We start from the raw sequence: 54,660 nt of genomic DNA, 5'->3' as shown, positions 1-54,660 counted from the left end.
AAATTGGCGCTGGACGCGACTGGCTGATAGTGGATCCCGTTCACACATCAGAGGGACATGGGGACCCCTAGGTGGACGCAAGCACTCCCCTTAGGGGTATCTGTGTGACCTGCGTCACGTGGTACGTAACGGCTCGGAAACCGGGCTTGGCCAACAGCCTCAACGAGTGGTAAGCGTCGGGCAATTCGGGCGTATCGCGGAAACCCAATGATCACAGCGCTGTACGGCACTGTCCGGATTGCCCGTTACGGCGTCAATAAGGGCCGCCACGCCCGGGATTCACGTCTCGGTTTCACAACTGTGGCGCACCACACGTTTCTTGAAGGGAACGGTGAAGCCCTGATAGCGGTTGTACTCATGTCCCACACCGCTCACATACCCAGCCACCGGAAGCCCCGCCGCAGCGCCTCGAAGCTGGCCCTGCGCGCCGGAGTTACCGGTGGCGTCCTCAGCACCCTGGCAGTCGCTGGTGCGTCCGGTGCGGCGAACGCTGCAGAGCCCGTGACGCAGACCATCGAGATGCCCACGCTGACCTCCGACCTCGCCTCGCAGGTCGCCGAGTCGGCGGACGCCACACAGCAGGCCGCGGCGAACTACCAGCTCCAGGCCGAGCGCGACGAGGCGTTCGCCAAGGCCGCCGACCAGGCGAAGAAGGACCAGCTCTCCGCCGAGAAGAAGGCCGAGGCCAAGAAGAAGGCCGAGGCCGCCGCCAAGGCGAAGGCCGAGCGCGAGGCCGCCGAGGCCGCCGCTTCCCGCTCCAGCGAGCGCAGCACGCTCTCCACGGCGTCCGCCACGGCCGAGGCCCCCGCGCCCGCCAGCGGCTCCGTGGGCGCCGTCATCGGCTTCCTGAAGGCCCAGCTCGGCGACGCCTACGTCATGGGCGGCACCGGCCCCAACTCCTGGGACTGCTCCGGTCTGACCCAGGCCGCGTTCCGCCAGGCCGGCGTGGACCTGCCCCGCACCTCGCAGGAGCAGTCCACCTTCGGCACCCCGGTCTCCCTCTCCAACATCCAGGTGGGCGACCTCCTGTACTGGGGCGGCGCCGGCTCGGCGTACCACGTCGGTGTCTACATCGGCAACGGCCAGTACCTGGACGCCGCGAACCCCTCGAAGGGCGTCGTCATCCAGGACCTGTCCGGCTACCCGGCGAGCGGCGCGGTCCGCGTCCTCTGAGGTACCCGCACACATACGACGAAGGCCGCCGTACCCCGCGAAAGGGGCACGGCGGCCTTTGCCGTGAAAAGCCGCAACCGGCGCAACCGGGGGCGTAAGGGTCAGTTCTCGACGGCCAGTTCGCCCATCGGCCCGAAGCCCTCGTTCGGGATGTCGCAGTGGATGATCTCCGGGGTGCGGGCGAGCAGCGGGGCCATCGACTCCAGACCGGCCTTGAAGTGGTCGGTGGCGACATGGGCGGCGCCCGCCGCCGCGTCCCGGAAGCCCTCGACGAGGACGAACTGGTGCGGGTCCTCGACACTGCGGGACCAGTCGAAGAAGAGGTTGCCCTCCTCCGCGCGGGTGGCCGCGGTGAACGCGGCAGTCTTCTCCAGCCAGGAGCCGGCGTGCTCGGGCTTGGCGGTGAACTTCACGACGATGAGAATCATGCGTCCACCCTGCGCCCGAGCACCCGACGAGGACAAATCAGGCCAGGCCGTCAGGCCTTCGGGGCGACCTTGCTCAGGCCGTTGATGATGCGGTCCATCGCGTCGCCGCCCGTCGGATCCGTCAGGTTCGCCAGCATCTTCAGCGTGAACTTCATCAGGACCGGGTGGGTCAGGCCGCGCTGCGTCGCGATCTTCATGACCTTCGGGTTGCCGATCATCTTCACGAAGGCGCGGCCCAGCGTGTAGTAGCCGCCGTAGGTGTCCTTGAGGACCTTCGGGTAGCGCTGGAGGGCCAGTTCACGCTGGGCGTCCGAGGCGCGGGCGTGGGCCTGCACGATGACGTCCGCGGCGATCTGCCCGGACTCCATGGCGTACGCGATGCCCTCGCCGTTGAACGGGTTGACCAGGCCGCCCGCGTCGCCGACCAGGAGCAGGCCCTTGGTGTAGTGCGGCTGGCGGTTGAAGGCCATGGGGAGGGCGGCGCCGCGGATCGGCGTCGTCATGTTCTCCGGCGTGTAGCCCCAGTCCTCCGGCATGGACGCGCACCAGGCCTTGAGGACCTCGCGCCAGTCCAGCTCGCGGAACGCCTTGGAGGAGTTGAGGATGCCGAGGCCCACGTTCGACGTGCCGTCGCCCATGCCGAAGATCCAGCCGTAGCCGGGCAGCAGCCGGTCCTCGCCCGGGCCGCGCCGGTCCCACAGCTCCAGCCAGGACTCCAGGTAGTCGTCGTCGTGGCGGGGCGACTCGAAGTACGTGCGGACCGCGACGCCCATCGGGCGGTCCTCGCGGCGGTGCAGGCCCATGCCGAGCGACAGGCGCGTCGAGTTGCCGTCGGCGGCGACGACGAGCGGGGCGTGGAAGGTGGTCGGCGTCTTCTCGTCGCCGAGCTTGGCGTGCACGCCGGTGATCCGGCCGGTGCGCTCGTCCGTGATGGGGGCGCCCACGTTGCACCGCTCGTACAGGCGGGCGCCCGCCTTCTGGGCCTGCCGGGCGAGCTGCTCGTCGAAGTCGTCGCGCTTGCGCACGAGTCCGTAGTCCGGGTACGAGGCGAGCTCCGGCCAGTCGAGCTGGAGACGGACGCCGCCGCCGATGATGCGCAGCCCCTTGTTGCGCAGCCAGCCGGCCTCTTCGGAGATGTCGATGCCCATGGAGACGAGCTGCTTGGTGGCGCGCGGGGTGAGGCCGTCGCCGCAGACCTTCTCGCGCGGGAACGCCGTCTTCTCCAGGAGCAGGACGTCCAGGCCCGCCTTCGCCAGGTGGTAGGCGGTCGCCGAGCCCGCCGGTCCTGCGCCGACGACGATGACGTCCGCGCTGTGCTCGGAGAGGGGTTTGGGCTGCTCGGTCACGGCGGGTTCTCCCCAAGGGTCGAAAACGGTGTGCCGTCCGGCACGGACATGGGCAGTCTATTTGGCGGCACCGCTCACCGACCGAAGGGTCAGCCCATGACTCGAGTTCTGCCCGCCGTGGATCTGCGGGTCCCCACCCACGAGGACGCTTTCGCCTGGCACCGGGTGTTCGACGACCCCGACGTCATGGAGTTCCACGGCGGCGCCTCCGCCGAGCTGTCCGTGTACGAGGAGCTGACGGCGCGCCAGCGCAGGCACGACGCCGAGCACGGCTTCTGCCTGTGGACGATGACGGACGGCGCGGGCGAGGTCGTCGGGTTCACCGGCGCCCAGCCGTGGCCGCACGCGTGGGGCCCGGCCGGGCAGATAGAGATCGGCTGGCGGCTCGGGCGCGCCCACTGGGGCCGCGGCTACGCGACGTCCGCGGCGCTCGCCACGCTGGAGCGGGTGCGGGCGGCCGGGGTGCCGAGCGTCGTCGCGATGGTCGACGCGCGCAACGCCCGGTCCATCGCGGTCACGAAGCGGCTCGGCATGGATCTCGCCGAGACGTTCGTGACGCCGACCGGGCGCCGCGGGCACTGCTTCCGTCTGGAGCTGTAGCCGGACTCCTGCCGCTTCAGTCCATGTCCGTGAGCCGCCAGGAGTCGAGCGCGATCCGGTACATCTCCTGCGCCGAGGTCCAGTCCGACTCCGGGGCGGTGAGCAGGATCGCGTACTCGGTGCCGTCGGCGGCCACGTACGCCTGGTCGACGCAGTGGACCGTGGCGCCGGAGGCGTCCTCGTACGTGTACTCCCAACGGGCCCCCGCACGCCCCTGGAAGGTGTTCCGCTCCAGCCCGACGCGCTGGTACGCCTTCTTGTTCTTGTCCGCCTTGAGGCGCTTCTCCATCAGCAGCATGTTGTCGTACGAGGTGTAACCGGCGTCCGGGATGACGCCGACCAGGTAGTTCGACATCCCGGTGCTGCCCGCGTACGTGACCTGGCTGCCGTTCTTGACGCCCTGCCGGTCCCAGACCTCGGGGACGACGAAGGAGAAGCCCAGTTCGTCGAAGACCTGGTGGTAGCCGGCGGGGACGGTCGGCATGTCCGTCGGTTCGCCGGTGGCGGTCTCGGACGCGGACGCGGGGGCCGAGGGCGTCACGGCGGAGGCGTTGGCGGACTGCTGGGCGTCCGGTGACTCCTGTGACTCCTGCGACCGCTGGGCAGAGGGCGAGCCCTGTGCGCTCGCGCCCTTGCCGTCGCCCTTCTTCCCGCTGCCCCCGGCGTCGTGGAGCAGCACGACACCGGCCGCGGAGCCGCCGCCGATCGCCAGCGCGCCGACGAGCGTGCCGGCCCAGATCCAGGCGCGGCGGCGGTGGGGGCGGGGCGGCTGGGGCTGGGTTCCGTCGTAGGGCGGGGTGGCGACGAGGCCGACGGTGTGCAGGTCGTACGGGGCCTGCGGCGCGGGTTCGGGTGCGGGTGCCGGGAACGGGGTGTGCGGGGTCTGCTGGGGCGCCTGGACCTGCTCGGCCTGCTCGGGCTGCTCGGGCTGGTCCGGCTGCTGCGGGGCCGGCGCGGCCTCCGGGGACTTCTGGAGCGGCACGGGCGCTTGCCCCGGCGGATCCTGCGGAGACTGCGGGGCCTGCGGGGCCTGTTCGGGGATCGTGGGCGGGGCGGGCATCGGGGACGCGGCCGGGGCCGGCGGCATGGGGCCAGGACCCTGCGCCGGCGGCATCGGAGGCCAGTACGGGCCCGGCGCCGGGGGCGCCGTGGGCGGGGTGAGGCCCAGTCCGCGCGCCACGTGCGGGCCCACGAACGCGGCGCCGCCGACCCACAACAGCCCGAACAGCAGCACCTCGGGCACGTTCAGCCCCAGGTCGAACTGTCCGGCCCCGGTGCCGAGAAGCTCGATGTCGCCGCGGAACTCGGCGCCCAGGCCGCCGATCCCGGCGAGCAGCAGGAGCAGGCCGAAGAAGACTCCGGCGGACAGGAGCTGTTCGCGCCGGTCGGCGGAGCGCCGGGCCGCGACGACGCCGACGATCAGGGCGCAGACGAGACCGACGCCGAGCGCGTACACGACGGATCCCGAGCCGAGTTCGTCGCCGAGCCGGGACAGGCCGAACGCCTCCTTCTCGTAGCCGCCGCCGAAACCGGAGGTGCCGCGCGCCTCGACCTCCAGGGACCCGCCCCAGCACAGGCCGAGGACGGCGAGCGCGAAGTTGGGCAGCAGCATCAGAAAGGCGCCGACCCCGGCGGCCTCGGAGCCGCCGAACTCCTCGTCGCCGAGGTCCGACGGGGAACCGCCGCCCTCGCCGAAGATCGCGAGCCCGATCCAGCCGAGGACGAGCGCGACGACGAGGACGAGACCCATGGCGCGCACGGCGGTGCCGACGGCGCCCACGGTCATCCGTACGCCCGGCCGCGCGGCGGCGACCCGGTATTTGAGGTCGTCGGCGTGCAGGACGCCGCCGGCGACGACGAGGGCGAGCAGCAGCGTCCACAAGGCCGTCAGGAACGGCGCCGAGGACACCGACACCTCGGCGATGTCCGGCTGCGCGAACAGGGCGAGGACGAGCGTCCCGAGCGTCGTCGCGATCGCGACCCGTACGGCGGCCTCCAGACCGCTGGTGGCGCCGTACGGGACCCCGGGCATGACCCGCGCGTACAGGCGGGAGCGGAGCATGCGCGTGCCGAGGACGAGCGCGACGATCCACAGCACGGTCACCAGGAGCGGGACGACGGAGATCGCGGCGGAACCGGAGCCGCCCGACCCGTAGTCGCCGCTTCCGTAGTCGCCGCCGCCGTACGCGGGAACGCCACTGCCGGAGCCGCCGCCCGCGGAGAGTTCGAGGCCGCCGCCGACTCCCTGGAGCAGCACGGCGAGGGCGAGCCGCATGCGGTCGCCGAAGCCGACCACGACGTCGCCGGGCTCCTGCCCGTACGAGGGGATGGCGAGGGCGACGGCGGCGAACAGGACGAGGCCGACCGGCCACAGCGCGGCCTGCACCGCGCCGGCCCAGTCGCCGCGCAGGGCCCGTCCCATGAAGGCGCCGAAGGCGGAGGGCTGGGCGGGCGCCGGGGCGTAGCCGGGCGGGACCGGTGGGGCGCCCGGGGCCGGTGGGGCGCCCGGGGCCGGTGGGGCGCCCGGGGCCGGTGGGGCGCCCGGGGCCGGTGGGGCGGCGGGTGCCGAGGGTGGGGGCGGGGGCGGAGGGCTCTGCGCGCCTCCGCCCGCGGACCGCTCCCGCCCGCAACTCATGCAGAAACGGGCTTCTTCAGGAGCCTCGGCTCCACAGTGCGGGCAGTGCGACGCCATCGGGGTGCTCCGTGATGATCCGGGGACGATCGGGTGACGAACCGTCACCGGTCGTCACCGCGTAATCAACGGACACATCTTTCCCGTCGGCCGGTTCCCGTCAACTGCAATACGGGAGACGTGACTTACTTGATGCCGCGGTGCAGCGCCACGATGCCGCCGGTGAGGTTGCGCCAGGCCACCTTCTGCCAGCCGGCGTCGCGCAGCCGGGTCGCGAGCTCGGGCTGGGTGGGCCAGGCGCGGATCGACTCGGCGAGGTAGACGTACGCGTCCGGGTTCGAGGACACGGCGCGGGCGACCGGCGGCAGGGCGCGCATCAGGTACTCGGTGTACACCGTGCGGAACGGGGCCCAGGTGGGGTGGCTGAACTCGCAGATGACGACGCGGCCGCCGGGCTTGGTGACCCGGTACAGCTCGCGCAGCGCCTGGTCGGTGTCCTGGATGTTGCGCAGGCCGAAGGAGATCGTCACGGCGTCGAACGTGTCGTCCTTGAACGGCAGCTTCGTGCCGTCGCCGGCCGTGAACGGCATCCAGGGGTGCCGCTTCTTGCCGACCCGCAGCATGCCGAGGGAGAAGTCGCAGGGCACGACGTACGCGCCGGCCCGCACGAACGGCTGCGAGGACGTGGCCGTGCCGGCGGCGAGGTCGAGGACCTTCTGCGCGGGGCGGGCGTCGACGGCCTTCGCGACCTCCTTGCGCCACAGCCGCGCCTGTCCCAGGGACAGCACGTCGTTGGTGAGGTCGTACTTCTCCGCCACGTCGTCGAACATGGAGGCGACTTCGTGGGGCTGCTTGTCCAAAGATGCGCGAGTCACTCCGTTATTGTGGCAGCACCCTGGGCGCCCGGGGCGGACCGGGTCGCGTCGTCATCCGCGGGCCGGTGGGGGCTGGTCGCGCCGCGAGGAGAGTGCCCCGTGAGGCTGTCGCGCGACCCGCGGGTCCGGTGGGGGCTGGTCGCGCAGTTCCCCGCGCCCCTGGAAGGCAGCGGCTTCGCCGCGCCTTCCCCCGACCACAGGCGCCCCGCACCTTGATCGGGGAAATGCGCCCGAAGGGTCTGCATTTCAGGGGCGCGGGGAACTGCGCGAGAAGCCCCACCGGGCCGCAGACGAACCCGTCACCGGCCCCGGTACACCAACCGGCCGGCGATCACCGTCGCCACACACGTTCCTGCCCCCTGGGCCACCAGCTCCTCGCGGGACGGGACGTCGAAGATCGCGAAGCGGGCCGGGCCGCCCACCGTGAGGGCGGGGAGCAGGACCATCGGGCGCGGGGAGAGGGAGACCGGGCCGGGGAGACGGTCGGGGCGGGCCGCGAAGGCCAGACCGGAGCGCTGGGCCACCTCCAGGACGGGCCGGGACCTGAGCTCCCCGGCGATCGCCACCGTGCCGTGGGCGAACAGCCGCTGCACCCCGCGCCGCGCACTCGCCCCGACCCGCGACGGGTCGGCCCGGAAGATGGCGCGGGCCCGCTCGCCGCCGATCGGAGAGGTCCCGTAGGTGTCGGCCTCCCGCGGATCGGGGTGGTACGTGTGCTCCAGGATCTCGGGCCCGTAGGGGCTGAGCAGGCCCGGCGTCAGGATGCCGGGCCACTCCCGCACCCGTACTCCGGGATGCGCCGCGACCAGTTCCCCGGCGGAGCCGAGCGCGGCGATCCGCTCGCCGTCGACGAGGACCGCGGACCCGTCGGCGGCGCAGGCGTGCAGGGTGCGCACGTCAGCCCTGGTCGGAGGAGACGAGCTTCAGCTCGGGGTGTGCCGTGCCGCCCTCGATCGCGATGGAGGAGATGTGCGAGGAGACGCGGTCGTCGACCGGGTCGTTCGCCGGGTCGTCGTGCACGACGAGGTGCTCGTACGTGGTGGCGCGCTGCGCCGGGACTCGGCCCGCCTTGCGGATCAGCTCGATGATCTCCATGCGGTTCGAGCGGTGCTTGGCACCGGCCGAGGAGACGACGTTCTCCTCCAGCATGATCGAGCCGAGGTCGTCCGCGCCGTAGTGCAGGGAGAGCTGGCCGACCTCCTTGCCGGTGGTGAGCCAGGAGCCCTGGATGTGCTGGACGTTGTCCAGGAAGATCCGGGCGATCGCGATCATCCGCAGGTACTCGAAGAGGGTGGCCTGCGTGCGGCCCTTGAGGTGGTTGTTCTCGGGCTGGTACGTGTACGGGATGAAGGCCCGGAAGCCGCCGGTCCGGTCCTGCACGTCGCGGATCATGCGCAGGTGCTCGATGCGCTCGGCGTTGGTCTCACCCGTGCCCATAAGCATCGTGGAGGTGGACTCGACGCCCAGCTTGTGGGCCGCCTCCATGATCTCCAGCCAGCGCTCGCCGGACTCCTTGAGCGGGGCGATGGCCTTGCGCGGGCGCTCGGGGAGCAGCTCGGCGCCGGCACCGGCGAAGGAGTCGAGGCCCGCGGTGTGGATGCGCTGGATGGCCTCCTCGACCGACACCTTGGAGATGCGGGCCATGTGCTCGATCTCGGACGCGCCGAGCGAGTGGATCACGAGCTGCGGGAAGGCCTTCTTGATCGCCGAGAAGTGGTGCTCGTAGTACTCGACGCCGTAGTCGGGGTGGTGGCCGCCCTGGAACATGATCTGGGTGCCGCCGAGCTCGACGGTCTCCGCGCAGCGGCGCAGGATGTCGTCGAGGTCGCGGGTCCAGCCCTTCTTGGTGTCCTTGGGGGCCGCGTAGAAGGCGCAGAACTTGCACGCCGTCACGCACACGTTCGTGTAGTTGATGTTCCGCTCGATGATGTACGTGGCGATGTGCTCGATGCCCGCGTACTTGCGGCGGCGGATCGCGTCGGCGGCGGAGCCGAGCGCGTGCAGCGGCGCGTCGCGGTACAGGGCGACGGCCTCCTCGGGGGTGATGCGCCCACCGTCGGCGGCGCGGTCGAGGACGGACTGAAGCGCGGCCTTCTCGGTCACCGGGCGGGCCCCTTTCGGAGTGTTCGCGGCGCGTGCGCACCGCGGCTGAGCTGAAAACTCAGCGTACGTCAGGCGGCCAGGGCGCCCAGCAGAACCCCCGCGTAGGCGCCCAGGATCATGAACGGGCCGAAGGGGATCTCGGTCTTGCGGCCCGCGCGCCGGGCGACGACGAGGACGAGGGCGTACAGCGAGTTGAACAGGACGCCGGCGAACGCGCCGAGGAACAGCACGCCCCAGCCGTACCAGCCGAGCGCCGCGCCGAGCCCGAGCGCCAGCTTCACGTCGCCGAAGCCCATGCCCTGGGGGTAGGCGAGCAGGAGCAGCAGGTAGCCGCCGCCGAGGGCGAGGGCGCCCAGCAGCGCGCCGGTCCACGACCCGCCGGGCTCGGGGAGCGCGGCGGCCCCGCCGAGTGTGAGCAGGGCGAGGGCGGCGAGCGGGTAGGTGAGCACGTCGGGCAGCCGGTGCACGGCGAAGTCGACGGTGGCGAGCAGGACGGCGGGCGGGGCGAGCAGCAGCCAGGCGGCGAGTTCGGGCCGGGTGCCGGTGGCGGCGGCGAGCAGGGCGCAGACGGCGGCGGTGAGCGCGGCGAGGACGAGCGGGCGGGGTCCGGGCCGGGGGCCGAGCCAGCCGCGCAGGGGCCGCCCGTCGGGGCGCGTGGACCGCCAGGGGTCCTCGGGCTCGACGGACAGCCGGTACGCGGGGCGCGGCAGCAGTGCCCCGGTGGCGGCGCCCCACGCGGCGGCGATCAGGACGAGGAGCTGGTCCGGCATGTCAGGCGACCGTCTCCCCCGTGCGAAACCGCCGGCCGTCGCGCTTCACGGCTGCTCCACTCGGCTCAGACCGGCCCGCGGGTTCCCGGCCTGCGGGTACTGGGAGCTGTACTTGACGGTCTTGCCCGCGCGTTTGAGGTGCACGGTGTGGGGGCCCTTGGCGCAGGTGCCGCCGTTGTCCGGGGACGCGGCGCCGGAGGCGATCAGCTCTCCGGCGGAGGCGGACTTGAGGGTGAGGACGTCGACGCAGGTGACGCCGAGCGGGTCGGTGGAGGTCACCGTGCCGAGCCGCTTGCCGACGGCGGCCTGCTTGATCCGCACCCGGTACGTGTCGAACTGGACGTCGCCCAGCGCGGTGGTCGCGGTGGCCTTGCCTTCCCAGGTCCCGATGTAGAAGGGGGGCACCACGCCCTTGGGGACCGGTGCCCGCGAGGTCGGTTCCTCCTGCGTCGGCTCCTTCGTAGGGGCGGCGGTCATCGCGGGCGGCTCGGCCCCGGCGTCGTTGCCGCCTCCCGTGTCCGGTCGCGTGTTGAGGAAGACGATGCCGCCGACGGTGACCGCGGCCATCGCTCCGGCCACCGCCAGCGCCACCGAGCAACTCACCTTGCGGCCACGGCCGTCGGCGCTCGTCGGGGCGGAGGTCGCGGACACGGAGACGGACAGCCGGCCCGGCTTGGCGTCCTGCTTCTCCTCCGCACCCTTCGGCGCCCCGGCGCCCTCCCTGGGCTGCGGCACCGCCGCGTACGAGGGGTCCGGCGGGCCGAAGACCCCGGGCTGCGGGGCCGCCTGCGAGCCGCCGGTGACCGACGGGCTGCTGAAGCCCACCGGCCCCGACACCGGTTCGGCCGGGCCCGCCGGGACGGCCGTGTCCAGGTCCAGAAGCTGTACGGCGCTGCGCGACACCTGCTCGACGAGCGCCCCGGGCAGCCAGCCCGCGGCGACGAGCCGGGCCGCGCCCTCCGGGGCGAGGCTGCGCGCGACCTCCTCGGGGGTGGGCCGGTCGGCCGCCCCCTTCGCCAGGCAGGCCGCCGCGACCTCCTTCAAGTCGCCGCTCAGGGCGTCCAGTTCGGGCTCCTCGTGGACCACCTTGTAGAGCAGCGCCGCCGAGGAGTCGCCCAGGAACGGGGACCGGCCCGTCGCCGCGTAGACGAGGACCGCGCCGAGGGAGAACACGTCGGCGGCGCCCGTGACGCCCTTGCCGAGGATCTGCTCGGGCGCCATGTAGCCGGGCGAGCCGATGGACACGCCGGTGGAGGTGAGGGAGGCGGTGCCGTCGGTGGCGCGCGCGATCCCGAAGTCGATCAGGCGCGGGCCGTCGACGGTCAGCAGCACGTTCGACGGCTTCACGTCGCGGTGCACGAGCCCCAGTGCGTGCACGGCGGTCAGTGCCTCGGCGAGTCCCGCGCCCAGCACCCGTACGGAATGCGCGGGCAGCGCGCGCCCCTCCCCCGCGGCCTGCGCGAGCGAGGGCCCGGCTACGTAGCCCGTCGCCACCCACGGCACCCGGGCCTCCGGGTCCGCGTCGAGGACCGGCGCCGTCCACGCCCCGCCGACCCGGCGCGCGGCGTCCACCTCGCGGCGGAACCGCGCCCGGAACTCGTCGTCGAGCGCGAAGTGCGGGTGCACGACCTTCACGGCGACCGTGCGGCCACCGGCGCTGCGGCCCAGGTACACGCGGCCCATGCCGCCGTGCCCGAGCCGGCCGAGCAGCCGGTAGGGCCCCACGGTCGTCGGTTCGTCCTCCTCCAGCGGCTGCATGGTGACCTCCCCCGTCGGTCAGCGCGCTCCAGGCGAGCCTAGGGCCTGGGGCCGGTCAGATGACGCCCTGGGCCAGCATCGCGTCGGCCACCCGCTCGAACCCGGCGATGTTGGCGCCGGTCACGTAGTCGCCGGGGGCGCCGTAGCGCTCGGCGGTCTCGTGGCAGGTGGCGTGGATGTCGTTCATGATGCCCGCGAGCTCGTCCTCGACCCGCTCGGCCGTCCACGACGTACGGGCGTGGTTCTGCGCCATCTCCAGGGCGCTGACCGCGACACCGCCCGCGTTGGCCGCCTTGCCGGGGCCGAACGCGACGCCCGCCCGCTGGAGCAGATGGACGGCCCCCGGCGTGGTGGGCATGTTGGCGCCCTCGGAGACGGCCTTCACGCCGTTGCGGATCAGGGCCGCCGCGTCGTCCTCGGCCAGCTCGTTCTGGGTGGCGGACGGCAGCGCGATGTCAGCCGGCACCTCCCAGACCCGCCCCTTGGGCACGAAGCGGGCCGAGGCGCCCCGGCGCTCCGCGTACGCGTCGACGCGGCCCCGCTCGACCTCCTTGATCTGCTTGAGCAGTTCCAGGTCGATGCCCTTCTCGTCGACGACGTAGCCGGACGAGTCGGAGCAGGTGATCGCGTTGGCGCCGAGCGCGGCCAGCTTCTCGATCGTGTAGATCGCGACGTTGCCGGAGCCGGACACGACCGCGGTCTGCCCCTCCAGGTCCTCGCCGCGCTCGCGCAGCATGGCCGCCGCGAACAGCACGTTGCCGTAGCCGGTCGCCTCCGGGCGGATCAGCGAGCCGCCCCAGCCCCGGCCCTTGCCGGTGAGGACACCGGCTTCCCAGCGGTTGGTGATGCGCCGGTACTGGCCGAACAGGTAGCCGATCTCCCGGCCGCCGACGCCGATGTCACCGGCCGGCACGTCCGTGTGCTCGCCGATGTGCCGGTACAGCTCCGTCATGAAGGACTGGCAGAAGCGCATGACCTCGGCGTCGCTGCGCCCGTGCGGGTCGAAGTCGCTGCCGCCCTTGCCGCCGCCGATGCCGAGCCCGGTCAGCGCGTTCTTGAAGATCTGCTCGAAGCCCAGGAACTTGATGACGCCCAGGTTCACCGAGGGGTGGAAGCGCAGGCCGCCCTTGTACGGGCCGAGCGCGCTGTTGAACTCGACGCGGAAACCACGGTTCACGTGCACGCGGCCCCTGTCGTCCTGCCACGGCACCCGGAACATGACCTGGCGCTCGGGCTCGACGAGCCGCTCCACGAGTCCGGCCCGCCCGTACTCCGGCCGGGCCGCGAGCACGGGTGCGAGCGTCTCCAGGACCTCGTGGGCGGCCTGGTGGAACTCCGGCTGCGCCGGGTTGCGGTGCTCGATCTCCTTGAGGAGGTCGGCGAGGAGGGACTGGGTCTCGGATCGAGTCGTCACAGAAGGCCTTTCTGGTGCGGCTGTCACCGGATCCGCCACGGGTGCGGCGCGCTCGGGTCCGGTCCACTGCTGACTGCTGCGGCGCCGTTGCCGCACGCGGGACAGAGGTAAGTGTTACGCGCATGTAAACGCGTGGCCAGAGCCCCGGGCCCGAAGCGCTCACGATGTGAGACCACGTTCCGGGCCCGGAGGCGTTCATCGGGATTTCATCCGAAGGCCGCGGGAAATCGGAGGGAACATTCACCGAATTCGCGCGGGTACGTACCGAGTGGACCCGATCGGGCCTCCGCCGCGACCCGGATTCACCCGATGATCCGCTGTCCGGATCCCCCGTACGGATCCCCCGTCCGGAAAGCGCGGATTCACCGCGGGAGCAGTTCCACCTTCACGTCCGCGGGAAATCCCGTGGTCGGTCCGACCCGCCGTGCGAACTCCGTGACACCTTCCAGCTGAGCGGCCCCGAACCGGAAGTCGAGCGTCGTGAAGTACTCCTCCAGAACGGCCTCCCCGAAGACCTCCCAGCGCGCCGCCTGCTCGGCGACCTTGGCGACCTCCACGAGCGACAGGTCCCGCGAGGACAGGAAGGCCTCGTGCACCTGCCGGGTGATCTCCGGCTCCCGTGCGACGTACTCCTTGCGCGCGGCCCACACGGCGAAGACGAACGGCAGCCCCGTCCACTCCTTCCACATGGCGCCGAGGTCGTGGACCTGGAGGCCGAGCCGCGGCGCGTCGTGCAGGTTGGCGCGCAGCGCGGCGTCGCCGATGAGCACGGCCGCCTCCGCGTCCTGCATCATCAGGCCGAGGTCGGGCGGGCAGGTGTAGTACTCGGGCCGCACCCCGATCTTCTCCTCGAGCAGCAGCTGCGCGAGCCGCACGGAGGTGCGGGAGGTGGAGCCGAGCGCGACACGCCGGCCGTCCAGCTCGTCGAGCGGCACCTGCGACACGATGACGCAGGACATGACGGGGCCGTCGCAGCCGACGGCCAGGTCGGGGAAGGCGACGAGGTCGTCGGCGGCCTTGAGGAACTCGACCAGGGTGATGGGCCCGATGTCGAGCCGCCCGTCGACCAGCCGCTCGCTGAGCTTCTCGGGGGTGTCCTTCGTGAGCTCGAAGTCGAGCAGGGAGCCCGTGCGGGCGAGGCCCCAGTACAGGGGCATGCAGTTCAAGAACTGGATGTGGCCGACGCGCGGACGGATACGCCGCGCGGCCGCGAGGTTCTCGTGCTGGGTCTCGGGAGAATTGTCCACATCGCGAGGCTAGACCCTGCCGTCCCCCGCCTCGTCGCCCGCCCGGGACACAGGGGGCCGTACGGGGCGAAAGGCCGGTTCTGGCCCGGTGCGGTACGGTGCAGAATCCGGTCCTTGAAGGGTGCCGATCAATCCCCCGGCGGGAGTCCGCACAAACCTGCGGGTGACGTGATCTTGCCCTCTATCGCTTTCGGCTGCCCGCGTGCTAGGCTCGCCGCAAGTTGCAGTTTGGTTTCCCTTGCAGTACAGAGCCTGCGGAGCATGTAACCGCAGGCTCTCGTCGTTTTCAGACTTTTGCAGTTGTTCGCAAGCGCATTTGCAGGTTCTGGAGCAGGGCGACCCTTTGGCCCATAGGAGGGCTTATGGCTACCGGAACCGTGAAGTGGTTCAACGCTGAAAAGGGCTTTGGCTTCATCGCCCAGGAAGGCGGCGGCCCGGACGTCTTCGTCCACTACTCGGCGATCAACGCGAACGGCTTCCGCTCCCTCGAGGAGAACCAGGCCGTGACCTTCGACGTCACCCAGGGTCCGAAGGGCCCGCAGGCGGAGAACGTCACCCCCGCCTAATCTCTCCTGATCGCGCGGCCATGGCCGCATTGTGATCCGGAACCGAGAGCAGTACCCAAGGAGCCCCGCGCCGCAAGGCAGCGGGGCTCCTGCCTGTTTCCGGTCCCGTTCCCGAGGCGTCCTAGGTGAACTGCATCAGCAGCACGCACGTGGTGCCCGGCTCCAGGGCCCGGCAGGTGTGCGGCAGGTCGCCGGGGTACGTGATGCAGTCGCCGGGGCCCAGCTCGACGGGGTCGTCCTGGGGTCCGGCCAGCACGCGCCCGGTGGCGACGACCAGGTGCTCGACCGTGCCCGGGTTGTGCGGGTCGGAGTCGCGGGGCGCTCCGGGCTCGACGTGCAGCCAGTACAGGTCGCGGCGGGCGCCGGGCGGGCAGGCGGAGAGCAGGGTCGCCGTGTAGTCCGCGTGCTCGGAGGGGATCGCGACGCCCTGGCCGGCCCGGACGACCTGGACGGTCGGGCGGGGCGGGTCCAGGAGCAGGCTCGGCGGCACGTCGAGGGCGACGGCGAGGGCCCACAGCGTCTCCAGCGTGGGTTTGCCGGACGCCGACTCCAGCTGGGACAGGGTCGACTTGGCGATCCCGGCCCGCTTGGCCAGCTCGCTCAGCGAGATCCCGGCGCGGGTGCGCTCGCGGCGCAGGGCCGCGGCGATGCGGTCGAGGGGCAGCGGGCTCTTGGGCGGGTGCGCGTCGGTGTCGCTCATAGCGGCCTCACTCTACGGGAACTCACTCGGCCGTGTTCGTCCTGGCGGACCGTTCGTTCGACTTGACGAACGCGACCGACCGGAGTCACGCTACCCGTATGCGTACGGCACAGCGAACACTCGACCCGACACACCGAACGCCGGGCGACTCCGACCCCCGTCTCCTCCGCGATGTCGCCCTGGTCTGTCTGGCCGACGGTGTCGTGGGGCTGTCGTTCGGGGCCGTCGCGGTCGCGAGCGGGCTTCCGGTGTGGCTGCCGGTGCTGATGTCGCTGCTGGTGTTCGCGGGCTCGGCACAGTTCAGCGCCGTCGGGGTGTTCGCCGCCGGGGGCGGGCCGGTGGCCGCGGCGGCGACGGGGCTGCTCCTCAACACCCGTACCGCCGCCTTCAGTCTCGCCGTCGCCGACGCGCTCGGCCGGTCCTGGCCCGCGCGGCTGGTCGGCGCGCACCTGGTGACCGACGAGACCGCCGCGTTCGTGCTGGCCCGCACCGATCCGGCGGCGCGCCGGCGGGCCTTCTGGATATCGGGGCTCGGGCTGTTCGCGGCCTGGAACGTGTCCGTCCTCGTGGGTGCGCTCGCCGGGTCGGCCCTCGGCGACACGGACCGCTTCGGACTCGACGCGGCGTTCCCCGCCGTGCTGCTCGCCCTGGTGCTGCCCGCGCTGCGGGACAGCCGGGGCGTGCGGCGGGCCGCCGCGGCCGGAGGCGCCGTCGTGGTCCTCGCCACACCGTTCCTGCCCGCCGGGGTGCCGGTGCTCCTCGCCCTCACCGGCCTGCTGCTCGCCCGGAGGTCCGCATGAACCCGCAGCTCGTCGCCGTACTGGCCCTCGCGGCCGGCACGTACGCCTTCCGTCTGGCCGGTCCCGCGCTGCACGGCCGGGTGGAACTGCCCGCCCGCGTCCAGGAGTTGCTCACGACCGCCGCGACCGTCCTGCTCGTCGCGCTGCTGGCGACGGGCGCGCTCATGGCGGGCCACGAGTTCGCCGGATGGGCGCGTCCCGCTGGGGTGCTGGCCGGGGGCGTGCTCGCGTGGCGCCGGGCGCCGTTCGCGGTGGTGGTCGTCGGGGCGGCGGCGGTCACCGCGCTGCTCCGGCTGGCCGGGCTTCCGTGAGGGCGGACGTGCGCTGAGCCCAGCGGGCCGCCGGGCCGAACGCCGCGCCCGCCGCCAGGAACACGGCGCCGAGCAGCAGCCAGCCCGGCACGCCCCACGTCACCAGGAGCGCGGTCAGTACGAGCGGTCCCGCCGTGCGGGCCAGCGGGACGCCGGTGCCGAAGAAGCCCTGGTACTGGCCGACCTGGTGCGCGGGCGCCAGGCTGAACGCCAGCTGCCACGAGCCGGCCGACTGCCCCATCTCCCCGACCAGCAGGAACACCGAGGCCAGCACGAGCACAGCGCTCGCGCCCCACACTCCGAGCCGGTCCGCCGCCGACACCGCGAACACCGCGCAGGACAGGGCGAGCATCGCACCGGCCCGGCGCAGCCCGCGCGTCGCCGCCGCGGCCCCGTCGATCCCGCGCGCGGCCCGCACCTGGAACGCCGTCACGCCCAGGGTGTTGAGCACGAACAGCGCCGAGACCAGCCACCCGGGCGCGTCCGTGCGGGACACGATCCACAGCGGAACGGCGAGCGAGAGGAGCGGCATCCGCAGCAGCAGCACGGCGTTGAGCAGCGTCACGACGGCGTACGGCCGGTCCCGCAGCACCGCGAACCGGGCCTCCCGCACCGCGGGCACCGCGACCGGCGCGGTCTTCGGCAGCGCCGCGAGGAGCGCCGCGCAGATCACGAACCCGGCGCCGTCGAACGCGAACACCGCCAGATAGGCGCCGGTGGTGTCGTGCTGCAGAGCGAGCCCGCCGATCGCCGCCCCGACCGCGAGCCCCGCGTTGAGGACCGACTGCAGCCGGGCGAGCACGGCCGTCCGCTCCCCGGGCTCGACCAGCCCGGCGAGCAGCGCCTGCCGCGCCGCGGCGAGCCCGCACTGCGCGACCGCGTAGGCGACGGCGGCCAGCAGGAAGGCCGGATACGAGCGGATCACCAGGAAGGACAGCACGGCCGCCGCCGTGGCGAGCGCGAGCCCCACGGACACGCCGCGCGGCCCGCGCCGGTCGGCGAGCGCCCCCAGCGGCACTCCGGCGACGGCACCGATCGCCCACGCCACGGTCAGGGCGAGCCCGATCCGGGTGGGCGAGAGCCCGACGACACGGCTGAAGTAGAGGGCGGAGGTGACGTAATAGGCCCCGTCCCCCAGCGAGTTGGCGAGCTGAGCGGCGGCAAGACCCCGTACCGGGGAGCGCTTCGACATGCCCCCACGCTACGGAAAAATGGCCCACCCTCCATAGGCAACTTCTGCCGCGATTGGCTGGGCCAATCGGGCTCGGAGCGCGGGGCCGTGTCCGATCAGCGACTCCGTCGCGGGGCGCGACCAACAGGCCCCTGGGGCGCACGAAGTGCGCCCTTCAGGGGCGCGGGGCTGTGTCGATCAGCGACTCCGTCGCGGGGCGCGACAAGCGGGCCCCTGGAGGCGCACGAAGTGCGCCCTTCAGGGGCGCGGGGCCGTGTCCGATCAGCGACTCCGTCGCGGGGCGCGACAAGCGGGCCCCTGGGGCGCACGAAGTGTGCCCTTCAGGGGCGCGGGGAACTGCGCGATCAGCCACGACGAAAGCCGCACACGGCGACGGCTCAGGAACCCGCGACGGCGCGCTGCCGCCCCCGGGGCAGCAGGACCCCGGCCACCGCGGCGGTCGCGCAGAGGATCACCCCCGCGACGATCAGCCCGACCCGCATCCCGGTCACCGAGAACCCCGTCGAGCCCTCGGCGATGACCGAACCGAACAGGGCCACCGACAGCGCTCCGCCCGTCTGCCGCAGCGCGTTCAGCATCCCGGAGGCCGTCCCGACCCGCTCCCCGGGGACGGAGTCCATCAGCATCGCCGTCACCGCCGGGACGGCGAACGCCCCGCCCATGCCCGTGGGCACGAGCAGCAGGAGCACCAGCCACAGCGGGGTCCCCTCCGCCAGCGGCAGCAGCGCGAACATGGCCAGGGCCAGGACCAGCGTGCCGGTCACGACGACCCGCCGGCGCCCCAGCCGCTCGGCGGCCCGCGGCGACACCAGGTTCGTCGCCGTGATGATCACCGCCATCGGTACGAACATCAGGCCCGCCGCCGTCGCGGACATCCCGCGCAACTGCTGGAGGTACAGGCCCAGCAGGAACACGACCCCGTAGAACCCGAGGTTGACCGCGAACCCGACGACCAGCGACACCGAGACCGTGCGCTGCCGCAGCATCCCGAGCGGCACCATCGGCGCCCGCTGCCGCCGCTCGGCGACGTAGAACCCGACGCCGCTCACCACGGCGAGCGCGAGCGCCCCGAGCACCGGCGCGGACGACCAGCCCCCGTGCCCGCCCTCGATCACGGCGAACGTCAGGCCCGCGAGGGCGAGCACGGCCGTGATCTGTCCGGGCAGGTCCAGCGGAGCGGCCCGCCGCGGCGAGCGCGCGACCTTCGTCAGCAGCGCCAGGATCACCGCGCCGACCGGCAGGTTGAGGAAGAACACCGCGCGCCAGCCGACGTGTTCGGTCAGCACACCGCCGAGGACGGGCCCGGCGGCCATGGACACCGAACCGCCGACCGTCCACAGCGCCACCGCCCGCGCCCGCCGCACCGGCTCCTCGTACGCCTGCCGGATCAGCGCCAGCGACGCCGGCATCAGGACGGCCGCCGCCCCGCCCTGCACGACCCGCGCCGCGACGAGCGCCCCGAGCCCGGGGGCGAGGGCGCAGGCCAGCGAGGCGACGGTGAACAGCGCGGTGCCCCACGCGTAGGCGCGGCGCGCCCCGGTCCGGTCGCCGAGCGCGCCGGCCGACAGCATCAGCCCGGCGAACATCAGCGTGTACGCGTCCGCGACCCACTGCAGTCCCGTCATCCCGGTGTGCAGGGACTCCTGGATGCCGGGCAGCGCGATGTTCACCGCCGACACGTCGATGGTGATGACGGCGAAGCCGAGCAGTGCGGCGAGCAGCGCCGCGCCGCCGCCGCGGCGGGCGTCCGCGGGATCCGTGGCCGCGGGGGCCTCGGTACGGATGAGAGTGGTCACGCGGTCCTCCTGGAACGGGCGTCGAGGTGCGGGTGGGCGGCGGGCCCGGGACGCGGACCTGTGCCGTGCACTCCCTGGGCCCGGCCCGCCGGCCACCCGCAACGCACTCCACTGTGGGGCCGCCGCCGCGAAGGTGGCAGGCCGTGTTCCACCGGGGTGCCGCGTTCCTGGCCCTGACACAGCCCCCCACCGAAGATCGCCACCAGGGACAATGGGCGTATGGCTGAACACTCCGGCACCGAACTCGGCACGTACCTGCGCGCCCGCCGCGCCCTGGTCACCCCGGCCGACGTGGGCCTGCCCGCCGGTACGGGTCTGCGCCGCACCCCGGGCCTGCGCCGCGAGGAACTGGCGACGCTCGCCGGCGTGAGCGTCGACTACTACACGCGCCTGGAGCGCGGTCGCGAGACGAACCCGTCCAGCGCGGTCATCGACGCGATCGCCCGTGCGCTGCGGCTGTGCGGGGACGCCCACGTCCGCCTGCACGAGCTGGCCGAACTGGCCTCGGGGCGGTACAGCGAGCCCCGGCCCACGACCGACGACACGGTCCGCGACTCGGTGCACCAGATGCTGGAGGCGCTGCGGCCGATGCCCGCGTACGTCGTCAGCCGCTTCAACTACGTCCTCGCCGCGAACCCGGGCGGCCGGCGCCTGCTGCCCGGCCTGTGGGACTGGCCCGCCGAGCAGCGCAACGTGACCCGCTACGTCTTCCTGCACCCCGCCGGGCGGACCCTGTACGTGCCGTGGGAGGAGACGGTCGCCCTGTCGGTCGCGCACCTGCGGGCGGTGGGCGGCGCGGACCCCGACGACCCGCGGCTGACCAGTCTCGTCGGCGAACTCCTGCTCAAGTCGCCGGAGTTCGCCGAGATGTGGAACCGGTACGAGGTCCTGGAGCGCGGCGGCGGCACGAAGCACTTCGCCCACCCTCAGGTCGGCGACCTGACGCTGACCTACGAGATCATGCAGCTCTCCCGCACGGGCGGCCAGCGCCTGGTCGTCTACCAGGCGCCTGCGGGGACCCCGGCGGAAGCGGCGGTGCTGAGCCTGGACGCCCCGTAAGGGGCGCGGGGAACTGCGCGAGAAGCCCCACCGGCCCGCAGCCGGCGACGGCTCCGTCCCCGGCGGGCAAGGTCAGGCCCGCTCCAGGATCGCCGTGACCCCCTGGCCGCCGGCCGCGCAGATCGAGATCAGGCCGCGCCCCGGACCGCCCCGGTCCGCCAGCAGCTTGGCCAGCGTCGCCACGATCCGCGCCCCGGTCGCCGCGAAGGGGTGTCCCGTCGCCAGGGAGGACCCGGCCACGTTCAGGCGGTCCCGGTCGACGGGCCCGAGCCCCGCCTTCTCCCAGGCGGCGAGCGTCGCCAGGACCTGGGACGCGAAGGCCTCGTGCACCTCGAAGAGGTCGAAGTCCTCGATCCCGAGCCCGGCCCGCTCCAGCATCCGCGGCACGGCGTACGCCGGGGCCATGAGCAGCCCGTCCCCGCCCCCGCCGGTGACGTCCCCGCCGACGAAGTCGACCGCCGCCGTCTCGTAGGCCGTCAGATACGCCAGCGGTTCGAGACCGCGGGCCGCCGCCCACTCCTCGCTCGCGAGCAGCACGACCGCGGCCCCGTCCGTGAGCGGCGTCGAGTTCCCCGCGGTCATGGTCGGCGACGGGTCCTTCACCCCGAACACGGGCTTCAGCGTGGCGAGTTTCTCGACGGTGGACCCGGGCCGCAGGTTCTGGTCGCGCTCGAGCCCGCGGAACGGGACGACGAGGTCGTCGAGCAGCCCGCGCTCGTAGGCGGCGGCGAGCTTCTGGTGCGAGGCGGCGGCCAGTTCGTCCTGCGCGGCCCGGGTGACGCCCCATTCGCGTGCGGTGACGGCGGCGTGCTCGCCCATCGAAAGGCCCGTACGGGGCTCGGCGTTGCGCGGGATGTCGGGCACGAGGTGGCCGGGCCGGATCCGGGAGAGGGCCTTGAGGCGGGCGCCCGCGGACTTGGCGCGGCGTGCGGCCAGCAGGATCTGGCGCAGGTCGTCGTTGACGCCGAGCGGCGCGTCGCTGGCCGTGTCGGAGCCGCCCGCGACGGCGCTGTCGAGCTGCCCGAGCGCGATCTTGTTGGCGGCGGCGATCACGGCCTGGAGTCCGGTCCCGCAGGCCTGCTGGATGTCGTAGGCGGGGGTGCGCGCGTCGAGCCGCGACCCGAGCACGGTCTCGCGCGCGAGGTTGAAGTCCCGGGCGTGCTTGAGGACGGCGCCGGCCACGAACTCGCCCACGGCGCCCGGCTCTTGCAGGTCGAAGCGGTCGACGAGTCCGTCGAGGGCGGCGGTGAGCATCTGCTGGTTGGACGCGGTCGCGTAGGGGCCGTCCGAGCGGGCGAACGGGATCCGGCTGCCGCCGACGACGGCGACGCGGCGCGGGGCCGCGCCGAGGGCGGGGACGTTCTTCGTGCGCACCATCTCGGCAGCTCCTGGCCTCTCGACAAGTTCTGACTGTTGAGTAACCTTACTCCGAAGTAAATTTACGACGCAGCAGGGAGCTTGGACAATGGCCGACCGCTATCTGAACTTCACCGGCACGGCCCCCGGCCGCTTCCTGACCCGGCGCCTCGGCCTGCCCCAGCCCACCCCGCTGCGCCGCTGGAGCCCCGAACACCCGGCACTCGAAGGCCAGTTGCTGCACTTCACCGCGGGGCCCTCCGCCCACCGCGAGGAACTGTCCGCCGTCCTCGCCCGCACCGGCCTCGACGTCCGCGGCTCCCTGTCCGGCGGCGCGGCCGACCGGCCCGCCGCGATCGTCGTCGACGCCACCGCCGTCACCGGCCTGGACACCCTCGCCGAGGTGCACGCCGCCCTGCACCCGGCCGTGCGCCCCCTCGCCGCCGGGGGCCGCGTCGTCGTCCTCGGCGCCCGCCCCTCGGTCGACGACCACCACCAGGCCGCCGTCCAGCAGGGCCTGGAGGGATTCGTCCGCTCCCTCGGCAAGGAGATCGGCCGCGGCCGGACCGTCAACCTCGTCCGGCTCGACGGCGCCTCGCCCGAGGCCGCCGAATCCACCCTGCGTTTCCTGCTCTCGCCGCGCTCCGCCTACGTGAGCGGCCAGGTCATCGAGATCGACGCGGCGGAGACGGCATCCCCCGAGAACTGGGACCGCCCGCTGGCCGGCCGGACCGCCCTGGTCACCGGCGCCGCCCGCGGCATCGGCGAGGCCGTCGCCGAGACCGTCGTCCGCGACGGCGCGCAGGTCGTCCTCCTCGACGTGCCGTCCGCCGAGGCCGACCTCGCCAAGGTCGCCGAACGGCTCGGCGGGCGCGCCCTGCCGCTCGACATCACCGCCGACGACGCGGGCGAGCGCATCGCCGCGTTCACCGCCGAGTCCGGGCTCGACGTCCTCGTCCACAACGCCGGCATCACCCGCGACCGCCGCCTCGCCAACATGCCCGCCGAACGCTGGAGTTCGGTCCTCGACGTCAACCTCGCCAGTGTCCTGACCACCACCGACGCCCTCCTCAAGGCGGGCGCGATCCGGCGTGGCGGCAGCATCGTCACCACCGCCTCCATCGCCGGCATCGCGGGCAACACCGGACAGACCAACTACGCGGCCGGCAAGGCCGGGATCATCGGCCTCGTCCGCTCCCTCGCCCCGCGCGCCCTCGCCGAGCACGGCGTCACCCTCAACGCGGTCGCCCCCGGCTTCATCGAGACCAAGATGACCGCGGCCGTCCCCCTCTTCATCCGCGAGGCGGGCCGCCGCATGAACTCCCTCGGCCAGGGCGGACTCCCCGTCGACGTCGCGGAGACGACCGCCTGGTTCGCCTCCCCCGCCTCCGGCGCGGTCAACGGCCAGATCGTGCGCGTCTGCGGCCAGAGCCTCCTCGGCGCCTGACATCCCACCTGCCCCCGGAGCCCCGATGACCGCCGAAGCCCCCCGCACCGTCACCCTCGACCGCGTCCCGCCCCTGCTCCCCCTGATGCTGCGCGGCGCCGCGCTCTCCCCGCTCAAGCGCCCCCGCCCCGGCGCCACCGCCCCCACGACCCGCCTCACCGTCCCGGCCCTCCCCGTCGACCAGGCCCGCCTCACCGCGTACGAGCGGCTCTGCGGCTTCCCGACGGGGCCCGCCGGACTCCCCGTCACCTACCCGCACGTCCTCGGCTTCCCGCTCTCCATGCGCCTGATGGCCGACCGCGCGTTCCCGCTCCCGATCCTCGGCCTCGTCCACACCACCCTCGACATCACCCAGCACGGCGACCTCTCCCCCACCGACCGGTACGACCTCACGATGACGATCCCCGAGCTGCGCCCGCACCGCCGCGGCACCGAAGCCGTCGTCGTCACCGAACTGACCGCGCACGGCGAGACCGTCTGGACCTCGACCAGCACCTACCTCGCCCGCCACACCACGACGGCGCCCCAGGACCCCGTACCCGCACCGCCCGCCCCGGACGAACGGCCGCTCCCCGCCCTCGCCCAGTGGCCCCTCGGCGCCGACCTCGGCCGCCGCTACGCCGCCGTCTCCGGCGACCGCAACCCCATCCACCTGCACCCGCTCACCGCGCGCGCCCTCGGCTTCCCGCGCGCCATCGCCCACGGCATGTGGACGGTGGCCCGCTGCCTCGCGGAACACGGCGCCCGCGGCCCGGTCCACGTACGGGCCGCCTTCAAGGCCCCCGTCCTGCTCCCCGGAACGGTCGCCTACGCGGCGGACGACGACAGCTTCGAGCTCCGCTCGGCGAAGAACGGCCGCCTCCACCTCACCGGCGAGGTCACTCCCCTCGCGCCCTAGGAGGCGTCCGGCACGGACCAACGGGCGCCGTCCATCAGGTTCCCGAGCCCGGCCCAGGCGAAGTTCATCATGGTCGCGGCGGCCTCCCGCGCCGAGACGGAGGCGTCCCCGTTCGCCCATCCGGCCAGCGCCTCCGCCGCCCCGACCAGCGCCTGCGCGAGGCCCGCGACCTCCCGCTCGGCCAGCTCGGGATCGCCGTGCGCCTCCCGCGCCGCGACCGCGATCAGAGACGTCACGAACGCGACGATCTCCTCGCGCATCGCCACGACCTCGGCGACGAACGGGTCCCCGCCCGACCGCGCCTGGCGGTGCAGCACCGCCCACCCGTCGGGGTGCTCGGCGGTGTGCGCGAAGAAGGCGGTCAGCCCGTCCCACAGCTGCCGGTCGGCCGGCACGTCGACCCGCACCCCGGCCCGCACGGCCGCGATCAGCGCCGCCGACTCCCGCCGGATGCAGGCGGTGAACAGGTCTTCCTTGGAGTTCAGATACAGGTACACCAGCGGCTTGGACACCCCCGCCAGCTCGGCGATCTCGTCCATCGACGCCGCCCGGTACCCGCGCTCCCCGAACACCCGCACCCCGGCGTCCATCATCTGCCGCTCCCGCTCGGCCCGCGGCATCCGCTTCTGCCCCGTCCCCGCACCCCGTCGGCCGCCCACCCCGGTCACCTCTCCACCCCGAACATCCGCGTACATCCCCGTGCGTCCCCGTTCTCCACCCGCCAGCCTACGTCCGCACATGACGGCGCCCCGCCCCGGAACAGGGTTCCGGAAGCGGGGCGCGGTATGTGCTGCGGTGCGCCGACGGAGGGTCAGGCGGCGGCCGTGACCGGCTCGGCCTGGTCCGACTTCGCGTGCTCGTAGACCTCGATGTCGTCGTCGAAGCCGGACGCCGTGGCGTTGTCGTACTTCGTGCGGTCGAGGATCTTCTCGCGGGCCGAGACGATCACCGGGACGAGCGCCTGACCGGCCACGTTCGTGGCGGTGCGCATCATGTCCAGGATCGGGTCGATCGCGAGGAGCAGGCCGACGCCCTCCATGGGCAGGCCCAGGGTGGAGAGGGTCAGGGTCAGCATCACGGTCGCGCCGGTGAGGCCGGCGGTGGCGGCGGAGCCGATCACCGAGACGAACGCGATGAGCAGGTACTCCTTGATGCCCATCTGCACGTCGAAGATCTGGGCGACGAAGATCGCGGAGATCGCCGGGTAGATCGCGGCGCAGCCGTCCATCTTGGTGGTGGCGCCGAACGGCACGGCGAAGGAGGCGTAGTCCTTCGGGACACCGAGGCGGATCGCCGACTGCTGGGTGACCGGCATGGTGCCGACCGAGGAGCGGGAGACGAAGGCCAGCTGGATGGCGGGCCAGGCGCCCTTGAAGAACTGCAGCGGGTTCAGCTTGGCGACGGTCGCGAGGAGCAGCGGGTAGACGCCGAAGAGGACGAGGGCGCAGCCGACGTAGATGTCGATGGTGAACGTCGCGTAGTTGCCGAGGAGGTCCCAGCCGTACTGGACGATGGCGCGGCCGATGAGGCCGGCGGAGCCGATCGGGGCGAGCAGGATGACCCACCACAGGGCCTTCTGCAGGAGCTCCAGGACGGACTCGGAGAGGCTGAGGATCGGCTGGGCCTTCGGGCCGATCTTCAGGATGGCGATGCCGGCGACGACGGCCATGAAGACGATCTGCAGCACGTTCAGCTGGGTGAACGGCGTGATGATGTCCGTCGGGATGATGCCCGTCAGGAAGTCGAGCCAGGAGCCGGCGTGGTCGGGCTTGGCGCCGTCGGCCGGGGTGAGGTCCGAACCGTTGCCCGGGTTGGTCAGCAGGCCGATCGCGAGGCCGATGACGACCGCGATGAGCGAGGTGATCATGAACCAGAGCAGGGTGCGGGTCGCGAGGCGGGCCGCGTTGTTGACCTTGCGCAGGTTGGTGATGGACACCAGGATCGCGAAGAAGACGAGCGGGGCGACGGCCAGCTTGAGGAGCTGGACGAAGATGCCGCCGACCTTGTCGAGCGTCGTGGCGAGCCACGAGACGTCGTAGGTGCGGGCGACCCAGCCGAGGACGAGGCCGACCACGAGGCCGAGCAGTACCTGGGCCCAGAAGGGGATCGGTATGCGGAAGCCGCGCTTCTGTTCGACTTCAGGGGTGTTCGCGGACACGGAGGCACTCCAGTGATGACGCGGGGGACAAGACGGGGACGTACTGGAGCGGCGACCGCGAGACGGATCGGCGGCGCCGCTGCATGGGGAAGTTCGCGTCAGGCGCGACACGCCGCGGACATGCAGCGGCAGAGATCGACATGCAGGCGCGCCACGAGCGGGACGCTCATGGCCGTTCGGTGCGCTGCGGATGTCTTCATGTCAGGAACGTTAACACCGCGTCTTTGGGAACATCAAAGGGTTTCTTTGGGGTAACTTCACCACTCGGTGGGCCCAAAAGCCGCAAATGCCTTGAAAACGCAGGCAGCCCCGGCATCTGAGCGATGCCGGGGCCGTACGAGTGTGACGCAACTTACGTGGCGCTTACATCTGGATCATGACCTGCGTCCACATCGTGGAACGACGGGCGCGGGCCGGGGGCCGACTAGGCGCCGTGCGCGCGGGCGGCGTCGTCCGCGCTGTCCTCCATGGTGCGGTTGGCCTCCATGTTCGCCTTGGCGCGGTCGACGCGGGCGACGATCTTCTCGGAGGCGCGGTCCCGCTCCTTGCGCAGCAGCACGAAGCTGAGGGGCGCGGAGATCACCAGCGCGAGCAGGATGATCCACAGGTAGTTGGAGCCGCCGAGGCCGCGCGGGACGATGCCGGAAGCGACGAGACCCCAGACGACGAGGAAGCAGCCCGCGAAGATCCCGAGGCGCATCAGCGTGTAGCGGAGCATGTCAATCCACTCTTCCGTTGCGAACGTTGCGAAATGGTCCCCCCAGTGAAGCACGCCCCCCGGAGAGCCTGTTGAGCGGTCCCCGGCGTAATAGGTACCTTCGAGGTATGACTCTTACCTTCACCCTGGACCCGTCGATCGACCCGGCCCTGCGCGACGACGTCCTCGCACTGTGGGCGGATGTCTCCAACGCGGGCGGGGCCGTCGGCTTCGTCCCGCCCGTCACGCCGGAGGACGTCCGCCCCGAGCTGGCCCGGCGGCTGACCGAGATCGAGGAGGGGCGGACCCGGCTGCTGGTCGGCCGGGACGCGGACGGGACGGTCACGGCGACGGCGTTCCTCGTGCCCACCCCGCACCGGCTGATGCGGCACCACCTGTGGGTCTACGTGGTGATGGTGCACCCCAAGCACCAGGGCCGGGGGTACGGCCGGGCACTGATGGCCGCCGTGGAGGAGGCCGCGCGGGGCTTCGACGGGATCGAGGCCCTGCGGCTGACCTGCCGCGGCGGCACCGGGGCCGACCTCTTCTACACGGCGTGCGGCTACCAGGAGGTCGGCCGGGTGCCGGGGGCGATCCGGGTGGCCCCCGGCGACGACCGGGACGACGTCCACATGATGCTGCCGCTGACCTGAGTCCGGCCGGGGCCGGCATCTCGGGTCTCCGGTCAGAGACGCATGGCCTGCGGCTCGTCGCGGCGGGCCGGGTCCGGGCCCTCGTACTCGCGGATGATCTCGTAGCGCGTGTTGCGCTCGACGGGGCGGAAGCCGGCGTCGCGGATGAGGTCCAGGAGGTCCTCGCGGGTCAGCTTGTTCGGCGTGCCGTAGTTGTCGGCGTCGTGCGTGATCTTGTACTCGACGACCGAGCCGTCCATGTCGTCGGCGCCGTGCTGGAGCGCGAGCTGCGTGGTCTGCAGGCCGTGCATGACCCAGAAGCACTTCACGTGCGGCACGTTGTCGAACAGGAGGCGGGAGACGGCGAAGGTCTTCAGGGACTCGGCGCCGGTGGCCATGGTCGTGCGCGCCTGGAGGCGGTTCCTGACCTTGCCGTCCTTCATGTCCACGAAGTCGTGCTGGTAGCGCAGCGGGATGAAGACCTGGAAGCCGTTCGTCTCGTCCTGCAGTTCGCGCAGGCGCAGCACGTGGTCGACGCGGTGACGGGGCTCCTCGATGTGCCCGTACAGCATCGTGGCCGGGGTCTTGAGCCCCTTCTCGTGCGCGAGGCGGTGGATGCGCGACCAGTCTTCCCAGTGGGTGTCGTGGTCGACGATGTGCTGCCGGATCTCCCAGTCGAAGATCTCGGCGCCGCCGCCGGTCAGCGACTCCAGGCCGGCCTCGATCAGCTCGTCGAGGATCTCGGAGGCGGAGAGCCCCGAGATCTTCTCGAAGTGGTGGATCTCGGTGGCCGTGAACGCCTTGAGGCCGACGTCCGGCAGGGCCTCCTTGAGGGCCTTGAGGGAGCGCGGGTAGTAGCGCCACGGCAGGCTCGGGTGCAGGCCGTTGACGATGTGCAGCTCGGTGAGGTGCTCCGACTCCATCGCCTTGGCGAGCTTGACGGCCTCCTCGATGCGCATCGTGTACGCGTCCTTCTCGCCCGGCTTGCGCTGGAACGAGCAGTAGGCGCACGAGGCGGTGCAGACGTTCGTCATGTTGAGGTGACGGTTCACGTTGAAGTGGACGACGTCGCCGTTCTTGCGCGTCCGCACCTCGTGGGCGAGTCCGCCGAGCCAGGCCAGGTCGTCCGACGCGTAGAGCGCGATGCCGTCCTCGCGGGACAGCCGCTCGCCGTCCCTGACCTTCTGCTCCAGCTCGCGCTTGAGCCCTGCGTCCATGCCCGTACCTTTCCTCACCGGAGAAATCGCCTCACCCGGAAAACTCGCTCCACCGTACGCCCCGCCGGCGGGACCCCACTTCGGGCCTCGCCTCAGGCCTCCTCGGGCAGTTCACCCACCCTGTTCTCCCACTTGGTGGAGAGCACGATCGTGGTGCGGGTGCGGGAGACGCCCTTGGTGCCGCTGAGCCGGCGGATCGTCTTCTCCAGCCCGTCCACGTCCCCGGCGCGCACCTTGAGCATGTACGAGTCGTCGCCCGCGATGAACCAGCAGTCCTCGATCTCGTGCAGGTCCTTGAGGCGGCGCGCGACGTCCTCGTGGTCGGCGGCGTCCGACAGGGAGATGCCGATGAGGGCGGTGACGCCCAGGCCGAGCGACGCGGAGTCGACGGTGGCCCGGTAGCCGGTGATCACTCCGGCGGCCTCGAGGCGGTTGATGCGGTCGGTGACGCTGGGGCCGGAGAGGCCCACGAGGCGGCCCAACTCGGCGTACGAGGCGCGGCCGTTCTCGCGCAGGGCCTGGATGAGCTGCCTGTCCACGGCGTCCATAGGACCAAAGCCTTTCATTGTTCAGCGTTGACGCGAGTTTACGTGTAGAATCTAAGGCATGCGGGGCTAACGCACCGCGAAACCTAAAGTCACATCACTGGATCACTTCAGATCCATCGAAACCAACGATTCTCAGGAGTGTTGTCACCGTGTTCACGACGATCGAGATGGCCTACGCCCGCATGCGCGAGATGCAGGACCAGGCCAATCGTGCGCGTGTCCACCAGTCCGCCATCGACGCCCGCCGCGCCGCCAAGAAGGCCGCGCGCGCGAAGAAGCGCTAGCTCTCCCGAGAGCCTCCCCCCAGCTCTCCCTCCCAACGGCGGTACAGCGTGTGCGGCACTCCTGCCGCGTCCAGCGCCCGCCCCGCGACGAAGTCCACCAGATCCTGGATGTGCGTCGCCCCCGCGTAGAACGCCGGCGAGGCGGGCACCACCACGGCGCCCGCCTCGTCCAGCGTCACCAGAGCCTTCAGCGTCTGCCCGTTCAGCGGCGTCTCCCGCACCGTGACCACCAGCGGACGCCGCTCCTTGAGCGTCACGCTCGCCGCACGCTGCAACAGGTCCTTCGACAGCCCGAGCGCCACGCCCGCCACGCACGCCGTGGACGCGGGCACGATGATCATCCCCTTGGCCCGGTACGAACCCGAGGACGGGCCCGCCGCGAGATCCCCGGCCGGCCAGTACCGCACCCCGTCCAGGTCGATCCCCTCGAACGTGCCCGGCTTGCCGTCCGCCCCGCGCGCCAGCCACTCCCCCAGGTCCTCGCGCCAGTGCGCGTCCCGGAAGGAGATGCCCGTCTCGTCGAGCAGCGTCAGGCGCGAGGCCCGCGAGACGACCAGATCGACGGCCTCACCGGCCGCGATCAGCGCGCGCAGCACGGACGCCGCGTACGGGGTCCCGGACGCGCCGGACACCCCGACCACCCAGGGCCTGCGGTCTTCTGCTTTCACGTGCTCCACACCACGAGCCTATCCGGCGGTCCACAATGGGGACTTGAGCAGGGGCCGAGCGAACCCAGGGGTGGGGCGACATGACGTACGAGAGTTCACAGGACACCGTGCCGCGATGGTCGGCCCGCGACCGCATACTTCCGGCCGCCAAGGTGATGCTGGGCTGGCTCGCCCTGCTGTGGGCCCTGGAGGCCGTCGACACCGTCACCGGGCACTCCCTCGACCGCTTCGGCGTCCAGCCCCGCGACCCCGCCGAGCTCGTCGACGTGATCCCTTCCTCCTTCATCCACTTCGGCTTCGCCCACCTCGCGGCGAACTCCCTGCCGCTGCTCGTCCTCGGCTTCGTCGCCGCGCTCAGCGGCCTGCGCCGCTTCGTGTACGCCGTCACGATGATCGCCGTCGTCGGCGGGCTCGGCGTCTGGCTCGTCGCCCCGGCGCACACGAACACGGCGGGCGCCTCCGGCATCATCTTCGGCCTCTTCGGCTTCGTCCTGTGCAGCGGCTTCTTCGAGCGCCGCCCGCTCGGCATCATCGCCGGCGTCCTGGCCGCCGCCTACTACGGCGCCGCCATCCTCACCGGCCTCTCCCCCCTCCAGCAGGGCGTCAGCTGGCAGGGCCACCTGCTGGGCCTCGCGGCGGGGGTGGGGGCGGCGTTCGTGTTGCGGCGGCCGCGGGGCGGTCAGTAGCGGGCAGCAGCGGGGCCGGCTCCGCGCAGAGCGTTCTCGTACGCGGTGAGCGGGCGGCGCGCGTCGACGGGCGAGCGGAACAGATGGGCGCCTTCCCGCAGCGCGGCACAGTCGCCCGCCGGGACCAGGCCATGCCGCAGCTCAGCGGGCCTCGCCTCGTCGACCAGCCGTTGTGCATGCGTCACGGAACCCGCCATGAGCTCCTACGTCTCCCGTGAAGCCCCGGAAATCCTCCGCACAGCGCGAGCGGAGTCGGACTCGGAACAGGCCGGCTGACCGGACCGGGCAGGCAGTGAGGGAGCCCTCCCCTCTGCCGGTCTCCTCCCTTTCCGCACCCCAGGCGCCGCCCTACGGTTCACCTGTGCCATTCGACCCGGACGAACCAGTCTTCAAGAAGAGCCCGCTGGGAACGAACCGATACGAGTACAACCCCCAGAACCCTGTCGGCCTCGCCCTGATCGTCATCACCCTCGTGCTGGTCGGCGGCATGCTTCTGCTCATGCACAACCACGCGGGCCCCTTCGCGTACCCGACGGATCCCTCATCCACCCCTGTCAGCACGGAGACGGACGACATCTCGCGCTTCATTCCGCAGGAGGACGAGCCGAGCAACACCGAAGGCGCCGGCCCGTCCCTGCCGCCCGACGGCGCGGAGTCGACTCCCTGACCTCCAGGAGCCTTGCGCGGATGGCTAGGCCGTGCAGATGACTCTGCGCAGGGGCGCAAGAAGCTCCAGCGTTTTGTCGAAGAGTTCGTCCCCGGCCGGACCAAGAAGGTCAGCTCTGGTCACTTCCAACGACCGCATCCCCAGGAAAAGGCACTTCCCTCTTGGCTGCATTCCCGCGCACTGAAGCGATGGCGTCCCAATCGACAGGGTCGGGCTTCCCCTGCTCGTTCAGAATCGTCACGAACATGACCGCTTGCCGTCCACCTGCACGTCACAAGTTGCCCCGCCCCGGCTCCGGAGGCTCTCGTAATCCTGCTTGAGCTCTTTACCCTCAGTCAGGAGAGGAGACATCACGGACTTGGACACGGGAACTTTGCAGATCTCAGCGGGAACGGCCAGACCCTCGCTGCTGCATCCCGAGATCGCCACGAAGTATGTGCGTCAGCCCACCTTACTAGGAGGGGGCAGGTCAACCTTGTTCGTGCACCCGGCCTTCTTGACCAGGCCACGGGCGAGCGAAAGCATCATTTTGGCGTAGGCGTCTCGGTCCTTGAAATGGCCCCAGACTTTGACCTCAAGGTATTTGTATCGCGCATAGTCCTCTACCGCTCCAGGGGGCGGCGTCGAGGGGTCGCACCGGATAGCAACCCGCGCACCCGACTGCCAGGACTCTCCACCTTCTGCCCAGTCCTTCCCCACCACTTTCAGCCCATCACCGAGCTGGGGCGGCTCCTCCCAGGCGTAGACGGAATCCGGGTTCTTGTACGGGTTCTTCGGCCACCAGCGAGCGTGCGCGTTGAACGACCCGGGGCCTCGCTCCTGAAGACCGCTGCACCTGGCAGCCAGTCGATCCTTGACCCATCTGTCCAGTCCCTCATTACGGACCCTGACTTTCTTGCCGGATTCGAGGACGGGATCGATCAGACCAACGGGAACAAGACCCCAGCAGGGAACTGCAGAATACGCAGGACGACTGTACTCGGCGGAGCCCCCATTGCTGCTGCAGCCGACACCTGCTGCCGCAAACATCAGGACGGATGTACTGATCAAGGTGGCCCGCCGCCACAGACTGGGCCGCACAGCACTCATGTCACTTTGTTTCATAATTCGTCCCCGCGTTGCCTCCGCGACTGAGGCCATACGTGTAGCCGTCCTTACTGGAAGCAACCTCAGCAAGGTAGTCCGTGGGTCACACTCCGTACGGATCCCTGACGGGGGCTTCGCAGCCCGGTGGCTGAAAGTCGACTGCTGCACGGGCGGCGAGGCGGCGGCACCCACCACCGCAGGCAGCGGCACCCACTCACCCCGCACCCGCATTCCGCCCCGAACCCCCGACGGCCAGGATGGCTCGAATCCGGTTCCTGACCGCCGGTCGTCGGTCGCCGGAGAGGGACGGCCTGTCAGACCGTCAACCCCCGCACCAGCAGATCCAGCAACGCGCACACGAAAAGGGCGATCCCGATGAAGCCGTTGACCTGGAAGAAGGCGCGGTTCAGGCGGGAGAGGTCGTGGGGCTTCACGATCGTGTGCTCGTAGAGGAAGGCGCCCGCCACGATGACGAGGCCGGCCCAGAAGAAGGTGCCGGCGTCCGTCGCCAGGGCGTACCAGACGAAGAGGGCCGTGGTGACGGCGTGGCAGGCGCGGGCGCCCCAGATGGAGGCGGGGATGCCGAAGCGGGCCGGGACCGACTTCACGCCGACCTCGCGGTCCGTCTCCACGTCCTGGCAGGCGTAGATCAGGTCGAAGCCGCCGATCCAGACGCCGACCGCGAGGCCGAGGACGACCGCGTCCCAGGACCAGGTCCCGGTGACCGCGATCCAGGCGCCGACCGGGCCCATCGCCTGGGCCAGGCCGAGGATGGCCTGCGGGAAGTTCGTGAAGCGCTTGCCGTAGGGGTAGACGACCATCGGGATCACGGCGATGGGGGCGAGGGCCAGGCAGAGCGGGTTCAGCAGGGCCGCCGCGCCGAGGAAGATCACCAGGGCGATCAGGGCGCCGGTCCACGCCGACTTCACGGTCACCGCGCCGGTGACCAGCTCGCGGTGCGCGGTGCGCGGGTTACGGGCGTCGATCTCGCGGTCGATGATCCGGTTCGCCGCCATCGCGAACGTGCGCAGGCCCACCATGCAGATGGTGACCAGGAGCAGCCGCCCCCAGTGGATGTTCTTGTCCAGCTGGAACATCGCGGTCAGGGAGGCGATGTAGGCGAAGGGCAGCGCGAAGACCGAGTGCTCGATCATGACCAGGCGCAGGAAGGCCTTGGTGCGTCCCGGCTGCGGGAGTAGTCCTTCTGCTGCGCTCACAGCCCGTACTCCTTCCAGCGGCGGTCCACGAGGGCCGCCGTACGGGGGTCGGAGGCGACCATCTCGGGCCAGCCCCCGTCCCGGGTGTAGCCCTCCTCGGGCCACTTCTTCGTCGCGTCGATGCCCGCCTTGCCGCCCCAGAACTGCTGGTAGGAGGCGTGGTCGAGGTGGTCGACCGGGCCTTCGACGACGGTCAGGTCACGGGCGTAGTCCGTGTTCCCGAGCGCGCGCCACGAGACTTCATGAAGGTCGTGCACATCGCAATCGGAGTCGACGACGACGATCAGCTTGGTCAGCGACATCATGTGCGCGCCCCAGATCGCGTGCATCACCTTCTGGGCGTGCTTGGGGTACTTCTTGTCGATCGAGACGATCGCGCAGTTGTGGAAGCCGCCCGACTCGGGCAGGTGGTAGTCGACGATGTCGGGGACGATCACCTTGAGGAGCGGCAGGAAGAAGCGCTCGGTGGCGCGACCGAGGGGACCGTCCTCCGTCGGCGGGCGGCCGACGACGATCGACTGGAGCAGCGGACGCTTGCGCATCGTCACGCAGTCGATCTTCAGGGCCGGGAAGGGCTCCTGCGGGGTGTAGAAGCCGGTGTGGTCGCCGAAGGGGCCCTCGGGCAGCATCTCGCCGGGCTCCAGCCAGCCCTCGATGACGACCTCGGCGTTGGCCGGGACCTGGAGCGGGACGGTCTTGCAGTCGACCATCTCGACGCGCTTGCCCTGGACGAACCCGGCGAGCAGGTACTCGTCCATGTCGCCCGGCAGCGGGGCGGTCGCCGCGTACGTGACGGCGGGCGGGCAGCCGAACGCGATGGCGACGGGCAGCCGCTCACCGCGCTTGGCGGCCACCTGGTAGTGGTTGCGGCTGTCCTTGTGGATCTGCCAGTGCATGCCGATGGTGCGCTTGTCGTGGCGCTGCAGCCGGTACAGGCCCAGGTTCCGCACACCGGTCTCGGGGTGCTTGGTGTGGGTCAGGCCCAGGTTGAAGAAGGAGCCGCCGTCCTCGGGCCAGGTGAACAGGGCCGGGAGCTGCTCCAGGTCGACGTCGTCGCCGGTGAGCACGACCTCCTGCACGGGGGCGCTGTCGGACTTCACCTTCTTCGGCGGCACGTGCGCCATCGCGCCGAGCTTGCCGAACGCCTCGCGCACCCCGACGAAGCCCTGCGGCAGCTCCGGCTTGAGCAGCCCGCCGATCTTGTCGCTGATCTCGCCGTACGACTTGAGGCCGAGGGCCTTCAGGAGGCGCCGGTCGGTGCCGTACACGTTCATCGCGAGGGGCATCGAGGCGCCCTTCACGTTCTCGAAGAGCAGGGCGGGGCCGCCGGCCTTGTTCACCCGGTCGACGATCTCACCGACCTCCAGATACGGGTCGACCTCGGCCTTGATGCGCTTGAGGTCGCCCTCGCGCTCCAGCGCCCGGAGCAGCGAGCGAAGATCGTCGTAAGCCATGCCGTCCAGTATCCGGCACCGGCTAACCTGGGCCGGTCACCGGGGGCCACGTGGCCCTCCGCACCGCTCCTTGGGGGATCGCGACACCATGCTCCGCCTGCTGCCGTTCCTGCTCGTCCTGGCCTTGTTGATCTACGCGTTCATCGACTGCATCAACACGCCGGAGGAGGAGGTGCGCGGACTGCCGAAGGTCGTGTGGCTGATCATCATCCTGCTCTTCGGCGAGATCCTGGTCGGACCGATCCTGTGGTTCCTGGTCGGCAAGCAGCGCCGCGTGCCCGCCGGCGGTTCGACGCCGTCCGAGTGGCACCGCGGGCACCGCGCCACCTTTGTCGCGCCGGACGACAACCCGGAGTTCCTCCAGTCCCTCAAGAAGGAGAACCAGAAGGACGAGGCGCTCCTCAAGGACTGGGAGGCGGACCTGCGCCGCCGCGAGGAGGAGCTGCGCCGCAAGGAGCAGGGCGAGGACAAGGACTGACGATGACTCTGGACCCGGATCTCGCCCGTACATGGCTGGCGACTGCCGTCGAGGAGGCGCGGGCCTCCCTCGCGGAGGGCGGCATTCCGATCGGGGCGGCGCTGTACGGCGCCGACGGGACGCTGCTCGGCCGGGGGCACAACCGGCGGGTGCAGGACGACGATCCCTCGGTGCACGGCGAGACCGACGCGTTCCGCGCCGCGGGCCGGCAGCGCTCGTACCGCGGCACGACGATGGTGACCACGCTCAGCCCCTGCTGGTACTGCTCGGGCCTGGTGCGTCAGTTCGGCATCTCGCGGGTCGTGATCGGCGAGGCGCGGACCTTCCACGGCGGGCACGACTGGCTGGCCGAGCACGGCGTCGAGATCGTGCTGCTCGACGACCCGGAGTGCGCGGCGCTGATGACGGAGTTCATCGCGGCGCGGCCGGAACTGTGGAACGAGGACATCGGCGCGTAGGCCGGTCCGGGACGATCGGGTGGGCCCGGGCGCGGATGTCCCCTCCGGCATCCGCGCCGCGCAGGCCTCCCGTGTCCCGGCCGGTGCCGCCGAGCGGTCCCCCGTACTGCTCGACGGCACCGGTCGGGGAAAGATCAGTGTGACCCAAACGGGCGCCGAACTGGAGTCCTTTTCTAGAAATTCACTTTAGGAAGCACGGCGGAATCCGGTGTTCTAGGCTGATCGGTAACCATGAGTCCCAAGCAGCGACGCGGCGCGGAGACCGCCGAACGTCTCCTCGACGCCGCGTTGACGGTGTACTCCGAGGCCGGTGAACAGGGCGTCACCGTCAGCGCCCTGACCCGCACGAGCGGGGTGAGCCTCGGCAGCCTCTACCACCACTTCGGCAGCGTCGACGGGCTGATGAACGCGCTGGTGGTCCGCTGGCTCGGCCGGCTCCTGGAGCACCTCGGCGGCGCCCTCGCCGAGCCCCGCGGCGCCCGCGCCGGGATCGACGCCCTCGTCCACGCCTACCTGTCCTTCGTCCGCGACCACCCGGACGAGGCCCGCCTGCTGCACTCCGCGTACGCGGACCGGCTCGGGATGGAACAGGCCCGGCAGCTGCGGGACGCCCAGGAGGCCCGGCTCTCCCCGCTGACGCAGTGGCTGGAGGGGTACGTGGCGGCGGGGCAGATCGCCGATCTGCCGGGGCCGGTCCTGGAGGCGCTCGTCCTCGGACCCGTGATCGGCTTCGCGCGCGGCTGGCTCGCCGGGGTCTCCGGCGTCGAACCCGACGAGGCGGCGCGGCTGCTCCCGGACCGGATCTGGCGCTCGCTGGAGCCGTGAGCCCCTTTCCTCCTTGAGGTCAGGGCCGGGCGGCGGCGTAGGTGTCGCGCAGGGTCTGCCAGCGTTCGCGGGTCCAGGCGGCCCAGCCGTCGGCCGTCATGGGGCGGCCGTCGAGCGCGTCGGCCAGCATCAGGAAGTGGTCGTGCCAGCCCGCGAGGCAGTCCAGGCGCAGCGCGTCGTCGCCCTCGAACTCGTTCGTGAAGCGCAGGATCGTCCCCGGCTCCAGGTGGAAGCGGATCCGGCCGTGCAGGCCTTCGAGCGTGTACTCGGCGACCCGCTCCACGTCCCAGGCGGTGACCCGGCCCCGGTACGCGTCGCCGCCGTTGAGCCAGCGCAGTGTCACCGCGCCGCCGAGCCGGGGTTCCAGGACGTCCGCCGCGGCGAGCCAGCCGGTCAGACCCTCGGGGGTCGCGACGGCGGCCCAGACCTTCTCGACGGGGTGGGGCAGGGTCAGCGTGAAGTGCAGGGTGCGGGTGGTGCCTTCGGTGCGGCTGGTGCCCTGCTCGATGCGGCTCTCGGTCATGGAACCAGCGTGGCGCATGCCCCGCGCGTTCGCGGGGCATGCGCCACGGTTGTCGTACGTGTCCTGCGTGTCCTGCGCGCGGCTCAGACGCCGGCGTAGGAGTGCTTGCCGGTGACGAAGATGTTGACGCCGTAGTAGTTGAAGATCCAGCAGGCGAAGGCGATCAGGGCCAGGTAGGCGGCCTTGCGGCCCTTCCAGCCGGCGGTGGCGCGGGCGTGCAGGTAGCAGGCGTAGGCGACCCAGGTGATGAACGACCAGGTCTCCTTCGGGTCCCAGCCCCAGTAGCGGCCCCACGCGTCGCCGGCCCAGATGGCGCCCGCGATGATCGTGAACGTCCACAGCGGGAAGACCGCCGCGTTGACGCGGTAGGAGAACTTGTCGAGGGACGCCGAGGCGGGCAGCCGCTCCATGACGGAGGTGGCGAACTTGCCGGGCGTGCCGCCGTTCGCGAGCTTGCTCTCGTAGTTGTCCTTGAACAGGTACAGGAGCGTGCCGACGGCGCCGACGTAGAAGACCGCGCCGCAGAAGATCGCCGTCGAGACGTGGATGTACAGCCAGTACGAGTGAAGAGCGGGAACCAACTGGTCGCTCGCGGTGTACAAGACAGTGACAGCGAGGCCGAGGTCGAGGAGGACCGTGGTGACCAGGGGGAGGCCGAGCCAGCGGACGTTCTTCTTCAGCGCGAGCAGCGCGAGGTACACGCCGACGGCGACGGTGGAGAAGGTGATGCTGAACTCGTACATGTTGCCCCACGGGGCACGCTGTACGGACATGGCCCGGGTGACGACACCGGCGAGCTCGATGACGAAGGCGAGAGCCGTGAGAGAGACGGCGATACGCCCGTAGAGGTCGCCCTGCGCGTCGTCGCCCGCGGCACCGGGGCCGTCCGGCACGTCACGCGATCCGGCACCCGCCCGGGTGACGACCGCGGGACGGTCCAGTACGGCGGTGCCGCCGTCCTTCTTCTTCACGGTGACGGCGGGCGCGCCCGCGCGGGCGGTCCCGTCCGCTTCCTCGGCGCCGGTCAGGGCGGCGGCGGTGCGGCCGACCTTGCTCCGGCTGCCGAAGATCCACTCGGCCATGTTGGCGAAGAACGACAGCAGATACACGGCCATCGACGAGTAGATCAGGACGTTGCTGATGTGCGCCAGGTTCTCGTTGGTCGCGGCGGCGAGAGTCATTTCCCAGCCCCTTCGGCTGACGGTGCGGAGTCGGGTTCGGGGGCGCTGGGCGCCTGGTCGTGCAGCTGACCGACGAGTTCGCCGAGCTCCTCGGGGAGCTTCGCGGACTCGCTGCGGCCCAGGCCCGCCATCTCGACGACGGTGACACCGTCGGGGCCCTCGACGGCGCGCACCCAGACGCGGCGGCGCTGGATGAACAGGGAACCGGCCAGACCGGCGATCGCGGCGAGCGCACCGCCGAGCGCCCAGCCGTCACCGGGCTGGTGCGTGATCTGGAAGCTGGCCCACTGCTTGATGTCCTTCTCGAAGGTGATCGAGCCGGCGCCGTTCGGCAGCTTCAGGGTCTCGCCGGGCAGCAGCCGCTTCTTCAGCAGTTCGCCCTGGGAGTCCTTGAACTCCTTCATCTTGGAGGTGTCCAGTTGGTACACGTTCTGCGGGATGCCCGAGTCCACGCCGAGGCTGCCGTGGTACGCGGACAGCGCGAGCACGGGGAAGTCCGCGGCGGGGAACTGGGAGAACATGTCGCCCTTGCCGGAGCCCGCGAAGGTGGGCACGAAGAAGGCGTTGAAGCCGAGCTGCTCCTTCTTCCCGTTCTTGTCGCGGTAGCCGTCCATGACCTTGATGGCGCCGGTGGACGTGACGTTGGCGTCGATGGGCAGGAGCGCCACGGACTGCCGGGAGACGACCTTGCCCTTGCCGTCGCGGACGGTGACGGTCGGCGCGTAGCCGTGGCCGTTGAGGTAGACCTTGGTGCCGTCGACGTCGAGGGGCTTGTTCACCTCGATCGCGGTCTTCTTCCGCTTCCCGTCGGCGCCCTCGGTGTACGTGACCTCGGCGCGGTAGGTGCGCGGGGTGCCCTTGTTGGGGCCGGTGCGCTCGTAGGTGCCGTCGAACTTGTCGAGCTGGAAGCTGAAGGGGGTGAGGTCGGTGTCCGTGTCGAAGAGGTTGCCGGACTTGAAGTCGTCGTACATCGGCAGGGCGTTGGAGAAGCCTCCGTCGCCCTCGACCATCAGCTTGCCGCCCTCGGACTTGAACAGCTGGCCCCAGGCGAAGGCGATGAGCATCACGATGAGCGCGATGTGGAAGGCGAGGTTGCCGGCCTCGCGCAGGTAGCCCTTCTCGGCGGCGACGGCGTCACCGGCGACGTGGGCGCGGTAGCGGCGCTTGCGCAGGACGGTGAGCGCGGCGGCGCGGACGTCGTCCGGGGTGGCCTCGGTGCGCCAGGTCGCGTAGGCGGGCAGCCGGGTCAGACGCCGGGGGGCGCCCGGGGGCCGGCTGCGGAGCTGGCCGACGAACTGCCAGGTGCGCGGGACGATGCAGCCGATGAGCGAGATGAACAGCAGGATGTAGATCGCGGAGAACCACACCGAGCTGTAGACGTGGAAGAGGCCGAGCTTCTCGTAGACCGGCGCGAGCGTGGTGTGCGCCTTCTGGAAGTCCTCGACCTTGAGCGGGTCGGTGCCGGTCTGCGGGATCAGCGATCCGGGGATCGCGCCGAGGGACAGCAGGAAGAGCAGGATCAGCGCGACCCGCATGGAGGTCAGCTGCCGCCAGAACCAGCGGACCCAGCCGATGACGCCGAGCTGCGGCAGGGTCGGGGCGCGGTCCTCCTCGGGCGCGGTGGAGAGCCGGTTCGCGGCCGTCTCCGATTCGGACGCCTCGGGCGTCTCGGTCGCCTCGGTCGCCTCGGTCGCGAGGGCCTCGGCCGGCTCCTGCGCCGGGCCGGGCGTCGCGTCCGTGGCGCTCTTGTTGCCGCTGTTCGTGGTGCTCATGGATCAGATTCCCACCGAGAAGCCGTTGGACCAGGTCTGCATCTGCTGCACCAGGGTGTCCCAGACACCTGTGAGCAGGAGGACGCCGGTCAGGATCATCATGATGCCGCCGATCCGCATCACCCAGGCGTAGTGCTTCTTGACCCAGCCGAAGGCGCCGAGCGCCTTGCGGAAGGCGACCGCGGCGAGCACGAAGGGCAGGCCGAGCCCGAGGCAGTAGGCGACCATCAGTATGGCGCCGCGGCCCGCGCTGCCCTGGCCCATCGCCAGGACGTTCACGGATGCGAGCGTGGGGCCGATGCACGGGGTCCAGCCGATACCGAAAAGGGCGCCCAGTATCGGGGCCCCCACGAGTCCGGTCACCGGCCGCTTGTGGATGCGGAACTCGCGCTGGGTCATCCAGGGCAGCAGGCCCATGAAGAAGATCCCCATGAGGACCATGAGGACGCCGAGGATCCGGGTCAGGACGTCCTGGTACTCCTGGAGCGTCTGCCCGAAGAAGCCGAAGAGGGCGCCGCCGGACACGAACACGGCGGTGAAGCCGAGGACGAAGAGGGCGGCGCCGGCGGCCATCCGTCCGCGCCGGGCCTCGGCCAGGTCGGTGCCGGAGACACCGGTGACGTAGGAGAGGTAGCCGGGCACGAGCGGCAGCACGCACGGGGAGAAGAAGGAGACGAGGCCGCCGAGCACCGCGATGGGCAGGGCCACGACCAGGGCACCGCTCTCCACGGTGCCGCCGAGTCCGTCAGCGGCGAGGGTGACGAGAGTGGAGGACACCGTCGATCACTTTTCCGCGATGACGGGGTCGATCAGCTGGTGCAGGGTCTTCTCGTTGAGCGCCTTCAGCGAGCGCGCGGCGATCTTGCCGTCGCGGTCGATGACCAGGGTGTTCGGGATGCCCTGCGGGTTGAGCGTGCCCTTCTCGAACTTCAGGAGGAGCTTGCCCGAGGGGTCGTAGAAGCTCGGGTAGGGGATCCCGTAGTCCTTCTCGAAGGCGATCGCCTGGTCGGTCTGCGGGTCCCGGGTGTCGATGCCGAGGAACTGGACGTCCTTCGGGTCAGACTCCTTGGCGACCTTGGCGAAGTACTTGGCCTCGGCGCGGCACGGCGGGCACCAGGAGCCCCACACGTTGATGACGAGGACCTTGCCCTTGTGGTCGGCCGTGCTGAGCGGCTTGCCCTCAAGGTCCTTGCCGGCGAGCACCGGCGCGTCGCCGCGGTCGCTCTTGGCGACGGTGGAGATGCCTCCGGTGCTGGACACGAAGTTGGTGCTGTTGCCGCCCCCACGGGTGCCGCCGTTACCGCACGCGGTCAGCAGCAGTGCCGCGACGGCGGCGCCGGTGGCGAGGACGGCGGTGCGGCGCTTGGTCGCGGGGGTGGTGCGGGGGGCGCGTCGGGCGGCACTCATGTGAAAAGTTTCGCATGTCTGTTTAGGGGATCTTCCGCACCCCCCTCGCGCGGAGAAAATCCCAGTTCAGGAAGGGTTTGTCAGGAACTTGGCCCACCCCTGCGCGGGCTTCTGACCCACGTCCAGAGTGCGCATTTTGTCCAGCACGGCGGGGTCCTGCGCGTCCATCCAGTCGACGAACTGGCGGAAGGACACGAGCCGTACGTCCTTGTTCTTGTCGGCCTTCGCGGCGATGTGCTTGAGCGCGCCCTCGACGGCGTCCATGTAGATGCCGCCGTTCCATTCCTCGAAGTGGTTGCCTATGAAGAACGGCGCGCGGTTCGACTCGTAGGCGCGGTCGAAGCCGGCTATGTAGGCGTCGGTGGCCTGGCGGCGCCAGCGCGGGTAGTTGTGCGCGGGGGCCCGCGTCGAGTTCAGCGACTGGTTGGCCAGCATGTTGTAGTCCATCGACAGGACCTCGAAGCCGCGGCCCGGGAAGGGGACGGCCTGCAGCGGCAGGTCCCACACCCCGTTGCTCTTCACCGGCCAGCGCTGGACGCCGCCGGGCGAGGAGGCGTCGTAGCGCCAGCCGAGCTCGCGGGCGGTCGGCAGCAGGTTCCGCTGGCCGAGCAGACAGGGGGCGCGGCCGCCGATGAGCTCCTTGTCGTAGTCGAAGGGCAGCGACGGCAGGTCGGTCCAGCCGGTGTTCGTCCGCCACTCCTTGACGAAGGACTTCGCCTGGTCGATCTCGCTGCGCCACTGCGCCGACGTCCAGTTGGCGACGGAGCCGGAGCCGCCGCAGAAGTGCCCGTTGAAGTGCGTGCCGATCTCGTGGCCCTCCAGCCAGGCCCGGCGCACGTTCTTGAGGGTCTCCTTGACGTGGGCGTCGGTGAGGTAGCCGATGTCGGAGGCGCCCACCGGATTGTTCGGCGGCTGGTAGAGCCGCTTCTTGGACTCCGGCAGGAGGTAGATCCCGGACAGGAAGAAGGTCATGCTCGCGTTGTGCTCACGGGCCAGGTCGAGGAAGCGGGGGAACAGCCCGTTGCCCACCTCGCCCGCGCCGTCCCAGGAGAAGATCACGAACTGCGGCGGGGTCTGCCCCGGCTCCAGGCGCTCCGGCGGGGCCGGCTGGTGCGGCTGCTTGCCGGTGTACGCGGTCGAGCCGTCACCGATCGGCTTGGCGGCGGGCGCGGTGGGTGTGCCCGGGCCGCCGGTCCCGCCCTGGCCGGGCTTCCCTGTGGAGACGGACGGCGCCTTCCCCGATCCGCAGCCGGCCAGAGCCAGAGCGGTGGCCGCCCCTGCTCCCAGTCCGAGCATTCCCCTGCGGCTGACATCGCGCATCGCGTCCCCATTCATCACGCCGCGCACCCGGTCTCGGTGCGCACTGGATTAGAGGGAGCGCCGGGCGCCCGGGTTCCTGGAATCGCGATGCTTTGGGCAGGTTTTGCCGAGAGCGCGGGCGGGCTGGCGGGCGAGTGCGCGGGCGGGCACGCCGAAGGGCCGCCACGAAGTGACGGCCCTTCAGCTGACAGCGGCTCAGGCGCCGAACGCCTTGTCCTTCCCCTTCACCGGCTTGGCGCCGGCGAGGAGGTGGGCGGGGACGAGATCGCGGGCGGGCTCGGTGTAGCCCACGGACACGATCTTGTCGCCGAGGTAGGTGAACGTGGTGAGCGAGGCGAGCGTGCACTGCCGCTTGCGCGGGTCGTGCCACAGCCGGCGCCGCTCCACGTACGAGCGCACGATCCAGATCGGCAGCTGGTGGCTGACCAGGACCGCCTCGTGACCGCGGGCCGCGTCCTTCGCCGCGTCGAGCGCGCCCATCATCCGCACGACCTGGTCGACGTAGGGCTCGCCCCAGGACGGCTTGAACGGATTGACGAGGTGCTTCCAGTTGTCCGGCTTCTTCAGGGCGCCGTCGCCGACACCGAAGGTCTTGCCCTGGAAGACGTTGCCCGCCTCGATGAGCCGCGCGTCCGTGTTCAGGTCCAGGCCGTGGGCCTTCGCGATCGGCGTCGCGGTCTCCTGCGCCCGCTCCAGCGGAGAGGCCACGACATGCGTGATGTCCCGCGGGGCGAGGTGCTCGGCGACCCGGTCGGCCATCTGCCGGCCCAGCTCGGACAGGTGGTAGTCGGGCAGCCGCCCGTACAGGATCCCCTCCGGGTTGTGGACCTCGCCGTGACGCATCACGTGGACGACGGTGATGTCCTTGTCGCCCTGCCCGGAGTCGCTGTTCAGGACGCTCATGCGGTGGCCTCCGCGGCGGCGCGGGCGGCGGCGGGCAGCGCGGCGGCGATCCGCTCGACCGCCCGCTCGTCGTGCGCGGTCGACACGAACCAGGACTCGAACGCGGACGGCGGGAGGTAGACGCCCTGAGCCAGCATCGAGTGGAAGAACGCGGTGAAGCGGAACGACTCCTGCGCCTTCGCGTCGTCGTAGCTGCGCACCTCGTTCTCCGTGAAGAACACGGAGAACATGTTGGACGCGTTCTGCAGGCGGTGGGCGACGCCCTCCTTGGTGAGCGCCTCGGTGACCAGGGTGCGCAGCTGCTCGCTGACCGCGTCGACCTTCGCGTACGCGGCGTCGTCGAGGAGGCGCAGCTGGGCGAGGCCGGCGGCGGTCGCGACCGGGTTACCGGACAGGGTGCCCGCCTGGTAGACGGGGCCGGCGGGGGCGAGGTGGGCCATCACGTCGGCGCGGCCACCGAAGGCCGCGGCCGGGAAGCCGCCGCCCATGACCTTGCCGAAGGTCATCAGGTCGGGCGCGACGCCGTCGACGCCGAACCAGCCGGCCTTCGACGTACGGAAACCGGTCATGACCTCGTCGGAGATGTACAGCGCGCCGTTCTCCGCGCAGACCGCCTTGAGGCCGGCGTTGAAGCCGTCGGCCGGCGGGACGACGCCCATGTTGCCCGGCGAGGCCTCGGTGATGACGCAGGCGATCTCACCGGGGTGGGCGGCGAACGCGGCGCGGACGGCCTCGAGGTCGTTGTACGGCAGGACGATCGTGTCGCCGGCCTGGGCGCCGGTGACGCCCGGGGTGTCGGGCAGGCCGAAGGTGGCGAGGCCGGAGCCGGCGGCGGCGAGCAGCGCGTCCACGTGCCCGTGGTAGCAGCCGGCGAACTTGATCACCTTGGCGCGGCCGGTGAAGCCGCGGGCCAGCCGGATCGCGGACATGGTGGCCTCGGTGCCGGAGGACACGAGCCGCACCTGCTCGACCGGGGCGATCCGGTCGACGATCTCCTCGGCGAGCGCGACCTCGCCCTCACCGGGCGTGCCGAAGGAGGTGCCGCGCGCGACGGCCTCCTGCACGGCCGCGACGACCTCGGGGTGGGAATGGCCGAGGATCATCGGCCCCCACGAGCAGACGAGGTCCACGTACTCGCGGCCGTCCGCGTCCGTCAGATAGGGACCGGTACCGGACACCATGAAACGGGGCGTACCGCCCACGGCTCGGAACGCGCGCACCGGGGAGTTCACGCCACCGGGCGTGACCACGGACGCGCGGTCGAAGAGCCCCTGAGATACGGGTGCCTCATAGGGATAGGGGGTGTTGTTCGCCTCTGCCATGCCTCTCAGGTTACGGCCCGTCCCTGCGGGCCTGCCGCGCAGACCCGGAGCGGCCTAGACTCGGTGTCCTGGGCCCGACAGGCCCGGGGGGCCGACCGCTCGCGCAGTTGTTTCACTCGCACGTTTCGGCGGGTGAGGGTGGGGGAGGTCACTGACACGATGATCGGGTTGCGCGTCGGCGGTCGCGCGGCCTAGAAAAGGGCCTTGGTGCCCTTGGAACAGCAGTCGGGTGGAGATATGCATCGCGGTGGCGGCGGACTGGGCGAGGGGACCGACGACCTGGGCCCGCGGCGTGCCCGGCGGGGGAAGCACCGGCGCGACGACAGAGCGGCCCGGACCCAGCGTGCCTCGGACGGTACGGACGACGAGGGCGGGGCAGGCGTCGACAGCGCGGCGGGCGGGGAGAGCGGCGGGAATGGTGGCCGGGTGGGGGTGACCTACAAGTACTTCGGCGCGCCCGACGGCGCGACGGCGGCCCGCGTCCCGATCTCCATGCGTCCCGAGGAGCTCGGCGGGGACGAGCTGGGCATGGGCGGCATGTTCACCAAGATCAAGCCGGAGACGATGGCCGCGATGGTCCTCACCGGCATCGAGGGCATACCCCTGCACAAGGTGCCGCCGCTGGAGCTGGTCGTGCTCCACCCCGACTACGCGGTGGTCAAGCTCCCCATGACCGTCGTCGACCCGCTGCGCGGGGTCGGCGAGGAGGCGGTCGGCGCGGCGGCGTTCATCTGGTCGACGGTCCCGGACCGCGGCGGGCCGCGGGACGCGTTCAACGTGTACCAGTTGCTGCACGAGTGGCAGGACTTCAGCCACCGCCTCCACGAGGCGGGGCATCAGCCGTACTGCCTGGTCTGGCCGTAGGGCCTCAGATCTTCGGCGGGCCCGCCTCGATGCGGCGCAGGACCGCCTCGTAGGAGTCGACGGAGCCGCCGCTCTGCAGCTGGCGCTCGTCCCACCAGGTGGCGCCCACGTCGGCGAGCGGGCCGACGATGTCGCGGGCCGCGGCCGGGTCGGTCGGGGTGAGGCCGCCGGTGACGATCTCGAAGGGGGCGCTCGGGTCCTCCCGGTGCGCCCGTACGTACGCGACGGCCTCCGCGAGCAGCTCCGGCTCGGGCGGCACCCCGTGCAGCGCGTCCGCGAACAGCGGGGCCGCGCCGTCCCAGCGGGCCGCGCGGCGCATCGGGCGCCGGTGCGGCCAGAATCCGCCGATCCACACGGGCGGGCGGGGGCGCTGCGTCGTGGCGGGCAGCAGCTGGGTCTCCTGGACGCGGTAGTGGGCGCCGGTGTGCTCGACGGTCTCGCCGGACCAGTAGCGGGTCAGCAGGTCGAGGCCCTCGTCGAGGCGTTCCGCGTGCACGGTGCGGTCGGTCGTGTCGCCGAAGCTGCCGTACTCGTCCTCGACGGGGCCGCCGAGTCCGGCCCCGAGGATCAGCCGGCCACCGCTGAGGGCGTCCAGGCCGGCGGTCTGGCGGGCGAGTTGTTCGGGGCGGTAGCGGGGGACGGCCGCGACGAGGGTGCCGAGGCGGATGCGGGTTGTGGCGAGGGCCGCCGCGGTCAGCAGCATCCAGGGGTCGCCGAAGGGTTTGCCCTGCTGCACCTTCTTGTCGTGCACGACGTGGTCCCAGACGAACAGGCCGTCCCAGCCGGCCGCTTCCGCTGCCGCGGCGGTGCGGGCGACGGTCCTGGCGTCAGCGAAGTCGCCGAAGTTCGGGATGTTGATGGAGTAGCGCATGTGACGCATCGTCCTCTCCAACTCCCCGCCGGGGCCAGCCAATTGTGGACCAGTGTCAATCGACTTCGTCCGCGGGCCCGGTGGGGGCTGGTCGCGCAGTTCCCCGCGCCCCTGAAATGCAGGCGCTGCGCGCCGCATTTCCCCGATCAAGGTGCGGGGCGCCTGTGTTCGGGGGAAGGCGCGGCGAAGCCGCAGCCTTCCAGGGGCGCGGGGAACTGCGCGAGAAGCCCCACCGGCCGGTGGTCGGGCGACGAACGGGCGGAGTCACGGCGAGTCCGAGGCGCCCGGTTCAACACCCCGCACCGTGAAGCCGAACACCGCCCCGCCCCCCTCACGCGCGGCGGCGAACACGACACCCCCGTGCGCCGCCGCAACATCCCGCACGATGGAGAGCCCGAGCCCCGACCCCGGCAGGCTCCGCGCCGCCGGCGCCCGGTAGAAGCGGTCGAAGACCCGCTCCGCGTCGTCGGCTGCGAGCCCGGGCCCCCGGTCGAGGACCTCCACCCGCACGGACGGCGAACCGGCACTGCGGCGCACCACGATCTCGATCGCGGCGGAGCCTGCCGGATCGAACTTCGCCGCGTTCTCCACCAGGTTGGACAGCGCCCGCTGCAACTGCGCGGCCCGCCCCCGTACGACCGTGTCGCCCTCGGCCCGCACCGTCACGGAACGCCCGGTGCGGCGCCGGGCCAGGGCCGCGACGTCCTCGGCCGTGTCGGCGAGGGCGACGGTGACGACCGTTTCCTCGTCCTCCTTGCCGGCCGCGAGGTCCACCAGTTCGTTGACCAGGTCGGTCAGTTCGCGGGACTCGTCGGCGAGGTCGGCGACGAGTTCCTCGCGGGCGGCGGGCGGCAGCTCCTCGATGCGGCGCAGCAGGGAGATGTTGGTGCGCAGCGAGGTGAGCGGGGTGCGCAGTTCGTGGCCCGCGTCCTGGACGAGGCGCCGCTGGTCCTCGACGGAGCGGGCGAGCCGGCCGAGCATGCGGTCGAAGGAGCGGCCCAGGCTGCCTACCTCGTCGCCGCCCTCCACGGGCACGGTCACGTCGAGCCGTCCGGTGGACGCGACGTGTTCGGCGGTGCCGGCCAGGCGGACGAGCCGGGAGGTGATGCGGCGGGCCAGCCACCAGCCGAACAGGCCCGCGGCGGCGACCACCGCCAGCGCGAACAGCACGGTGCGTTTCTGCAGTTCCCGCAGCAGGTCCTCGGTGTCGCTGAACTCCTGCGCGACCTGCACCGCGCCGCGCCCGCCGCCGAGCGCGACGGTCGCCATGCGGTACACGTCGCCGTCGATCACCACCTCGTCGTCCTCGGCGCGGGTGCCGGCCTTCGCGGCGTCGGCGGTGCGGCGGGCGGCGGCGTCGACGGGCAGCCTCGGGTTGCCCGCGTCGATGACGGCGCCGCCGGGGCCGAGGACCTGCACGTCGGTGCCGGCCGGGCGGGTCAGGTCGTCGCGCGGCCCGTCGTGGTCGGGGTCGCCGGAGGTGAAGTCGCCGGTGCTCAGCGTCTGTTGCCCGACCTGCTGACGCAGGTCGTGGACGACCTCGTCGAACACGGCCTGCTGGTCGACGCGGACCAGCCGGGCCGCGGCGTCGTAGGAGAGGAAGCCGACCAGGGCGGTCACCCCGGCGGCGACGGCGGCGAACGACAGCGCGAGTTTGGTGCGCAGGCTGCGCGGCGGCCTGGCCCCGGGCCCCTCGGGGACGTCCCCGGGCGCTGCGGGGGCGTCCTCGCGCGCCCCGGGGGCGTCCCCGCGCGGCCCGTTCACGCTTCCCGCAGGACGTAGCCGACGCCGCGCACGGTGTGCAGGAGCGGCGGCCCGTCGGGGTCGTCGACCTTGCGGCGCAGATAGCCGACGTACACCGCGAGGTTCTTGGAGCCGGGGCCGAAGTCGTAGCCCCAGATGCGGTCGTAGATCGTGGCGTGGTCGAGGACGATGCCGTGGTTGCGGGCGAGGAGTTCGAGGAGGTCGAACTCGGTGCGGGTCAGTTCCAGCTCGCGGCTGCCGCGCCAGGCGCGCCGGGCCTGCGGGTCGATGCGCAGGTCCGCGGCGATCACCTGGCCGTCGGCGGCGGGCCCGAGCGGCTCCGGCTGCGGCGCGGGGGCCGTGCGGCGCAGCAGGGCGCGCAGCCGCGCGAAGACCTCCTCGACGTCGAACGGCTTGACGACGTAGTCGTCGGCGCCCGCGTCCAGGCCCGCGATCCGGTCCGGGGTCTCCACGAGCGCGGTCAGCATCAGGATCGGCGTGCTGTCGCCCTCGGCGCGCAGCACGCGGCAGACCTGGAGGCCGTCGATGCCCGGCATCATCACGTCGAGGACGAGGACGTCGGGCCGCGCGCGGTGGGCGGCGGCGAGCGCCTGGACGCCGTCGGCGACGGCGGTGACGGCGTAGCCCTCCAGGGTCAGGGCGCGTTCGAGTGCGTTGCGGATCGCCCGGTCGTCCTCGGCGAGCAGCACGGTCAGGGCGGGTGCGGCGGAATCGGACACCTGCCCAGTGTGCCCCCGTGACGTGCGCGGCTCCCTCGTTCGGAGGTCGGCCGAACGGCTTCTTACCCGGCTCTCACCCGCCACGGAGCAGCGGCTTACCCGCGAGGAGCACGGTGAGGCGGGACATCGCACCGCCGGACGGCGTCCGCCGGGAAAGGCACGGGGAAGGCACTCCGCATGAAGATCGTGTTCCTGCTGCACAACGCGTACGCCATCGGCGGCACGGTGCGCACCACGCTCAACCTCGCCGCCGCGCTCGCCGAGCACGGCGGCCACGAGGTGGAGATCGCGTCGATGAACCGGCACCGCGAGCACCCGAGGTTCGCCCTCGACCCGAGGATCTCGCTGGTCCCGCTGGTCGACGCGCGCGAGGACGGCACGGACCGTGATCTGGACGCTTTCGCCCGCCCGGCCCGCGCCTTCCCGTCGGCCGAGAAGCGGTTCAAGCAGTACTCGCTGCTGCACGACCAGCGGGTGCGCGCGTACCTGGAGCGCTGCGACGCGGACGTCGTGATCGGTACGCGCCCCGGGCTGAACGTCTATCTGTCGCTGTGGGGCCCGCGGCGCGCCCTGCGCATCGGTCAGGAGCACCTGCGGCACGACGCGCACGGCAAGAAGCTGCGGGCGCAGCTGGCCCGGCACTACCGGTTCCTGGACGCGGTCGTCACGACGACGGAGGCGGACGCGGCCGTGTACCGGGCGCGGATGCCGCTGCCCGGCGTACGGATCCTGTCCGTGCCGAACATCGTCCCGCCGGCCGACGTCCCCCCGTCGGACGGCTCCGCCCGGGTCATCGCGGCGGCGGGCCGGCTCGCCCCCGGCAAGCGCTACGACCTGCTCCTGGAGGCGTTCGCCGCGGTCGCCGCGAAGGAGCCGGACTGGCAACTGCGGATCTACGGCGGCGGCCCGCAGGAGGCGCGGCTGCGTGACCTCGTGGGCGGGCTCGGCCTGACCGGACGCGCTCACCTGATGGGCGCGGTGTCGCCGATCGAGCCGGAGTTCGCGCGGGCGTCGATCGTGGTCAGCGCCTCGGACGCCGAGTCGTTCGGCATGACGCTCGTCGAGGCGATGCGCTGCGGAGTGCCTGTCGTCAGCACCGACGCGCCGCTCGGCCCCGCCGAGATCATCACGGACGGCGTCGACGGCCGGCTCGTCCCGCTCGGCGACACCCGCGCCCTCGCGGAGGCGATCGTCGCCCTGATCGAGGACGCCCCGGCCCGCCGCGCGATGGGCACCGCCGCCCTCGCCTCGGCCCACCGCTTCGACCCGGCCCCGATCGTCTCCCGCTACACCCTTCTCTTCGCCGAGCTGCGGGAGACCCGCCACCGCCGCACCTGGCAGCGCTTCACCGCTCGCGCCACGGGCTGGGCCCGCCGCCACGCCCGCGCCCTGCGGGGCCCCGGAGGCGGCGGCCCCCACGCGGAGCGCCCCGGCGACCAGCCCGCCGACCGGCGCCGGCCCACCGGCCCCGCCGCGCACGCCCGGCACCCCTAGCGACGTCCCATGCCCTCCGAACCGCCCGCGCCCTCGGGATCCACGGCCTTCGGGTCCCGGGGGCGGCGGGTGCACCAGGGGCGGGAGACGGGTCGACAAAGTCGGTGGCGACCCGTCTCCCGGCCCGCTCCCGGCAGCGGAACCCGCACCGGCCCGCGGATCGATCCGCTCGCCGTCGTCGCCGCCCTGTACGGGCTCCTCGCGCTCGCCCTGGTCGTACCGCGGCTGCGCCACGGGCTCGGCTGGGACGAGTCCGTCTACCTCTCGCAGTACGACCCGCGCCGGCCGGCCGCCTTCTTCAGCGCCCCGCGCTCGCGCGGCACGAGCCTGCTCACCGCGCCGGTCGTCGCGCTCACCGCCTCCACGACCGTCCTGCGCGTCGTCCTGACCGTCCTGTCCTCGGCCGCGCTCTACGCCTCGTTCCGGGTGTGGCGGCCCCTCCTCGGAACGCGGGTGACGGCCCTCGCGGCGCTGCTGTTCGCGAGCCTGTGGATCACGCTGCTGTCCGGCCCGATGGCCATGCCCAACCTGTGGGTGGCGTTCGGCGCGGTCGGCGCCGTCGGCTGTTTCCTGCGCGGCCGGGGTGTCCTGCTGGCCTGCTGCGTCGCGGGCGTCGCCCTGTTCCGGGCGCCCGACGCGGTGTGGCTGGCGCTGCCGCCGGCGGTCTGCGCCGTGGCGGTACGGGGGCGACGGCGGATGCTGCCGTTCCTCGCGGCCGGGCTCGCCGCGGGACTGGCCCAGTGGATCGTCGAGGCGTACGCGCGCTGGGGCGGCGTCCGCGCCCGCCTGCACGTGTCCAGCGCCACCGAGGGCGCCATCGGCCTCCACCCGAACCTCGGCACGGCCTGGCACGCCCTGAACGGCCCCTACCTGTGCCGTCCCTGCACCAGCGGCCCGCCCGACCTCGCCTGGACGTCCCTGTGGTGGCTCGCCCTCCCCCTGCTCGCGGCGGCGGCCGTCCTCCTGGCCCGGCGCGAACGGGCCGTCCCCCTCACCCCGATCGTGCTGTGCGTCGCCTGCGCGACCGCGCTCAGCGTCTCGTACCTGCTGCTCATCGGGTACTCCGCGCCGCGCTTCCTCCTCCCCGCGTACGCGCTGCTGGCCCTGCCGGTCGCCACGCTGACGGTGCGGATCGCACGGCCCCGGGCGCTCGCCGTCCTGGTCGTCGCCCTGTGCGCGGTGCAGCTCGGCGGGCAGTACCTCGTGCTCGACCGGCAGACGGCCGGGACGGCGGCGAAGGACGCCCGCTACGTCGCGGCGGCACACGGGCTGCGCTCCCTCGGGCTGACGCCGCCCTGCCTGGTCACGGGCCCGCGCGCGCTGCCGATCGCCTACGCCGCCGGGTGCGCGTCCGCGGAAATCACCGGCAACAACGCCTCCACCACCCGGGCCGAGCTGCTGCGCCGCGCGGCCCGGGTGCCGACGGTCCTGCTCACCTCACACGGGCGGCGACCGCCGCACTACGCCCGCGCCTGGACCCCGTACGAGCTGCCGGGCACTCCCGGCTGGACGGCCTGGAAGGCGCCGGGCCGGGCTCAGCTGCCACCCGGCCCCTAGCGCCTGCCCGACCCGGGCGCCTGCCGCTACTCGGCCCGGAGCGCGGCGAGCTGCTGCTCGAAGGGGACGACCTGGAAGCCGTCCGCCGGGTCGACCGAGGTGATCGCACCGTGCAGCGAGCGGGGCGCGATCGCCGCCGCCGTGTCCACGTCCGGCGTGCCGGGGCGGGGCACCGTGGCGGCCGGGGACAGGAAGCGGGCCAGTTCGGCGCCGGCGCGGGCGATGCGCCGGTCCAGGCCCTCGTCGCCCCAGTCCTCCGAGGCGGCGTAGACCGCGGTCGGCAGGACGAGGGCCCGCAGGTAGGTGAACAGCGGGCGCAGGGCGTGCTCGGTGACGAGCGAGTGCCGGGCGGTGCCGCCGGTCGCGGCGACGAGCACCGGCTTCCCTGTGAGCGCGTCCTTGTCGATGACGTCGAAGAACGACTTGAACAGTCCGCTGTACGACGCCGCGAACACCGGCGAGACCGCGATCAGGCCGTCCGAGGCCGCCACCGCGTCGAGCGCGGCGGCGAGCCGGGAGGACGGGAACCCGGTGACGAAGTGCTGGGCGATCTCCGTGGCCAGGTCCCGCAACTCGATGACCTGCACGTCGATGTCGCCCCCGGCGTGCTCCCGGGTGGCGGCGGCCAGCCGGTCGGCGAGCAGCCGGGTGGAGGACGGGGCGCTCAGCCCCGCCGAGACGACGACGAGCTTCATGCGCTCTTGACCTCCTCGTTCTTGGCCGCGACACGGGCGGCGTGGGTCGGGGCGTCCGGCACGTTCGCCGGCTTGAGGTTCGCGAACTCCTTGCGCAGCACCGGGACGACCTCCTCGCCGAGCAGGTCGAGCTGCTCCAGGACCGTCTTGAGCGGCAGGCCCGCGTGATCCATCAGGAACAGCTGGCGCTGGTAGTCGCCCACGTAGTCACGGAACGACAGGGTCCGCTCGATGACCTCCTGCGGGGAGCCGACGGTCAGCGGCGTCTCGCGGGTGAACTCCTCCAGCGAGGGGCCGTGGCCGTAGACCGGCGCGTTGTCGAAGTAGGGGCGGAACTCGCGCACCGCGTCCTGCGAGTTCTTCCGCATGAACACCTGGCCGCCGAGGCCGACGATCGCCTGCTCCGGGGTGCCGTGCCCGTAGTGGGCGTAGCGCTGGCGGTACAGGTTCACCATCTGCTGGGTGTGGCTGGCGGGCCAGAAGATGTTGTTGTGGAAGAAGCCGTCGCCGTAGTACGCGGCCTGCTCGGCGATCTCCGGGGAGCGGATGGAGCCGTGCCAGACGAACGGCGCGACGCCGTCGAGCGGGCGCGGGGTGGACGTGAAGGACTGGAGCGGCGTGCGGAACTTGCCCTTCCAGGTGACGACGTCCTCGTCCCACAGGCGGCGGACCAGCGCGTAGTTCTCGATCGCGAGGTCGATGCCGTCGCGGATGTCCTTGCC

54 protein-coding genes and 1 pseudogene (1 of these 55 only partly in view) are annotated in these 54,660 nt (G+C 71.9%); 18 read left to right on the top strand and 37 right to left on the bottom strand.

The window, feature by feature from the left end; genetic code table 11:
• The first annotated feature begins 357 nt into the window (after positions 1 to 357).
• Positions 358 to 1,173, top strand: a complete 816-nt coding sequence (locus tag ACZ4E1_RS17290; RefSeq protein ID WP_467539930.1) for a C40 family peptidase — start codon at positions 358 to 360, stop codon at positions 1,171 to 1,173.
• 101 nt (positions 1,174 to 1,274) lie between these two features.
• On the opposite strand, the gene ACZ4E1_RS17285 is transcribed toward ACZ4E1_RS17290, so the two are convergent.
• Both ACZ4E1_RS17285 and ACZ4E1_RS17280 read right to left on the bottom strand, forming a co-directional pair.
• On the bottom strand, positions 1,275 to 1,601 hold the full coding sequence (locus ACZ4E1_RS17285; protein ID WP_467539929.1) for a putative quinol monooxygenase: 327 nt from the start codon (positions 1,599 to 1,601) through the stop codon (positions 1,275 to 1,277).
• Positions 1,602 to 1,651: 50 nt separating this feature from the next.
• On the bottom strand, positions 1,652 to 2,947 hold the full coding sequence (locus tag ACZ4E1_RS17280; protein ID WP_467539928.1) for a geranylgeranyl reductase family protein: 1,296 nt from the start codon (positions 2,945 to 2,947) through the stop codon (positions 1,652 to 1,654).
• Positions 2,948 to 3,043: 96 nt separating this feature from the next.
• On the opposite strand from ACZ4E1_RS17280, the gene ACZ4E1_RS17275 reads away from it, so the two are divergent.
• The gene (locus ACZ4E1_RS17275; protein ID WP_467539927.1) at positions 3,044 to 3,547 is read left to right on the top strand and encodes a GNAT family N-acetyltransferase; all 504 of its coding nucleotides are present in this window, start codon (positions 3,044 to 3,046) and stop codon (positions 3,545 to 3,547) included.
• A gap of 16 nt (positions 3,548 to 3,563) precedes the next feature.
• Here the strand turns inward: ACZ4E1_RS17275 and ACZ4E1_RS17270 are convergent, their stop codons facing one another.
• From ACZ4E1_RS17270 to ACZ4E1_RS17230, 9 genes and pseudogenes are all read right to left on the bottom strand, one after another.
• Positions 3,564 to 5,969: a hypothetical protein gene (locus ACZ4E1_RS17270; RefSeq protein WP_467539985.1), complete on the bottom strand. Its 2,406-nt coding sequence runs from the start codon at positions 5,967 to 5,969 to the stop codon at positions 3,564 to 3,566.
• A 201-nt stretch (positions 5,970 to 6,170) separates the two neighbouring features.
• Positions 6,171 to 6,239: pseudogene (locus tag ACZ4E1_RS17265) on the bottom strand (zinc-ribbon domain-containing protein); the annotation flags it as partial.
• A gap of 125 nt (positions 6,240 to 6,364) precedes the next feature.
• Positions 6,365 to 7,054, bottom strand: coding sequence for a demethylmenaquinone methyltransferase (locus ACZ4E1_RS17260; RefSeq protein ID WP_399129396.1), 690 nt, complete (start codon positions 7,052 to 7,054; stop codon positions 6,365 to 6,367).
• 299 nt (positions 7,055 to 7,353) lie between these two features.
• On the bottom strand, positions 7,354 to 7,950 hold the full coding sequence (locus ACZ4E1_RS17255; RefSeq protein WP_467539926.1) for an imidazolonepropionase-like domain-containing protein: 597 nt from the start codon (positions 7,948 to 7,950) through the stop codon (positions 7,354 to 7,356).
• Between the two features lies 1 nt (position 7,951).
• Positions 7,952 to 9,157: a cyclic dehypoxanthinyl futalosine synthase gene (gene mqnC, locus ACZ4E1_RS17250; RefSeq protein WP_188337464.1), complete on the bottom strand. Its 1,206-nt coding sequence runs from the start codon at positions 9,155 to 9,157 to the stop codon at positions 7,952 to 7,954.
• A 68-nt stretch (positions 9,158 to 9,225) separates the two neighbouring features.
• Entirely contained in the window at positions 9,226 to 9,927 is a 702-nt protein-coding gene (locus tag ACZ4E1_RS17245) for a prepilin peptidase (RefSeq protein ID WP_467539925.1), read from the bottom strand.
• Between the two features lie 45 nt (positions 9,928 to 9,972).
• Positions 9,973 to 11,685 carry a protein kinase domain-containing protein gene (locus ACZ4E1_RS17240; protein WP_467539924.1) on the bottom strand — a complete coding sequence of 571 codons (1,713 nt, stop codon included), beginning with the start codon at positions 11,683 to 11,685 and terminating at the stop codon, positions 9,973 to 9,975.
• A gap of 55 nt (positions 11,686 to 11,740) precedes the next feature.
• Positions 11,741 to 13,099: an NADP-specific glutamate dehydrogenase gene (gdhA, locus tag ACZ4E1_RS17235; protein ID WP_467539923.1), complete on the bottom strand. Its 1,359-nt coding sequence runs from the start codon at positions 13,097 to 13,099 to the stop codon at positions 11,741 to 11,743.
• A 362-nt stretch (positions 13,100 to 13,461) separates the two neighbouring features.
• The gene (locus tag ACZ4E1_RS17230) at positions 13,462 to 14,346 is read right to left on the bottom strand and encodes a menaquinone biosynthetic enzyme MqnA/MqnD family protein (protein ID WP_467539922.1); all 885 of its coding nucleotides are present in this window, start codon (positions 14,344 to 14,346) and stop codon (positions 13,462 to 13,464) included.
• A gap of 362 nt (positions 14,347 to 14,708) precedes the next feature.
• On the opposite strand from ACZ4E1_RS17230, the gene ACZ4E1_RS17225 reads away from it, so the two are divergent.
• A complete protein-coding gene (locus ACZ4E1_RS17225; protein WP_003948780.1) occupies positions 14,709 to 14,912 on the top strand; it encodes a cold-shock protein in 204 nt (67 codons plus the stop codon).
• A 121-nt stretch (positions 14,913 to 15,033) separates the two neighbouring features.
• Here the strand turns inward: ACZ4E1_RS17225 and ACZ4E1_RS17220 are convergent, their stop codons facing one another.
• Positions 15,034 to 15,612, bottom strand: a complete 579-nt coding sequence (locus tag ACZ4E1_RS17220; RefSeq protein WP_467539921.1) for a helix-turn-helix domain-containing protein — start codon at positions 15,610 to 15,612, stop codon at positions 15,034 to 15,036.
• Positions 15,613 to 15,710: 98 nt separating this feature from the next.
• Here ACZ4E1_RS17220 and ACZ4E1_RS17215 point away from each other — a divergent pair, with 98 nt between their 5' ends.
• A complete protein-coding gene (locus ACZ4E1_RS17215; RefSeq protein WP_467539920.1) occupies positions 15,711 to 16,412 on the top strand; it encodes an AzlC family ABC transporter permease in 702 nt (233 codons plus the stop codon).
• The gene (locus ACZ4E1_RS17210; RefSeq protein ID WP_467539919.1) at positions 16,409 to 16,723 is read left to right on the top strand and encodes an AzlD domain-containing protein; all 315 of its coding nucleotides are present in this window, start codon (positions 16,409 to 16,411) and stop codon (positions 16,721 to 16,723) included. Before ACZ4E1_RS17215 ends, ACZ4E1_RS17210 begins: the two co-directional genes overlap by 4 nt.
• On the opposite strand, the gene ACZ4E1_RS17205 is transcribed toward ACZ4E1_RS17210, so the two are convergent.
• Positions 16,689 to 17,915: an MFS transporter gene (locus tag ACZ4E1_RS17205; RefSeq protein WP_467539918.1), complete on the bottom strand. Its 1,227-nt coding sequence runs from the start codon at positions 17,913 to 17,915 to the stop codon at positions 16,689 to 16,691. The two genes, ACZ4E1_RS17210 and ACZ4E1_RS17205, sit on opposite strands and share 35 nt — an antisense overlap.
• Positions 17,916 to 18,292: 377 nt before the next feature.
• Positions 18,293 to 19,711 (bottom strand): MFS transporter, encoded by a 1,419-nt coding sequence (locus ACZ4E1_RS17200; RefSeq protein ID WP_467539917.1) that lies wholly within the window; start codon positions 19,709 to 19,711, stop codon positions 18,293 to 18,295.
• A gap of 219 nt (positions 19,712 to 19,930) precedes the next feature.
• Between ACZ4E1_RS17200 and ACZ4E1_RS17195 the strand changes: the two genes are divergently transcribed.
• On the top strand, positions 19,931 to 20,770 hold the full coding sequence (locus tag ACZ4E1_RS17195) for a helix-turn-helix domain-containing protein (protein ID WP_467539916.1): 840 nt from the start codon (positions 19,931 to 19,933) through the stop codon (positions 20,768 to 20,770).
• Between the two features lie 72 nt (positions 20,771 to 20,842).
• On the opposite strand, the gene ACZ4E1_RS17190 is transcribed toward ACZ4E1_RS17195, so the two are convergent.
• Positions 20,843 to 22,147 carry an acetyl-CoA C-acetyltransferase gene (locus tag ACZ4E1_RS17190; protein ID WP_467539915.1) on the bottom strand — a complete coding sequence of 435 codons (1,305 nt, stop codon included), beginning with the start codon at positions 22,145 to 22,147 and terminating at the stop codon, positions 20,843 to 20,845.
• A gap of 88 nt (positions 22,148 to 22,235) precedes the next feature.
• On the opposite strand from ACZ4E1_RS17190, the gene ACZ4E1_RS17185 reads away from it, so the two are divergent.
• Together ACZ4E1_RS17185 and ACZ4E1_RS17180 are read left to right on the top strand one after the other, a co-directional pair.
• The gene (locus tag ACZ4E1_RS17185) at positions 22,236 to 23,573 is read left to right on the top strand and encodes a 3-oxoacyl-ACP reductase (protein WP_467539914.1); all 1,338 of its coding nucleotides are present in this window, start codon (positions 22,236 to 22,238) and stop codon (positions 23,571 to 23,573) included.
• A gap of 25 nt (positions 23,574 to 23,598) precedes the next feature.
• A complete protein-coding gene (locus tag ACZ4E1_RS17180; RefSeq protein WP_467539913.1) occupies positions 23,599 to 24,471 on the top strand; it encodes a MaoC family dehydratase in 873 nt (290 codons plus the stop codon).
• On the opposite strand, the gene ACZ4E1_RS17175 is transcribed toward ACZ4E1_RS17180, so the two are convergent.
• The 3 genes from ACZ4E1_RS17175 to ACZ4E1_RS17165 all read right to left on the bottom strand — a co-directional run bounded on the left by ACZ4E1_RS17175 (position 24,468) and on the right by ACZ4E1_RS17165 (position 27,347).
• Positions 24,468 to 25,091 (bottom strand): TetR/AcrR family transcriptional regulator, encoded by a 624-nt coding sequence (locus ACZ4E1_RS17175; RefSeq protein WP_467539982.1) that lies wholly within the window; start codon positions 25,089 to 25,091, stop codon positions 24,468 to 24,470. The two genes, ACZ4E1_RS17180 and ACZ4E1_RS17175, sit on opposite strands and share 4 nt — an antisense overlap.
• Positions 25,092 to 25,282: 191 nt before the next feature.
• Positions 25,283 to 26,629: a dicarboxylate/amino acid:cation symporter gene (locus ACZ4E1_RS17170; RefSeq protein WP_467539912.1), complete on the bottom strand. Its 1,347-nt coding sequence runs from the start codon at positions 26,627 to 26,629 to the stop codon at positions 25,283 to 25,285.
• 424 nt (positions 26,630 to 27,053) lie between these two features.
• Entirely contained in the window at positions 27,054 to 27,347 is a 294-nt protein-coding gene (locus ACZ4E1_RS17165) for a DUF4229 domain-containing protein (protein ID WP_467539911.1), read from the bottom strand.
• Between the two features lie 107 nt (positions 27,348 to 27,454).
• Here ACZ4E1_RS17165 and ACZ4E1_RS17160 point away from each other — a divergent pair, with 107 nt between their 5' ends.
• Entirely contained in the window at positions 27,455 to 27,979 is a 525-nt protein-coding gene (locus tag ACZ4E1_RS17160; RefSeq protein WP_467539910.1) for a GNAT family N-acetyltransferase, read from the top strand.
• A gap of 32 nt (positions 27,980 to 28,011) precedes the next feature.
• On the opposite strand, the gene mqnE is transcribed toward ACZ4E1_RS17160, so the two are convergent.
• A complete protein-coding gene (gene mqnE, locus ACZ4E1_RS17155; RefSeq protein ID WP_467539909.1) occupies positions 28,012 to 29,175 on the bottom strand; it encodes an aminofutalosine synthase MqnE in 1,164 nt (387 codons plus the stop codon).
• A 92-nt stretch (positions 29,176 to 29,267) separates the two neighbouring features.
• Positions 29,268 to 29,723, bottom strand: coding sequence for an Lrp/AsnC family transcriptional regulator (locus ACZ4E1_RS17150; protein WP_188337482.1), 456 nt, complete (start codon positions 29,721 to 29,723; stop codon positions 29,268 to 29,270).
• 149 nt (positions 29,724 to 29,872) lie between these two features.
• Between ACZ4E1_RS17150 and ACZ4E1_RS17145 the strand changes: the two genes are divergently transcribed.
• Positions 29,873 to 30,007 carry a hypothetical protein gene (locus ACZ4E1_RS17145; protein WP_262928338.1) on the top strand — a complete coding sequence of 45 codons (135 nt, stop codon included), beginning with the start codon at positions 29,873 to 29,875 and terminating at the stop codon, positions 30,005 to 30,007.
• Here the strand turns inward: ACZ4E1_RS17145 and ACZ4E1_RS17140 are convergent.
• Positions 30,004 to 30,684, bottom strand: coding sequence for a UbiX family flavin prenyltransferase (locus tag ACZ4E1_RS17140; RefSeq protein WP_467539908.1), 681 nt, complete (start codon positions 30,682 to 30,684; stop codon positions 30,004 to 30,006). The two genes, ACZ4E1_RS17145 and ACZ4E1_RS17140, sit on opposite strands and share 4 nt — an antisense overlap.
• 71 nt (positions 30,685 to 30,755) lie before the next feature.
• Between ACZ4E1_RS17140 and ACZ4E1_RS17135 the strand changes: the two genes are divergently transcribed.
• Positions 30,756 to 31,361, top strand: coding sequence for a rhomboid family intramembrane serine protease (locus tag ACZ4E1_RS17135; protein ID WP_467539907.1), 606 nt, complete (start codon positions 30,756 to 30,758; stop codon positions 31,359 to 31,361).
• Here ACZ4E1_RS17135 and ACZ4E1_RS17130 read toward each other — a convergent pair.
• The gene (locus ACZ4E1_RS17130; protein ID WP_467539906.1) at positions 31,355 to 31,546 is read right to left on the bottom strand and encodes a hypothetical protein; all 192 of its coding nucleotides are present in this window, start codon (positions 31,544 to 31,546) and stop codon (positions 31,355 to 31,357) included. The genes ACZ4E1_RS17135 and ACZ4E1_RS17130 overlap by 7 nt on opposite strands.
• A 176-nt stretch (positions 31,547 to 31,722) precedes the next feature.
• Between ACZ4E1_RS17130 and ACZ4E1_RS17125 the strand changes: the two genes are divergently transcribed.
• Entirely contained in the window at positions 31,723 to 32,028 is a 306-nt protein-coding gene (locus ACZ4E1_RS17125; protein WP_467539905.1) for a hypothetical protein, read from the top strand.
• A gap of 1,400 nt (positions 32,029 to 33,428) precedes the next feature.
• Here the strand turns inward: ACZ4E1_RS17125 and mqnP are convergent.
• Entirely contained in the window at positions 33,429 to 34,331 is a 903-nt protein-coding gene (gene mqnP, locus ACZ4E1_RS17120; RefSeq protein WP_467539904.1) for a menaquinone biosynthesis prenyltransferase MqnP, read from the bottom strand.
• The gene (locus ACZ4E1_RS17115) at positions 34,328 to 35,785 is read right to left on the bottom strand and encodes a menaquinone biosynthesis decarboxylase (RefSeq protein WP_467539903.1); all 1,458 of its coding nucleotides are present in this window, start codon (positions 35,783 to 35,785) and stop codon (positions 34,328 to 34,330) included. Before ACZ4E1_RS17115 ends, mqnP begins: the two co-directional genes overlap by 4 nt.
• Before the next feature lie 88 nt (positions 35,786 to 35,873).
• Here ACZ4E1_RS17115 and ACZ4E1_RS17110 point away from each other — a divergent pair, with 88 nt between their 5' ends.
• The 3 genes from ACZ4E1_RS17110 to ACZ4E1_RS17100 all read left to right on the top strand — a co-directional run bounded on the left by ACZ4E1_RS17110 (position 35,874) and on the right by ACZ4E1_RS17100 (position 37,546).
• Positions 35,874 to 36,263 (top strand): PLD nuclease N-terminal domain-containing protein, encoded by a 390-nt coding sequence (locus ACZ4E1_RS17110; RefSeq protein ID WP_467539902.1) that lies wholly within the window; start codon positions 35,874 to 35,876, stop codon positions 36,261 to 36,263.
• A gap of 2 nt (positions 36,264 to 36,265) precedes the next feature.
• Positions 36,266 to 36,721 carry a nucleoside deaminase gene (locus ACZ4E1_RS17105; RefSeq protein ID WP_467539901.1) on the top strand — a complete coding sequence of 152 codons (456 nt, stop codon included), beginning with the start codon at positions 36,266 to 36,268 and terminating at the stop codon, positions 36,719 to 36,721.
• A 231-nt stretch (positions 36,722 to 36,952) separates the two neighbouring features.
• Positions 36,953 to 37,546, top strand: coding sequence for a TetR/AcrR family transcriptional regulator (locus ACZ4E1_RS17100; protein ID WP_467539900.1), 594 nt, complete (start codon positions 36,953 to 36,955; stop codon positions 37,544 to 37,546).
• Positions 37,547 to 37,565: 19 nt separating this feature from the next.
• Here the strand turns inward: ACZ4E1_RS17100 and ACZ4E1_RS17095 are convergent, their stop codons facing one another.
• The 8 genes from ACZ4E1_RS17095 to hemL form a co-directional block, all read right to left on the bottom strand.
• On the bottom strand, positions 37,566 to 38,069 hold the full coding sequence (locus ACZ4E1_RS17095; RefSeq protein WP_467539899.1) for an SRPBCC domain-containing protein: 504 nt from the start codon (positions 38,067 to 38,069) through the stop codon (positions 37,566 to 37,568).
• An 83-nt stretch (positions 38,070 to 38,152) separates the two neighbouring features.
• Entirely contained in the window at positions 38,153 to 39,250 is a 1,098-nt protein-coding gene (gene ccsB, locus ACZ4E1_RS17090; protein WP_467539898.1) for a c-type cytochrome biogenesis protein CcsB, read from the bottom strand.
• Positions 39,247 to 41,022 (bottom strand): cytochrome c biogenesis protein ResB, encoded by a 1,776-nt coding sequence (gene resB / locus ACZ4E1_RS17085; protein ID WP_467539897.1) that lies wholly within the window; start codon positions 41,020 to 41,022, stop codon positions 39,247 to 39,249. Before resB ends, ccsB begins: the two co-directional genes overlap by 4 nt.
• A 3-nt stretch (positions 41,023 to 41,025) precedes the next feature.
• Positions 41,026 to 41,799: a cytochrome c biogenesis CcdA family protein gene (locus ACZ4E1_RS17080; RefSeq protein ID WP_467539896.1), complete on the bottom strand. Its 774-nt coding sequence runs from the start codon at positions 41,797 to 41,799 to the stop codon at positions 41,026 to 41,028.
• Between the two features lie 6 nt (positions 41,800 to 41,805).
• Positions 41,806 to 42,429, bottom strand: coding sequence for a TlpA family protein disulfide reductase (locus ACZ4E1_RS17075; protein ID WP_467539895.1), 624 nt, complete (start codon positions 42,427 to 42,429; stop codon positions 41,806 to 41,808).
• A gap of 66 nt (positions 42,430 to 42,495) precedes the next feature.
• Positions 42,496 to 43,749, bottom strand: a complete 1,254-nt coding sequence (locus tag ACZ4E1_RS17070; RefSeq protein ID WP_467539894.1) for a polysaccharide deacetylase family protein — start codon at positions 43,747 to 43,749, stop codon at positions 42,496 to 42,498.
• A 195-nt stretch (positions 43,750 to 43,944) separates the two neighbouring features.
• Positions 43,945 to 44,652 carry a histidine phosphatase family protein gene (locus tag ACZ4E1_RS17065; protein ID WP_467539893.1) on the bottom strand — a complete coding sequence of 236 codons (708 nt, stop codon included), beginning with the start codon at positions 44,650 to 44,652 and terminating at the stop codon, positions 43,945 to 43,947.
• Positions 44,649 to 45,974 (bottom strand): glutamate-1-semialdehyde 2,1-aminomutase, encoded by a 1,326-nt coding sequence (hemL, locus tag ACZ4E1_RS17060; RefSeq protein WP_467539892.1) that lies wholly within the window; start codon positions 45,972 to 45,974, stop codon positions 44,649 to 44,651. Before hemL ends, ACZ4E1_RS17065 begins: the two co-directional genes overlap by 4 nt.
• A gap of 237 nt (positions 45,975 to 46,211) precedes the next feature.
• Here hemL and ACZ4E1_RS17055 point away from each other — a divergent pair, with 237 nt between their 5' ends.
• The gene (locus ACZ4E1_RS17055; RefSeq protein ID WP_467539891.1) at positions 46,212 to 46,838 is read left to right on the top strand and encodes a hypothetical protein; all 627 of its coding nucleotides are present in this window, start codon (positions 46,212 to 46,214) and stop codon (positions 46,836 to 46,838) included.
• Positions 46,839 to 46,842: 4 nt separating this feature from the next.
• Here the strand turns inward: ACZ4E1_RS17055 and ACZ4E1_RS17050 are convergent, their stop codons facing one another.
• The 3 genes from ACZ4E1_RS17050 to ACZ4E1_RS17040 all read right to left on the bottom strand — a co-directional run bounded on the left by ACZ4E1_RS17050 (position 46,843) and on the right by ACZ4E1_RS17040 (position 50,192).
• Positions 46,843 to 47,709, bottom strand: a complete 867-nt coding sequence (locus ACZ4E1_RS17050) for an LLM class flavin-dependent oxidoreductase (RefSeq protein ID WP_467539890.1) — start codon at positions 47,707 to 47,709, stop codon at positions 46,843 to 46,845.
• 264 nt (positions 47,710 to 47,973) lie between these two features.
• Positions 47,974 to 49,374: a HAMP domain-containing sensor histidine kinase gene (locus tag ACZ4E1_RS17045; RefSeq protein WP_467539981.1), complete on the bottom strand. Its 1,401-nt coding sequence runs from the start codon at positions 49,372 to 49,374 to the stop codon at positions 47,974 to 47,976.
• Between the two features lie 95 nt (positions 49,375 to 49,469).
• Positions 49,470 to 50,192 (bottom strand): response regulator transcription factor, encoded by a 723-nt coding sequence (locus tag ACZ4E1_RS17040; protein ID WP_467539889.1) that lies wholly within the window; start codon positions 50,190 to 50,192, stop codon positions 49,470 to 49,472.
• Between the two features lie 177 nt (positions 50,193 to 50,369).
• Between ACZ4E1_RS17040 and ACZ4E1_RS17035 the strand changes: the two genes are divergently transcribed.
• Positions 50,370 to 51,686, top strand: a complete 1,317-nt coding sequence (locus ACZ4E1_RS17035; RefSeq protein ID WP_467539888.1) for a glycosyltransferase family 4 protein — start codon at positions 50,370 to 50,372, stop codon at positions 51,684 to 51,686.
• Positions 51,687 to 51,695: 9 nt separating this feature from the next.
• Positions 51,696 to 53,243: a hypothetical protein gene (locus ACZ4E1_RS17030; RefSeq protein ID WP_467539887.1), complete on the top strand. Its 1,548-nt coding sequence runs from the start codon at positions 51,696 to 51,698 to the stop codon at positions 53,241 to 53,243.
• Positions 53,244 to 53,269: 26 nt separating this feature from the next.
• Here ACZ4E1_RS17030 and ACZ4E1_RS17025 read toward each other — a convergent pair whose 3' ends face one another.
• A complete protein-coding gene (locus tag ACZ4E1_RS17025; RefSeq protein ID WP_467539886.1) occupies positions 53,270 to 53,938 on the bottom strand; it encodes a CE1759 family FMN reductase in 669 nt (222 codons plus the stop codon).
• A protein-coding gene (locus ACZ4E1_RS17020; protein ID WP_467539980.1) for an LLM class flavin-dependent oxidoreductase crosses the window boundary here: on the bottom strand, positions 53,935 to 54,660 show its 3' portion. The gene runs 366 nt beyond the window's last position; 726 of the gene's 1,092 nt are visible here — the last part of the coding sequence; its start codon lies beyond the right edge, outside the window; the stop codon is at positions 53,935 to 53,937. Before ACZ4E1_RS17020 ends, ACZ4E1_RS17025 begins: the two co-directional genes overlap by 4 nt.

It is taken from the genome of Streptomyces sp. NPDC025806, from assembly GCF_055558275.1.
The sequence above is the reverse complement of the archived record's forward strand: the minus strand, read 5'-3'. Positions and strand labels throughout refer to the sequence as shown.

Bases quoted from the DNA above. Each gene is read 5' to 3' on its own strand.
- ACZ4E1_RS17205 (WP_467539918.1), bottom strand. From the start codon at position 17,915: ATGTCGAAGCGCTCCCCGGTACGGGGTCTTGCCGCCGCTCAGCTCGCC.
- ACZ4E1_RS17190 (WP_467539915.1), bottom strand. From the start codon at position 22,147: ATGGTGCGCACGAAGAACGTCCCCGCCCTCGGCGCGGCCCCGCGCCGC.
- ACZ4E1_RS17175 (WP_467539982.1), bottom strand. From the start codon at position 25,091: ATGCCGCGGGCCGAGCGGGAGCGGCAGATGATGGACGCCGGGGTGCGG.
- ACZ4E1_RS17035 (WP_467539888.1), top strand. From the start codon at position 50,370: ATGAAGATCGTGTTCCTGCTGCACAACGCGTACGCCATCGGCGGCACG.
- hemL (WP_467539892.1), bottom strand. From the start codon at position 45,974: ATGGCAGAGGCGAACAACACCCCCTATCCCTATGAGGCACCCGTATCT.
- ACZ4E1_RS17095 (WP_467539899.1), bottom strand. From the start codon at position 38,069: ATGACCGAGAGCCGCATCGAGCAGGGCACCAGCCGCACCGAAGGCACC.
- resB (WP_467539897.1), bottom strand. From the start codon at position 41,022: ATGAGCACCACGAACAGCGGCAACAAGAGCGCCACGGACGCGACGCCC.
- ACZ4E1_RS17185 (WP_467539914.1), top strand. From the start codon at position 22,236: ATGGCCGACCGCTATCTGAACTTCACCGGCACGGCCCCCGGCCGCTTC.
- ACZ4E1_RS17245 (WP_467539925.1), bottom strand. From the start codon at position 9,927: ATGCCGGACCAGCTCCTCGTCCTGATCGCCGCCGCGTGGGGCGCCGCC.
- ACZ4E1_RS17165 (WP_467539911.1), bottom strand. From the start codon at position 27,347: ATGCTCCGCTACACGCTGATGCGCCTCGGGATCTTCGCGGGCTGCTTC.
- ACZ4E1_RS17220 (WP_467539921.1), bottom strand. From the start codon at position 15,612: ATGAGCGACACCGACGCGCACCCGCCCAAGAGCCCGCTGCCCCTCGAC.
- ACZ4E1_RS17285 (WP_467539929.1), bottom strand. From the start codon at position 1,601: ATGATTCTCATCGTCGTGAAGTTCACCGCCAAGCCCGAGCACGCCGGC.
- ACZ4E1_RS17160 (WP_467539910.1), top strand. From the start codon at position 27,455: ATGACTCTTACCTTCACCCTGGACCCGTCGATCGACCCGGCCCTGCGC.
- ACZ4E1_RS17100 (WP_467539900.1), top strand. From the start codon at position 36,953: ATGAGTCCCAAGCAGCGACGCGGCGCGGAGACCGCCGAACGTCTCCTC.
- ACZ4E1_RS17075 (WP_467539895.1), bottom strand. From the start codon at position 42,429: ATGAGTGCCGCCCGACGCGCCCCCCGCACCACCCCCGCGACCAAGCGC.
- ACZ4E1_RS17065 (WP_467539893.1), bottom strand. From the start codon at position 44,652: ATGAGCGTCCTGAACAGCGACTCCGGGCAGGGCGACAAGGACATCACC.
- ACZ4E1_RS17135 (WP_467539907.1), top strand. From the start codon at position 30,756: ATGACGTACGAGAGTTCACAGGACACCGTGCCGCGATGGTCGGCCCGC.
- ACZ4E1_RS17180 (WP_467539913.1), top strand. From the start codon at position 23,599: ATGACCGCCGAAGCCCCCCGCACCGTCACCCTCGACCGCGTCCCGCCC.
- ACZ4E1_RS17105 (WP_467539901.1), top strand. From the start codon at position 36,266: ATGACTCTGGACCCGGATCTCGCCCGTACATGGCTGGCGACTGCCGTC.
- ACZ4E1_RS17210 (WP_467539919.1), top strand. From the start codon at position 16,409: ATGAACCCGCAGCTCGTCGCCGTACTGGCCCTCGCGGCCGGCACGTAC.
- ACZ4E1_RS17025 (WP_467539886.1), bottom strand. From the start codon at position 53,938: ATGAAGCTCGTCGTCGTCTCGGCGGGGCTGAGCGCCCCGTCCTCCACC.
- ccsB (WP_467539898.1), bottom strand. From the start codon at position 39,250: ATGACTCTCGCCGCCGCGACCAACGAGAACCTGGCGCACATCAGCAAC.
- ACZ4E1_RS17275 (WP_467539927.1), top strand. From the start codon at position 3,044: ATGACTCGAGTTCTGCCCGCCGTGGATCTGCGGGTCCCCACCCACGAG.
- ACZ4E1_RS17050 (WP_467539890.1), bottom strand. From the start codon at position 47,709: ATGCGCTACTCCATCAACATCCCGAACTTCGGCGACTTCGCTGACGCC.
- ACZ4E1_RS17055 (WP_467539891.1), top strand. From the start codon at position 46,212: ATGCATCGCGGTGGCGGCGGACTGGGCGAGGGGACCGACGACCTGGGC.
- ACZ4E1_RS17195 (WP_467539916.1), top strand. From the start codon at position 19,931: ATGGCTGAACACTCCGGCACCGAACTCGGCACGTACCTGCGCGCCCGC.
- ACZ4E1_RS17215 (WP_467539920.1), top strand. From the start codon at position 15,711: ATGCGTACGGCACAGCGAACACTCGACCCGACACACCGAACGCCGGGC.
- mqnE (WP_467539909.1), bottom strand. From the start codon at position 29,175: ATGGACGCAGGGCTCAAGCGCGAGCTGGAGCAGAAGGTCAGGGACGGC.
- ACZ4E1_RS17070 (WP_467539894.1), bottom strand. From the start codon at position 43,749: ATGCGCGATGTCAGCCGCAGGGGAATGCTCGGACTGGGAGCAGGGGCG.
- ACZ4E1_RS17115 (WP_467539903.1), bottom strand. From the start codon at position 35,785: ATGGCTTACGACGATCTTCGCTCGCTGCTCCGGGCGCTGGAGCGCGAG.
- ACZ4E1_RS17030 (WP_467539887.1), top strand. From the start codon at position 51,696: ATGCCCTCCGAACCGCCCGCGCCCTCGGGATCCACGGCCTTCGGGTCC.
- ACZ4E1_RS17110 (WP_467539902.1), top strand. From the start codon at position 35,874: ATGCTCCGCCTGCTGCCGTTCCTGCTCGTCCTGGCCTTGTTGATCTAC.
- ACZ4E1_RS17225 (WP_003948780.1), top strand. From the start codon at position 14,709: ATGGCTACCGGAACCGTGAAGTGGTTCAACGCTGAAAAGGGCTTTGGC.
- ACZ4E1_RS17290 (WP_467539930.1), top strand. From the start codon at position 358: ATGTCCCACACCGCTCACATACCCAGCCACCGGAAGCCCCGCCGCAGC.
- ACZ4E1_RS17270 (WP_467539985.1), bottom strand. From the start codon at position 5,969: ATGGGACGGGCCCTGCGCGGCGACTGGGCCGGCGCGGTGCAGGCCGCG.
- ACZ4E1_RS17150 (WP_188337482.1), bottom strand. From the start codon at position 29,723: ATGGACGCCGTGGACAGGCAGCTCATCCAGGCCCTGCGCGAGAACGGC.
- ACZ4E1_RS17240 (WP_467539924.1), bottom strand. From the start codon at position 11,685: ATGCAGCCGCTGGAGGAGGACGAACCGACGACCGTGGGGCCCTACCGG.